General features: G+C 71.5%; 48 protein-coding genes and 1 pseudogene (2 of these 49 cut by a window edge). 23 read left to right on the top strand and 26 right to left on the bottom strand.

Annotation, left to right across the window (positions count from 1 at the left end; all coding sequences use genetic code 11):
• From ABZX65_RS11935 to ABZX65_RS11915, 5 genes and pseudogenes are all read left to right on the top strand, one after another.
• Nucleotides 1-348 carry the 3' end of a cellulose binding domain-containing protein gene (locus tag ABZX65_RS11935; RefSeq protein ID WP_355336975.1) on the top strand. Its footprint begins 1224 nt before the window's first position, so only the last 348 of its 1572 coding nucleotides appear in the window; its start codon lies off the left edge, out of view; it ends in the stop codon at nt 346-348.
• Between the two features lie 299 nt (nt 349-647).
• Nucleotides 648-1139 (top strand): annotated as a pseudogene (locus tag ABZX65_RS11930) (discoidin domain-containing protein); the annotation flags it as partial.
• A gap of 18 nt (nt 1140-1157) precedes the next feature.
• The gene (locus ABZX65_RS11925) at nt 1158-2447 is read left to right on the top strand and encodes a beta-1,3-glucanase family protein (protein ID WP_355337224.1); all 1290 of its coding nucleotides are present in this window, start codon (nt 1158-1160) and stop codon (nt 2445-2447) included.
• Between the two features lie 439 nt (nt 2448-2886).
• Entirely contained in the window at nt 2887-4041 is a 1155-nt protein-coding gene (locus ABZX65_RS11920) for a S1 family peptidase (protein WP_355336973.1), read from the top strand.
• 262 nt (nt 4042-4303) lie between these two features.
• On the top strand, nt 4304-4900 hold the full coding sequence (locus tag ABZX65_RS11915) for a sigma-70 family RNA polymerase sigma factor (RefSeq protein ID WP_355336971.1): 597 nt from the start codon (nt 4304-4306) through the stop codon (nt 4898-4900).
• Between the two features lie 1146 nt (nt 4901-6046).
• Here the strand turns inward: ABZX65_RS11915 and ABZX65_RS11910 are convergent.
• On the bottom strand, nt 6047-6256 hold the full coding sequence (locus ABZX65_RS11910) for a hypothetical protein (protein WP_355336969.1): 210 nt from the start codon (nt 6254-6256) through the stop codon (nt 6047-6049).
• A gap of 384 nt (nt 6257-6640) precedes the next feature.
• Between ABZX65_RS11910 and ABZX65_RS11905 the strand changes: the two genes are divergently transcribed.
• Nucleotides 6641-7030 (top strand): RDD family protein, encoded by a 390-nt coding sequence (locus ABZX65_RS11905; RefSeq protein ID WP_355337222.1) that lies wholly within the window; start codon nt 6641-6643, stop codon nt 7028-7030.
• A gap of 126 nt (nt 7031-7156) precedes the next feature.
• On the opposite strand, the gene ABZX65_RS11900 is transcribed toward ABZX65_RS11905, so the two are convergent.
• On the bottom strand, nt 7157-7978 hold the full coding sequence (locus ABZX65_RS11900) for a helix-turn-helix transcriptional regulator (RefSeq protein ID WP_355336967.1): 822 nt from the start codon (nt 7976-7978) through the stop codon (nt 7157-7159).
• Between the two features lie 123 nt (nt 7979-8101).
• Here ABZX65_RS11900 and ABZX65_RS11895 point away from each other — a divergent pair, with 123 nt between their 5' ends.
• The 3 genes from ABZX65_RS11895 (at nt 8102) to ABZX65_RS11885 (ending at nt 9900) form a co-directional block, all read left to right on the top strand.
• Nucleotides 8102-8833 (top strand): alpha/beta fold hydrolase, encoded by a 732-nt coding sequence (locus ABZX65_RS11895; RefSeq protein ID WP_355336965.1) that lies wholly within the window; start codon nt 8102-8104, stop codon nt 8831-8833.
• Nucleotides 8834-8842: 9 nt separating this feature from the next.
• Complete coding sequence (locus tag ABZX65_RS11890; RefSeq protein WP_355336963.1) at nt 8843-9007, top strand: hypothetical protein; 165 nt, start codon at nt 8843-8845, stop codon at nt 9005-9007.
• A 143-nt stretch (nt 9008-9150) separates the two neighbouring features.
• The gene (locus ABZX65_RS11885; protein ID WP_355336961.1) at nt 9151-9900 is read left to right on the top strand and encodes a VOC family protein; all 750 of its coding nucleotides are present in this window, start codon (nt 9151-9153) and stop codon (nt 9898-9900) included.
• Between the two features lie 71 nt (nt 9901-9971).
• On the opposite strand, the gene ABZX65_RS11880 is transcribed toward ABZX65_RS11885, so the two are convergent.
• The 4 genes from ABZX65_RS11880 to ABZX65_RS11865 all read right to left on the bottom strand — a co-directional run bounded on the left by ABZX65_RS11880 (nt 9972) and on the right by ABZX65_RS11865 (nt 15371).
• Nucleotides 9972-10154, bottom strand: a complete 183-nt coding sequence (locus tag ABZX65_RS11880; protein WP_355336959.1) for a hypothetical protein — start codon at nt 10152-10154, stop codon at nt 9972-9974.
• 159 nt (nt 10155-10313) lie between these two features.
• Nucleotides 10314-11048 carry a D-Ala-D-Ala carboxypeptidase family metallohydrolase gene (locus ABZX65_RS11875; RefSeq protein WP_355336958.1) on the bottom strand — a complete coding sequence of 245 codons (735 nt, stop codon included), beginning with the start codon at nt 11046-11048 and terminating at the stop codon, nt 10314-10316.
• A 204-nt stretch (nt 11049-11252) separates the two neighbouring features.
• A complete protein-coding gene (locus tag ABZX65_RS11870; protein WP_355336956.1) occupies nt 11253-12653 on the bottom strand; it encodes a glycoside hydrolase family 16 protein in 1401 nt (466 codons plus the stop codon).
• A gap of 402 nt (nt 12654-13055) precedes the next feature.
• Entirely contained in the window at nt 13056-15371 is a 2316-nt protein-coding gene (locus tag ABZX65_RS11865; RefSeq protein WP_355336954.1) for an MMPL family transporter, read from the bottom strand.
• Nucleotides 15372-15542: 171 nt separating this feature from the next.
• Between ABZX65_RS11865 and ABZX65_RS11860 the strand changes: the two genes are divergently transcribed.
• Together ABZX65_RS11860 and ABZX65_RS11855 are read left to right on the top strand one after the other, a co-directional pair.
• A complete protein-coding gene (locus tag ABZX65_RS11860; protein WP_355337262.1) occupies nt 15543-15773 on the top strand; it encodes a hypothetical protein in 231 nt (76 codons plus the stop codon).
• A complete protein-coding gene (locus tag ABZX65_RS11855) occupies nt 15766-16482 on the top strand; it encodes a TetR/AcrR family transcriptional regulator (protein ID WP_355337220.1) in 717 nt (238 codons plus the stop codon). Before ABZX65_RS11860 ends, ABZX65_RS11855 begins: the two co-directional genes overlap by 8 nt.
• 66 nt (nt 16483-16548) lie before the next feature.
• On the opposite strand, the gene ABZX65_RS11850 is transcribed toward ABZX65_RS11855, so the two are convergent.
• Nucleotides 16549-17253 (bottom strand): alpha/beta hydrolase, encoded by a 705-nt coding sequence (locus ABZX65_RS11850; protein ID WP_355336952.1) that lies wholly within the window; start codon nt 17251-17253, stop codon nt 16549-16551.
• 237 nt (nt 17254-17490) lie between these two features.
• Here ABZX65_RS11850 and ABZX65_RS11845 point away from each other — a divergent pair, with 237 nt between their 5' ends.
• Together ABZX65_RS11845 and ABZX65_RS11840 are read left to right on the top strand one after the other, a co-directional pair.
• Entirely contained in the window at nt 17491-18747 is a 1257-nt protein-coding gene (locus ABZX65_RS11845; RefSeq protein ID WP_355336950.1) for a cyclopropane-fatty-acyl-phospholipid synthase family protein, read from the top strand.
• A gap of 434 nt (nt 18748-19181) precedes the next feature.
• Nucleotides 19182-19616, top strand: coding sequence for a hypothetical protein (locus ABZX65_RS11840; RefSeq protein WP_355336948.1), 435 nt, complete (start codon nt 19182-19184; stop codon nt 19614-19616).
• On the opposite strand, the gene ABZX65_RS11835 is transcribed toward ABZX65_RS11840, so the two are convergent.
• The gene (locus tag ABZX65_RS11835; RefSeq protein WP_355336946.1) at nt 19586-20554 is read right to left on the bottom strand and encodes a protein kinase family protein; all 969 of its coding nucleotides are present in this window, start codon (nt 20552-20554) and stop codon (nt 19586-19588) included. The two genes, ABZX65_RS11840 and ABZX65_RS11835, sit on opposite strands and share 31 nt — an antisense overlap.
• A gap of 689 nt (nt 20555-21243) precedes the next feature.
• Nucleotides 21244-22290, bottom strand: a complete 1047-nt coding sequence (locus tag ABZX65_RS11830) for a LacI family DNA-binding transcriptional regulator (protein ID WP_355337218.1) — start codon at nt 22288-22290, stop codon at nt 21244-21246.
• Nucleotides 22291-22587: 297 nt separating this feature from the next.
• Between ABZX65_RS11830 and ABZX65_RS11825 the strand changes: the two genes are divergently transcribed.
• The 4 genes from ABZX65_RS11825 (at nt 22588) to ABZX65_RS11810 (ending at nt 27632) form a co-directional block, all read left to right on the top strand.
• On the top strand, nt 22588-23934 hold the full coding sequence (locus tag ABZX65_RS11825; RefSeq protein WP_355336944.1) for an ABC transporter substrate-binding protein: 1347 nt from the start codon (nt 22588-22590) through the stop codon (nt 23932-23934).
• A 170-nt stretch (nt 23935-24104) separates the two neighbouring features.
• Nucleotides 24105-25109: a sugar ABC transporter permease gene (locus ABZX65_RS11820; RefSeq protein ID WP_355336942.1), complete on the top strand. Its 1005-nt coding sequence runs from the start codon at nt 24105-24107 to the stop codon at nt 25107-25109.
• Nucleotides 25110-25113: 4 nt separating this feature from the next.
• Nucleotides 25114-26049 (top strand): carbohydrate ABC transporter permease, encoded by a 936-nt coding sequence (locus ABZX65_RS11815; protein WP_355336940.1) that lies wholly within the window; start codon nt 25114-25116, stop codon nt 26047-26049.
• 101 nt (nt 26050-26150) lie between these two features.
• On the top strand, nt 26151-27632 hold the full coding sequence (locus ABZX65_RS11810) for a beta-glucosidase (protein WP_355336938.1): 1482 nt from the start codon (nt 26151-26153) through the stop codon (nt 27630-27632).
• A gap of 117 nt (nt 27633-27749) precedes the next feature.
• Here the strand turns inward: ABZX65_RS11810 and ABZX65_RS11805 are convergent, their stop codons facing one another.
• The 3 genes from ABZX65_RS11805 to ABZX65_RS11795 form a co-directional block, all read right to left on the bottom strand.
• Nucleotides 27750-29219, bottom strand: a complete 1470-nt coding sequence (locus ABZX65_RS11805; RefSeq protein WP_355336936.1) for a cellulose binding domain-containing protein — start codon at nt 29217-29219, stop codon at nt 27750-27752.
• 256 nt (nt 29220-29475) lie between these two features.
• Nucleotides 29476-30843, bottom strand: a complete 1368-nt coding sequence (locus ABZX65_RS11800; RefSeq protein ID WP_355336934.1) for a HAMP domain-containing sensor histidine kinase — start codon at nt 30841-30843, stop codon at nt 29476-29478.
• Nucleotides 30840-31577, bottom strand: coding sequence for a response regulator transcription factor (locus ABZX65_RS11795; RefSeq protein WP_355336932.1), 738 nt, complete (start codon nt 31575-31577; stop codon nt 30840-30842). The genes ABZX65_RS11800 and ABZX65_RS11795 overlap by 4 nt, the downstream gene beginning before the upstream one ends.
• A gap of 249 nt (nt 31578-31826) precedes the next feature.
• Here ABZX65_RS11795 and ABZX65_RS11790 point away from each other — a divergent pair, with 249 nt between their 5' ends.
• Nucleotides 31827-32369: a hypothetical protein gene (locus tag ABZX65_RS11790; protein ID WP_355336930.1), complete on the top strand. Its 543-nt coding sequence runs from the start codon at nt 31827-31829 to the stop codon at nt 32367-32369.
• 34 nt (nt 32370-32403) lie between these two features.
• Here the strand turns inward: ABZX65_RS11790 and ABZX65_RS11785 are convergent, their stop codons facing one another.
• Both ABZX65_RS11785 and ABZX65_RS11780 read right to left on the bottom strand, forming a co-directional pair.
• The gene (locus ABZX65_RS11785) at nt 32404-33273 is read right to left on the bottom strand and encodes a fused MFS/spermidine synthase (protein WP_355336928.1); all 870 of its coding nucleotides are present in this window, start codon (nt 33271-33273) and stop codon (nt 32404-32406) included.
• 85 nt (nt 33274-33358) lie between these two features.
• Entirely contained in the window at nt 33359-33823 is a 465-nt protein-coding gene (locus tag ABZX65_RS11780; protein ID WP_355337216.1) for a hypothetical protein, read from the bottom strand.
• A 222-nt stretch (nt 33824-34045) separates the two neighbouring features.
• Here ABZX65_RS11780 and ABZX65_RS11775 point away from each other — a divergent pair, with 222 nt between their 5' ends.
• The 3 genes from ABZX65_RS11775 (at nt 34046) to ABZX65_RS11765 (ending at nt 39077) form a co-directional block, all read left to right on the top strand.
• Nucleotides 34046-35428 (top strand): tetratricopeptide repeat protein, encoded by a 1383-nt coding sequence (locus ABZX65_RS11775; protein WP_355336926.1) that lies wholly within the window; start codon nt 34046-34048, stop codon nt 35426-35428.
• Nucleotides 35429-36389: 961 nt separating this feature from the next.
• A complete protein-coding gene (locus ABZX65_RS11770) occupies nt 36390-37205 on the top strand; it encodes a purine-nucleoside phosphorylase (protein ID WP_355336924.1) in 816 nt (271 codons plus the stop codon).
• Nucleotides 37206-37361: 156 nt separating this feature from the next.
• A complete protein-coding gene (locus ABZX65_RS11765; protein ID WP_355336922.1) occupies nt 37362-39077 on the top strand; it encodes a phospho-sugar mutase in 1716 nt (571 codons plus the stop codon).
• A 33-nt stretch (nt 39078-39110) separates the two neighbouring features.
• On the opposite strand, the gene ABZX65_RS11760 is transcribed toward ABZX65_RS11765, so the two are convergent.
• From ABZX65_RS11760 to ABZX65_RS11705, 12 genes are all read right to left on the bottom strand, one after another.
• A complete protein-coding gene (locus ABZX65_RS11760) occupies nt 39111-39947 on the bottom strand; it encodes a hypothetical protein (RefSeq protein WP_355336920.1) in 837 nt (278 codons plus the stop codon).
• Between the two features lie 13 nt (nt 39948-39960).
• The gene (locus tag ABZX65_RS11755; protein WP_355336919.1) at nt 39961-40830 is read right to left on the bottom strand and encodes a phosphate ABC transporter ATP-binding protein; all 870 of its coding nucleotides are present in this window, start codon (nt 40828-40830) and stop codon (nt 39961-39963) included.
• Between the two features lie 153 nt (nt 40831-40983).
• Entirely contained in the window at nt 40984-41910 is a 927-nt protein-coding gene (locus tag ABZX65_RS11750; RefSeq protein ID WP_355336918.1) for a class E sortase, read from the bottom strand.
• A gap of 218 nt (nt 41911-42128) precedes the next feature.
• The gene (locus ABZX65_RS11745; RefSeq protein WP_355336917.1) at nt 42129-43580 is read right to left on the bottom strand and encodes a hypothetical protein; all 1452 of its coding nucleotides are present in this window, start codon (nt 43578-43580) and stop codon (nt 42129-42131) included.
• Nucleotides 43581-43763: 183 nt separating this feature from the next.
• Complete coding sequence (locus ABZX65_RS11740) at nt 43764-44885, bottom strand: hypothetical protein (RefSeq protein WP_355336916.1); 1122 nt, start codon at nt 44883-44885, stop codon at nt 43764-43766.
• Nucleotides 44886-45018: 133 nt separating this feature from the next.
• Complete coding sequence (locus ABZX65_RS11735; protein WP_355336915.1) at nt 45019-46128, bottom strand: hypothetical protein; 1110 nt, start codon at nt 46126-46128, stop codon at nt 45019-45021.
• Nucleotides 46129-46345: 217 nt separating this feature from the next.
• Nucleotides 46346-48799 carry a hypothetical protein gene (locus ABZX65_RS11730; RefSeq protein WP_355336914.1) on the bottom strand — a complete coding sequence of 818 codons (2454 nt, stop codon included), beginning with the start codon at nt 48797-48799 and terminating at the stop codon, nt 46346-46348.
• The gene (locus ABZX65_RS11725) at nt 48786-50549 is read right to left on the bottom strand and encodes a phosphate ABC transporter substrate-binding protein PstS (protein WP_355336913.1); all 1764 of its coding nucleotides are present in this window, start codon (nt 50547-50549) and stop codon (nt 48786-48788) included. The genes ABZX65_RS11730 and ABZX65_RS11725 overlap by 14 nt, the downstream gene beginning before the upstream one ends.
• On the bottom strand, nt 50546-51949 hold the full coding sequence (gene pstA, locus ABZX65_RS11720; RefSeq protein WP_355336912.1) for a phosphate ABC transporter permease PstA: 1404 nt from the start codon (nt 51947-51949) through the stop codon (nt 50546-50548). Before pstA ends, ABZX65_RS11725 begins: the two co-directional genes overlap by 4 nt.
• A 122-nt stretch (nt 51950-52071) precedes the next feature.
• Entirely contained in the window at nt 52072-53100 is a 1029-nt protein-coding gene (gene pstC, locus ABZX65_RS11715) for a phosphate ABC transporter permease subunit PstC (RefSeq protein WP_355337214.1), read from the bottom strand.
• A 266-nt stretch (nt 53101-53366) separates the two neighbouring features.
• Nucleotides 53367-53753: a hypothetical protein gene (locus tag ABZX65_RS11710; protein ID WP_355336911.1), complete on the bottom strand. Its 387-nt coding sequence runs from the start codon at nt 53751-53753 to the stop codon at nt 53367-53369.
• 286 nt (nt 53754-54039) lie between these two features.
• On the bottom strand, nt 54040-54735 hold the full coding sequence (locus ABZX65_RS11705; protein ID WP_355336910.1) for a PH domain-containing protein: 696 nt from the start codon (nt 54733-54735) through the stop codon (nt 54040-54042).
• Nucleotides 54736-55520: 785 nt separating this feature from the next.
• Between ABZX65_RS11705 and deoC the strand changes: the two genes are divergently transcribed.
• Nucleotides 55521-56465: a deoxyribose-phosphate aldolase gene (gene deoC, locus ABZX65_RS11700; RefSeq protein ID WP_355336909.1), complete on the top strand. Its 945-nt coding sequence runs from the start codon at nt 55521-55523 to the stop codon at nt 56463-56465.
• Between the two features lie 5 nt (nt 56466-56470).
• Nucleotides 56471-57671: the 5' portion of an aldehyde dehydrogenase family protein gene (locus ABZX65_RS11695; RefSeq protein ID WP_355336908.1), read on the top strand. Its footprint extends 320 nt past the window's final position; the window shows 1201 of its 1521 coding nt (coding positions 1-1201); its start codon is at nt 56471-56473; its stop codon lies beyond the right edge, outside the window.

The following is a 57671-nucleotide window of genomic DNA, read 5'->3' as shown; positions in this document are numbered from 1 at the left end:
CTGACCGGCTGGCTGGCGCACAAGCCCACGGACCCGACGGGCAATCTGGGCGCCTCGCTCCACGTCTACAACTTCAACACCTGCTCCTCGGCGGCCTGCTGGGACTCGCAGGTCGCGCCGGTCGCGGCGCAGGTCCCGCTGGTGGCCGGTGAGATCGGCGAGAACACCTGCTCGCACGGCTTCATCGACCAGTTCATGAACTGGCTGGACGCGCACAAGCTGTCGTACCTGGGGTGGACCTGGAACACCTGGGACTGCTCCTCGGGACCGTCGCTGATCTCGGCGTACGACGGGACGCCGACGGCGTACGGGATCGGGCTGCGCGATCACCTGGCGTCGCTGGGGTAGCCCGGTGACGTGACGAGCCGGAGCGGTCCCGCGCATGGATGGCGTGTGCGGGGCCGCTCCTTCGCGCCGCGCGGGAGTGCGAGGCGCGAACGACGGCGCGCGGGGTGTGAGCTGCGGGTTCGGCGTCCGCTCGCGTTCGGTTCTCGAAATCGGGCACGGGGCCAACTGACCATTATTGAACAACTCATTGACGCGGCTGTTCGGCGCTTGTAAACATCACCTCGCCGGGAGAGCGCTCTCAATGCACTCCGGCTCCCTCCGGCCTCCATCACGGACCCCCACCCGGTTGAGGAGAACACATGTCAGGCAGCACTACCCTGTCGGTGCGCCAACGGCCATGGCGCGGCGGGCGCCGGCCGGTTCTGATCTTCACCGTCCTCGCGGCCCTGCTGGCGAGCCTGGCGCTCGTCTGGACCCAGTCTCCGGCCCGCGCGGCGGACACCCTGCTCTCCCAGGGCAAGCCGGCCACCGCGTCCTCGACGGAGAACGCGGGCACGCCCGCGTCGGCCGCCGTGGACGGCAACACCGGCACCCGCTGGTCGAGCGCCGCCGCCGATCCGCAGTGGCTCCAGGTCGACCTCGGCTCCTCGCAGACGATCACCTCCGTCGCCCTCAACTGGGAGGCGGCGTACGCGAAATCCTTCAAGATCCAGACGTCGGCCAACGGCACGACCTGGACCGACATCTACTCCACCACGACCGGAACGGGCGGCAACCAGACGCTGACCGTAAACGGTTCCGGGCGCTATGTCCGGGTGTACGGCACGGTCCGCGCCACTCAGTACGGCTACTCCCTGTGGGAGTTCCAGGTGTACGGCAACGGCGGTACGACGCCGCCCGCCGCCTGCGGCACGGCCAACGCCGCGCTGAACCACCCGGCCACCGCGTCCTCCACCGAGAACGCGACCACCCCCGCCTCGGCGGCGGTCGACGGCAACACCGGCACCCGCTGGTCCAGCGCCTTCGGCGACCCGCAGTGGCTCCAGGTCGACCTCGGCTCCTCGCAGACCATCTGCAAGGTCGGCCTCAACTGGGAGGCGGCGTACGCCACCGGCTTCCAGATCCAGGTGTCCGACAGCGGTACCGGCGGTTGGACGAACATCTACTCCACCACCACCGGGACCGGCGGCGTCCAGGCGCTCAACGTCACCGGCACCGGCCGCTACCTGCGGGTCAACGGCACCGCCCGCGCCACCGCGTACGGCTACTCGCTGTGGGAGCTGACCGTCAACACCACCGGCGGCGGCACCACGACTCCCCCCACCACACCGCCCAGTGACAGCTTCTGGGGCACGACGGACGACATTCCGGCCGCGCACAATGTGATGGAACTGAAGATCCTCAACCGGACCAACGGCCAGTACCCGGACAGCCAGGTGTACTGGAGCTTCAACGGCACGGTCCACTCGATCGCCGAGCAGCCGTACTTCGACATGCCGGCGAACTCCTCGGGCCGGATGTACTTCTACCTCGGCTCGCCGAACAGCCAGTACTACGACTTCATCGAGTTCACCATCGGCGCCAACGTCTTCAACGGGAACACCACCCGGGTCGACGCCTGGGGCCTGCCGCTGGCCATCCGGCTGCACACGCACGACGGCCAGGACGTCCAGCTCGGTGACAGCCAGGACCTGTTCAACCAGAGCCGGGAGGCGACCTTCGCGCAGTTCCAGGCCGCCGTACCGCAGCAGTTCAAGGTGCTGGCCCAGACCCAGGCCCCGTACCGGATCATCGCGCCGGGCAGCGACCCCAGCTTCCGCGCGGGCGGCGCGAACGCCAACTACTTCACGGCGTACGCCAATTCGGTCGGTGTCAACGAGCCCACGTCCAACATCTTCGGCTGCGCGGGCTCGCTGGCGGGCAACCCCGGCATGTGCGCCGCGCTCAACCGGCACACCGCCAACCTCCCGTCCAGCCAGTGGGAGGACCCGACCAAGTTCTACACGGGCGGCGACCCGGCCAACTGGTACGCCAAGTTCTGGCACGACCACGCGATCAACCACCTCGCCTACGGGTTCCCGTACGACGACGTGGCCGGGCAGGCCGCGTACGCCTCGCTCCAGAACCCGCAGTGGATGGAGATCGCGGTGGGCTGGTAGCACCCGCTGCCGCTCCTTCCTTCTCACCGTTCTTTTCTCCTCCCCCCCACAAGCCGGGGGCGGGCGGCGGCCGTTCATGGCCGCCGGCCGCCCCCGGCGGCATGTCCGGGTCCGGACGCGCGTCCGGGTCCCGTGGCGTGTCCGGGTCCGGCGGCACGTCCGAGGCCCGTGGCGGGTCCGGGTCCGGCGCGCGGGTCCGGCTTCTTTGCGACTCGGATATCTCGCCATGGCGGACGTTTTACCTCCGGATATCCGTGGACGAAACGGGTGTTACGCGTGAGGCGGTGTTGACATGTGCTCGACATCGTTTGATGGTGGGGGACGGCCGGTGGTGAGAGCGCTCTCGTGCGGTGGAGGCGCGCTGGACTGCCGGGCGCTGTTCGAGTGTGTTGTCCCCCCACGATTTCTCGCTCGCGAGAAGGTGCAAAGGAGCGCGTCGATGCGACGTATGACTCGTACGGGCTGGTGTCTGTCCGCCGTAGTGGCTTTGGGAGTAGGGGCGTTGGGGCTGGCGCCGGTGACCTCGGCGTCGGCCTCCGAGCCGTTGTCGCCGGGACTGGTGAGCGCCATGCAGCGGGACCTGGGGCTGACCCAGACGCAGGCGACCGCGCGGCTGAAGGCCGAGGCGACGGCGACCACGCTGGCGCCCACCGCCCGGCGCGCGGCCGGAAAGGCGTTCGGCGGCGAGTGGTTCGACGCCGCCTCCGGCAAGCTGGTGGTGGGGGTGACCGACAGCGCCGCGACCAAGGCCGTACGCGCGACCGGCGCTTCGACCGTGAAGGTCGCGCACACCGCGGCCGCGCTGGACTCGGCCAAGGCCGGGCTCGACACCGCGGCCAAGTCGTCGGCCGGTGCGCCCGCCGCGGTGCGGAGCTGGCGCGTCGACGTCACGACCAACCGCGTCGTCGCCGACGTACAGGCGGGGGCGGAGAACCGCGCGGACGTGGCGGCCTTCCTCGCGCCCGCCCGCGCCGCCGGGCTGCTGACCGTCAAGGCCGACAGCTCCCCCGCGCCCCGCACCTTCTCGGCCGGGACCGTCGGCGGTGACCCGTACTACATCAACGGCAACACCCGCTGCTCCATAGGCTTCTCGGTGGTCGGCGGCTTCGTCAGCGCCGGGCACTGCGGCACGCCGGGCAGCTCCGTGGCCGGCTGGGACGGCTCGGCGATGGGCACCTTCGTCGGCTCCACCTTCCCCGGCAACGACTACTCCTACATCTCCATCGGCAACGGCTGGTGGACCGTCCCGGTCGTCCTCGGCTGGGGCACCGTCAGCGACGTCCTGGTCCGCGGCTCCAACGTCGCCCCGGTCGGCTCCTCCATCTGCCGCTCCGGCTCCACCACCCACTGGCACTGCGGCACCGTCCTGTCCCAGGGCGACACCGTCAACTACGCCCAGGGCGCGGTCTACAGCCTGACCGGCACCAACGTCTGCGCCGAACCGGGCGACTCCGGCGGCTCGTTCATCACCGGCGACCAGGCCCAGGGCGTCACCTCCGGCGGCTGGGGCAACTGCGCCAGCGGCGGCCAGACCTGGTTCCAGCCGGTCAACCCGATCCTGAGCCGCTACGGGCTGACCCTGGTCACCGCCTGACCGGATACGGGACCCGTCGCGGTCCCGGTGATGCGTGACAGGTGATGCGTGACAGCTGCGCCTGGTGCGAAGTCGGCGAGGACTTCGGCCGGGTCGGCGGAGTCGGTCGCATGTCGTGTGTCCATGCCTCTAGGGGCGTGTGAGGCGCCGGATTCTTGAAGCCCAGCCCCTTCGGGGGCGGTGGAAAGAATCCGGCGCCTCGCGCGTCCTACTCCATGTCCGGCAACGCGGGGCGACCCGCAGATCGAATGGAGCGGAGGACATGGGACAAGGCTCGGGGGCCATGACGACGAGCGCCGTACCGCCGCCGAAACGGCTGTCGGAGGAGCTGGAAGGGCTCATCGAGGCAGAACTGAAGGAGGTACATCCCCGCCTGCTCAGGGCGGTCAGGCGACTGACCCGGGACGCGGTCCTCGCCGAGGACATCACGCAGGAGGCGTGCATCGCCGTCATCCTGGAGTACCGCAAGGGCACCGTCTTCGAGAAGCCGGTGATCGTCTTCGCGACGGTGGTCGCCCGCAACAAGCTCAAGTCGCACTACAACCGGCTCGGTACGCGCTACGAGGACCCGACCGGGGAACTCCCCGAAGGCGTCCCGTGGCCCGGCGTTCCCGGCCGCCCCGCCGCGGACCATCTCACGGCCTCACTGGAGTTCATCGAACTCCTCGCCGCCGTACGAGCCGCGATCGGCCACGAACGCCCGTACACCATATGGGAATTGACCCATGTGTGGGGCCTGAGCGGGGTCGAGATCGCCGCCCACCTGGGCGTCTCGCCCGCGACCGTCAGCAAGGACCTGAAGAAGGCCACCCGACTGGCCTTAGGCATCGGCCCGGAGGAGGAATGGCGCGCGGAATAGGTCTGCTTCTCGGGACCACGGATCACTTTCACCGTGGTCCCGAGTCGGGATCTAATCCCGACACGAAGAACAGGGGGAGACAGGGAGGATGCACGTGTCGAAACCGAATCGAGGGGATTCACCGCACGAAAGGATGCTGGCATACCTGAACGAGAGTGACCGCACGATGAACGACCCGCCCGAGCCCGAGGGGGGCAAGGGCGTTGGGGGCACGACCGGTTGGCATGAGCTGTACGGGGGACTCATGGCGACCGCGGAGGCAGTCCGGATCGTGGCGGGGGCCACGGCGGACGCGCCGACGACCGGGGAGGACGTCGCCGGCGCACCACGGGAACACCCGGGGGAACACCAGGGGGAATGGGTACCGGTCGGCGGCACGCGGGGGCGCTGATCCGTATCCCGAACGTGCCCGTTGCCCGACGCGAGGGGGTCGTCGAGCAACGGGCACATCGACGGATGGCAGAGCTCACGTCAGACGTGACGACACGAAGTGTCAGCAAGGGCCAAATGTACTTCAGACCCGTTGACGGGGAATCCAATGGGCGGCTCCAATCACCGCTGTCCCCACCTATTGGTAACCTCATAGCGACTCACGCCATGTCGAACGGCCAACTCGTCGGCACCGGCCTCCTCGGCCACGCCCCCCGCAACCCCGCCGAGCAGCAGTTCCACGCTACAGAATTCCCGTGATAGTGAAATCCGATGAGCCGTTCACAGGGAAATTCTATTCAATTGCGCACCGCGCTTGATCCCGAACCTGCACGGACAACACCTCAGAGGTTTCCATCTCACGGAGAATCCCTCGGACGACGTCTTGATCGAAATCCTCTCGGCGAGACATTTCAATGACCCACGGAGCAGCCAGTTGCATCCAATACGAACGGCCAGACCTCCACGCCGACTCGACCGTCAGCTCAATTAGCCTCTCGGGAGTCGATACGCCGCCCCGACTGAGCTGCTCCCACGAGCGGGCATATTCAGCCAGGGATTCGGGCAGATCACGCTCCAGGTAGGGCCACATGGGAACGAAACCGGAGCTCACAAGCGTAGCTCGCCCTTCCGAATCCACCCCGACCCCAATACGGCCGTCAGGCATGATCCCAATCCATGCCCCGTCCCCTCGGTCCACCACCGGAGTCCAATTACTCATCTGAACTCCGGGAAGCGGGTGCCCGCGTAGGGCGCGGCGTCCTCGGTGAGGGCCGAAGCGGCCTTTCCCTGCGGGGACTTCTCCGCTGTCTGCGAAGGAGGAGCGGCGAACGCCTGCCCGCCCGCACCCAAGGGCGCGAGGCCGCCCGTCACCATTACCGCCGCCACGGCAGCAATCAACGACCTGCGCGCATGTCTGCTCAGCACAGAGCTCTCCCCCGCCCCAGCCCCAAAGTCCCCACCCGGAGCCACAGAATTCCCACAAGTTCGCAGATCTTACATGTGATGTACATGCTCAGGTCAAGGGTGCATAAAGGGGTCTTCTGGCGGGTGGGCGGACGATGGAGACCACGGGCATATCCGGAGGGAGTCCTTCCATGCGGAGGGGGCGATCACTCGTGGGCATAATCTGCTTTACTCCACGCCGTGGATGACAGAGGGGCGTCTCAGCCTGGCGGTGGAAGTAGCGGCGGAACGGGCGTGGACGGGGTGCTTGCGCCGCAACAACCGGGCTCGGGAAATGAGTTGCCGGAATATCCCCGTGGGGGGCCTACGGATCAGGCTGTGTACGGGCAGGTGCCGGTGGGCGGGATGCCGCCACTGGCGTCGTGGGGCCGACGGGTAGCGGCGGCACTGATCGACGGCATCATCGTGTACGTGCCCGAACGCATCGTCTGGTACGCGCTGGGCAGCACGCCGGCAGCCGCCCAGTGGGGCGCACTTCTCGTCCTCCTGATTGCCATCGGCCTGAGCTACGTGGCGGGCACCACCGGGCAGACCCCCGGAAAGAAGGCGGTCGGCATCCACCTCCTACGCGAGGCCGACGGGCAAGTCCTCGGCGTCGGGAGGGCCTTCGGCCGCTGGCTCCTGCACATCCTCGACGCCGTCTGCTGCGGGCTCGGCTATCTGTGGCCGCTGTGGGACGAAAAGCGGCAGACCTTCGCCGACAAGATCGTGCGCTCCGTCGTCATCAAGCCCTGACAGCCGCAGGCGCGACAGCGGGGGCCACGGCGATGCCGCCGTGGGCGCGACGCCGGGCCTGAGTGACGAGCCGGGGCCGGAATCGAGCCGTGGCGACGACCTTGGTCGCGATGACGAGTCTCCGCTTCACGACGCCGAAGGCGGCCTGGGGGCGGGGCGGTTGGTCCGGTAGCGGCCGGGGGTTGTGCCGAGGACGGCGGTGAAGGCGGCGATGAAGCCGCTGGGGTTGGCCCATCCGCAGGCGGCGGCGGTGCGGAGGGTGTCGTTGCCGTCGGCGAGGAGTACGAGGGCGTGGTGGATGCGCAGTTGGGTGCGCCACTCGTAGAAGGTCATGGCGAGTTCGTCGTGGAAGAGCCGGCTGAGGGTGCGGGGGCTGGCGCCGATCGTCCTGCCGAGTTCGGCCAGCGTGGAGTTGTCCGCCGGGTTCTCGTAGAGGATCCGGGCGACGGCTCGCAGCCGGTCGTCCGCGGGCTGCGGCAGGTGCAGGGGCTGTTCGTGCGCTTCCTGGAGGTCGTCGACGAGGACGCGCAGGAGGCGGGAGCGCGCGGCGGGGCTGTGCGCGGGCACGTCGGCGTCGTGCGCGCGGGGTCCGGTCAGGGCGAGCAGGACCTCGCGGGCGAGGCCGGAGGCGAGGAACACGGCGGGGTGGCCGGGCAGGAGCCGGGCGAGGGACGGCGTGAGGAAGACGATCCGCATGTCGGTGACGCCGTGGGCGCGGTGGTGGTGCGTGAACCCCGCCGGGGTCCAGGCGACTCGGTCGGCGGGCACGATCGAGGTGCCGCGCTCGGTGTGGACCGCCAGGACGCCGCTGGCCGCGTACACCAGGTGGCCGCGTGGGTGCGACCGCGCCTCGCTCGCCTCGCCGGACGGCCAGAGGTGGCGCCCGCCGGACGGCCACACATGGGACGTCACACCGGCGGCCGGGCGAGGTTGGCGGCGAACGGGCATGACTTGGCATCGTAGCGGTACCACGCCACCGCCTGCCCCCGTGAGACTGGCTCTGTACGCAGTGGTCCCGCGGCGCGCCGAGCGCCTGACCGGGCCGCGTGTCACCCGGAGAAGGAGAAGCACATGGCGACGTTCGTCCTCGTACCCGGCGCGTGGAAGGGCTCCTGGTCGTTCGAGGCGGTGGTCCCGCTGCTGGAGCGCGCCGGGCACACCGTGCACGCCCTGACCCTGACCGGTCTGCGGCCGGACGACGACAGCGCGACGGTCGCGACCGCCGGTCTCGACACGCACGCCGATGACGTGCTGCGGTGCCTGGACCGTCACAGCGTCACCGGCGCGACGCTGGTCGGCCACAGCTACGCCGGGATGGTGGTCGCCGCCGCGGCCGACCGCGCGGAGGGCCGGATCTCCCGGCTGGTGCACCTCGACGCCTACGTACCGCGCGACGGTGATTCGTGCTGGTCGTCGACGAACGACCACTTCCGGGAGGTGTTCGCCGCCGGCGCCGCGGCCACCGGCTACTCCGTCCGGCCGCCGGACGGCGGCGATCCCCGCCGCCGCCCCCATCCCCTCGCCGCCTTCCTCCAGACGGTCCGGCTGACCGGCGCGGTCGCCCGCGTCCCCCGCCGCGAGTTCGTCTACTGCTCGGGCTGGGAGAACCGGACACCCTTCGCCGGCCTCCGCGCCCGCCTCCAGGCCGACCCCGCCTGGCGGGTCCACGACCTCCCGACCGGCCACGACGCCATGCACGAGGCCCCGGACGCCGTCGCCGCGATCCTCCTCGCCGACGCCGACGCCAACGCCGACGCGCACACCGCCGCCGACACCACTGCCACCGCCCACCCGAGCGCCTGAGCCCGGCGCATGTCGCATCCCGCAGCCGAGCTCACGGCGTTCATGGCGCGGTATGAGCAGGCCAACAACAGCCACGACATCGCACGCGTGGTGCAGCCCCGGTCAGGGGAGGGACGGGGCACGAACGTGATCGTGAAGCGGGACGGGGCGTGGAAGATGCTGCACGAGACCTGAGTTCCTGACCCGCCGGTGGGCCGGTGGGGGTCCTTGGGGCCGGGATCCGGCGTCGCCGCCCGGGGCGGAAACTCGGGTGCGGGGGCCGGACGGGCGTGTCTAGGGTGCGGCTCGGACGTCGAGGGATCGGAGAGGTACGGGGTATGAGCAGTGAACTGTTCGCGATCTGCTTCAACGCGACGCGGCCGACGGGGCTGGCGAGGTTCTGGTCCGGGGTGCTGGGCTGGGAGGTGATCCCCGGTGAGGACGAGGACGCGCAGGGCGGTGTCGCGATCGTGCCGCCCGCCGCGGACGGGGCGACCGGCGGCTTCCGTATCCGCTTCCTGCCGAGCCAGGAGCCCAAGTCCCGCCAGAATCAAGCGCACTTCGACCTGACGAGCGCCTCCGCCGAGGACCAGCGGCAGACGGTGGCCAGGGCGCTGGAACTGGGCGGACAGCACATCGACATCGGCCAACTCCCCGAAGAGGGGCACGTCGTGCTCGCCGATCCTGACGGCAACGAATTCTGCGTCATCGAGCCCGGCAACACATTCCTCGCCGACACCGGCGTCATCGGCGCCCTGGCCTGCGACGGCACCCGCGAGGTCGGCTGCTTCTGGAGCGAGGCCCTGCGGTGGCCCCTGGTCTGGGACCAGGACGAGGAGACCGCGATCCAGTCCCCCGAGGGCGGTACGAAGATCACCTGGGGCGGCCCGCCCGTCGCCCCCAAGACCGGCACCAACCGCCTCTTCTTCGAACTGGCCCTCCCCGCCGGCGCCGACCGCTCCGCCGAGGTCGACCGCCTCCTCGCCCTGGGCGCCACGCGCCCCGAGGCCGCGGAGACCGACGGCGGAGCCCACGTCCTGCTCCTCGACCCCGACGGCAACGAGTTCTCCGTCCGGAGGCCCGGATAGGCCGTCCTGCCCGGATGAAGCCGTCCTGCCCGAGCCTGCCCCGGCCCGGCTCCCGCCGCGGCTCGCCGCGGTCAGTCCGCCGTGACGCCCCAGTAGCCGATCGAGACCGGCCTGCCGTCGGCGTCGTAGAGGACGGTGCGGTTGCCCGCCGCGCGGTCGGGGTAGAGGTCGCCGCGGTCCGACACCGCGGCGGTCCACTCGGCCTCGGTGGGACGGCCGCCGGGGCACCAGGCGCGGACCTCCGCGTCGGCCAAGGGGCCCGTGAACGGCCCCTCTTCGTCATCGTCCCGAACCCGTGGTCGTCCTCGGAGAGTTCGCGCTCCTGCTCGGCCCGGAACGCCGCCGCCGGATCCGGGCGGTGCGGAACCCCGTGGCCGAGGCGGAGGGGGAGCGTCGGCCACGGGGCACGGGGGTCAGATTCCGCAGGAGGAGGCGCTCCAGTAGCGGGAGCTCTGGTCGCCGAGGTGGGCGTGGGTGCTGTGGCCCGGGTAGCCGGGGCCGAGGATCTCGTTGAAGCCGTGGTAGCGGGCCTCCTGCACGATGCGGCAGTAGCTCGGCGAGCCGATCAGGTCGACGGCACGGCCGTACATGTGGTTGCTGTTCGAGGCCCCGCCGACGGCACTGTTGCACGAAGCTGAGCGGAAGCCGCTGCTCGTGTTGAGCGGCTGGTCGCCCAGCGCGTGGCGCAGCGCCTCCAGCTTCCACATGAGCCGCAGGGCGTTGTCACGGGCGGTGGCCGCACTGACCGCGCCGCCCGCCCAGGTGGTGTTGCAGCGGTTCATCTCGCCGAAGGTGAAGTGGATCGGGGTGCAGTCGGTGTCCTGGAGCGCGCCGATCTTCGCGAAGGTCTGCGGCCCGGCGATGCCGTCCGCCGTGAGGCCGTACGCCTGCTGGAAACGCACGACGGCGGACTTGGTCGCCGGCCCGAACTGGCCGTCGGTCGCCAGCACCGCGCCGTAGCCGGGGTACCCGGCGATCCGGATCTGGAGCTGGCGGACGTCCTCACCGCTCGCGCCCTGGCTGAGGGTGCGGCCCCAGGAGTAGCAGCCGGCCGCATGGGCGCTGCCCGCCGTCACGGCGGTTCCGACGAGGATAGCTGACGCAAACATGACAATAGCGAGTAATGCACGGACGTACCGTCTCAACATCACGCCTCCCATGGGGGGTTCACGGACTCATGAGACTGCCCGACGTTGTCTATGCGCGTCAACCACTCCTTGACCTGGCATATTCGCCTGGCGCACCTCGCCCGCGAACGCCGGCGGGGCCGCGCGGACACGGTGTCCGGGCGGCCCCGCCGAAGCAGGCACAGCCGAAGCAGGCACAGCCGAAGCAGGCACGCGGGCCGAGGGTCAGGACCCCTGGGTGAACGTGTAGTGCGGGGAGTCGTACTGGGGGCCGTTCTTCTCGTACGTGAACCAGTACGTGAGAACGCTGCCGGTGGAGAGGCCGTTGACGGTCTGGGTCCAGGTGCCGGAGGAGTTGGTCATGCGGAAATTCTGCTGACCCGCGCCGTTGACGAGGTAGTGGACGTCGACGTAGGCGGCCGGGGTGGTCGGGGTGAAGGAGATGCGGGCCTGCGTGGAACTGGTGGAGGTGACACCGGCGGTGTAGTCGGGCGTGGTGGTGCTGCCGCCCGTGCTGCCCGCGCTCGAACCGGAGCTGGTGCCGGAACTCGTACCGGAACTCGTACCGGAGCTGGTGCCGGAACTCGTACCGGAACTCGTACCCGTGCTCGTACCGGACGACGTACCGCCGTTGTTCGTGCCGCCGACCGTGCCGCTGCTGCCGCCGGTCGTCTGGTACACGGCGAACCAGTCGACGCTCATGCCCGCGCCGGAGCTGATGTCGGCGGACGGGGAGGTGCAGCCGCAGACCTTGTTGGGGTACGAGCCGCCGATGGCGACGTCGAAGATGGCGAAGAAGCCGTGGTCGACGGCGGCCTGCCAGGTGGCGACGGAGACCTGGTTCTCGTTGACGGTGTAGGTCAGATTGCCGTCGAGGTAGAAGCGGAGCTGCTCGGCGGAGGTGTTGGTGCGGTCGATGACGGCCGAGTACTTGTGGAAGCCGGTCTGGCAACCGGCGCACGGCTGGAGGTCGCTGGTGATGCCGTCGGGGTCGTGGCACTCGCCCGCCCACTGCCCGCAGTGGAAGGTGGTGGAGTGCTTACTGAGGGCGTTGACGTCCTCCATGATGTCGATCTCGCCGATGCTGGGCCAGTTGGTGGCGCTGACCGGGCGGGCGGCGGCGCCCATCGCCCAGAAGGCGGGCCAATAGCCGAGCCCGCTCTGGGGGTTGGGCTGCTGGATCGAGGCGCTGATTTCGAGCTGACCGCCCGCGGGGGCCGCGAAGTCCGTGCGCTGGGTCTCCACGCGGCCCGAAGTCCAGTGCCCCGAGGCGTCCTTGACCGGCTTGATCACCATGTGGCCGGAGCCGTCCTGGTAGACGTTCTGCGTCGAGTCGGTGGAGGTCTCGATCTCGCCGGTGCCCCAGTTGCCCGCGCCGCCGGGGTAGCTCGTGCCGATGTCGTAGAGCCAGTTGGACCGGTTGAGGCCGCTGCCCGCCGCCCCGTTGAAGTCGTCGCTGAACACGGTCGTCCACCCCGCCGCGGGTCCGGGAACGGCCGCCGACGCCGAACCGCCGGACAGCACAAGGCCGGTGATGCCGGTCACGAGGAGGAGCAGGGCGCTGAGCACGGCCGTGGGACGTCCGCTGACGAAGCGGCGGGCGGCCGATGGAGGGGATGTCGTCATGGGCAGGTGCTGCCTTTCGGTCGTGGGGGGGACAGCTGCCGTGGGGGCGGGGCGCTGAGCGTGAGCCGTAGTCCGTGGTACGTGGTCCGTCGTGCCTGGTACGTGGTCCGTCGTGCGTGGTACGTGGTACGTGGTGCGTGGTCCGTCCTGCTCGTGCGCGACCCGCCGCCCGTGGTGCCGTACTCGATATGCGTGATGCGGGCATGACATATCGGGAATCCTGAGAGCGCTCTCAGAGCTGCGTGCGAATGGAGTGTCGGGCGGAACGGCGGGGGCGTCAAGGCATCGCACACAGATCCGCCGGGTGGGGGGCGGCGGCGGACGGGGCCGGGCACGCGTCACGGCCCCCGCCCGGGGAGGGCGGAGGCCGTCACAGGCACCGGGGCCGCGGGGCCCGCTCGATCACCTCTGCGAGGCGACCGGCTCGCGGTCCAGGTCGGGACCGGAGGCCGGCTCGCCCTCGCTGAGCCCGAACCGGTCGTGGAATCTGCGCAGGAAGCCCGGCGCGTACCAGGCCGATCCGCCGAGCAGGCGCATCGCGGCGGGGACGAGGACACCGCGGATGGCGACGGCGTCGATGAGGATGGCCAGTCCGCTGCCGAGGCCGAACATCTGCATGAAGCTGAGCTTGGCCGTGCCGAAGGCGAAGAAGCTCACGGCCAGCAGGCAGGCCGCCGCGGTGACGATGCGCCCGGTGTGCCCGAGGCCGTTGACGACGGCCGACTCGGTGTCCTCGCCCTGGTCGTGGAGTTCCTTGATCCGGCTGGTGACGAAGACCTCGTAGTCCATCGAGAGTCCGAAGACGATGCAGAACATCAGCACGGTCATCGACATCTCCATCGGCTGCGCGGTGAAGCCGAGCAGGGAGGAGAGATGGCCGTCCTGGAAGATCCACGTCATGACGCCGAGGGTCGCCACCAGGGTGATCGCGTTGAGCAGCAGGGCGCGCAGCGGCTGCACAACGCTGCCGGTGAACAGGAAGAGCAGGATGAAGGTGGTGAGGACGACCAAGCCGATGGCGAGCGGGAGTTGGCCGCCGATGGAGTGCCTGGTGTCGACCAGTTCGGCGTCGGTGCCGCCGACCAGCGGGTGCGTTCCGGCGGGCGGCGCGAGGTCCCGTACCGCGCCGACCAGGTCCTGGGCCGCGTCCGACCTCGGCGTCAGGGAGCTGGTCACGCTGATCCGCTGCCCGTCGGGGCGGCCGAGGTTGGCGCTGCCCGGCCCGGCGGCGGAAGCCTGCCCGTCGGCGTAGGTCCCGGTGCTGGTCTCGACCCGTACGACACCCTTGAGCTGCGACAGCCGCTGCGCGTACGACCCCAGGGGGCCCTTGTCCACGGCCTGGCCGAAGACGATCTGGAGGGCGGAGTCGTCGCTGCCGGTGAAGTCGCTCCTGAGCGTCGCGGAGACCTGGCGGCTCTCGGCGTCCTTGGGCAGCACGCGCTCGTCCGGGGTGCCGAAGACGATGCCCAGCAGGGGGCTCGCCGCCGCCAGCAGGACCACGAGCACGGGCAGCGCGGTGAGCGCGGGCCGCCGCATGGAGGTACGGGCCAGCCGCGCCCACACGGAGACGCGGGCGGTGGAGTCGGCGGAATCCGTGGAGCTGGCGGAAGTCGTGGCGCTCGCGGCGCTCGCAGAACTCACGGCCTTCGTGTCGTTCGCGGCGCTCGCGGCCTTCATCCAGGGCATCCGCCCGCTGTTGACCCGGTGGCCCAGGACGACGAGCAGCGGCGGCATGACGAACAGCGCGCTGACGGCCGCGATGGCGACGACCCCGACGCCCGCGAAGCCGAACGAGCGCAGGAAGTACTGCGGGAAGACCAGGAGCGCGGCGAGCGCGGCGGCCACGGTCGCCGCGGAGAACGCGACGGTGCGGCCCGCGGTGTGGACGGTCCGGCGGACGGCGTCGTCCACGCTCGCGCCCGTCGCGAGCTGCTCCCTGAACCGGCTGATCATCAACAGGCCGTAGTCGATGCCCAGTCCGAGGCCGAGGGCCGTGGTGAGATTGGTCGCCGTGTTCGAGACGCTGGTGACGTCCGCGAGCAGGGACAGCTCGGCGAACGAGCCGAGGATGGCGATGACCGCGATGGCCAGCGGCAGCAGGGCGGCCACCGCGCTGCCGAAGACGAACAGCAGCAGGACGAGGGTCAGCGGGATCGCGATCAGCTCGGCCAGTTCGAGGTCCTTGACGACCTGCGTCGCCATGTCGTTGCCGACGGCGGCCACACCGCCGGCCCGGACCGTGAGCGCGTCCTTGTACGTACCGCCGAAGTGGTCGAGAAGCTTCTCGGCGTTCTTCTGCTGCTGCGTCGGGTCGCCCTTGACGTGGGCGAGCACCATGGCCTCGCGGCCGTCCTTGGACCGCAGTTCGGTGCTCCGCGTGTCCCAGTACGAGACGACGTTCGCCAGCGTCTTCTCGCTCTTCAGCTCGGCGACCAGGGCCCGCCCGTTCCGCTCGGCCGCCGGGGCGTCCACGCGGCCGTCGGCGATACGGCCGTCCGCGGTGCGGACGAGCAGCACCAGATTCGTCTCGCCGCCGAATCTCTTGTCGATGAGGTCGCGTGCCCGGGTGGACTGGGAAGCTGGATCGTCGAAGCCGCCGCCCAGTAGCTTGGTGAAGGCGCCAGCACCCACGGCACCCATGACGGCCGTCGCCACGATGGCGACGATGAGTACCAGCCGGGACCGGCGGATCGCCAGTTCGGCTATGCGTTCGAACACGCGAGATCTCCTCTGCGGACTTGCGGGCGTTCTGGACGCGCGTACCGGCGCAGTCGCGGGTGTGCGGGGCCCGCGGAGTCGCGCCGTGCGGCGGATGCGACGGGAGTGACGTCGCCGTGACGAACGTAGACAGCACACAACAGACTTTGGCAGTGCGAGATTTACCTGACAGTGTTCAAATTCCGGATACACGCCAAGGAAGCCGTCGTAGGGTGGGCGCATGCCCGCCGAGGAACACCCGCCAGCGCCACCGGACGTCTCCACGCCGACAACACAGCCGACACCACGGACGACACCGCAGACACCGTCGGCACCGCCGACACCAGCAACGCCGCCGCCACCGTCGTCCCCGCCCTCCCCGCCCTCCCCGCCCTCCGCGCCCGCCGCGCCCTCTCTGCGTGAACGGCGGCGCGCGGCAGCGACGCAGGAGATCCTGGACGCCGCCGAACACCTGATCGGGGAGAACGGCCCCGAAGGCCTGTCGATGCGCGCGATAGCCCGCGGCCTGGGCATGACCGTCCAGGCGCTCTACCACTACTTCCCGAGCCGGGACGCCCTCGTCACCGTGCTCGTCACCAAGGCGTACGACGACCTGACCGCCGCCGTACGTTCCGCGCTCGACCGAGCGGCGGCGGACTGGCCGGATCTGCCGCGCCTGGTGGTCGCGGCCGAGGGCTACCGCCACTGGGCCATCGCCCACCCCGAGCGGTACCAACTCCTCTACGGGACACCGCTGCGGGGGTACGCGGCCCCGCACGACGGCATCACCACCCAGGCCAACCGCCGGATGAGCGTGCTCTTCCAGCGCGAACTGTTCGACGGCTTCAGCACCGCGCAGCTCGCGGCGGCCGACGTCCCCGCGCTCTCGCCCCGGCTCCTGGCGCACCTGGACCGGCTGCCGCCGGAGGGCCCGGGAGAGCTGCCCCCGCCGGCGGTCGCTCTCCTCATGGAGGCGTGGGGCCGCCTGCACGGGCAGGTGGTCCTGGAGGTCTTCGGGCACACCTCGTTCCTCGGCGAGCACCAGGCCGAGGTCTTCCGCATGGCGATGCGGAATCTGCTCGCGGACGTCCGCCGCCGTATCCCGGCGGACGTGATGGTGCCGCAGACGTAGGACGGACCCGCAGCGAGTGGGCCCGACACCCGCGCGGGCCCGGGGCCCACGCGCGCCCGGCAGGGATCAGGGGGCGGTCTCGGCCCCCAGGATCGCGGCGAGCTGGCGCGGCTCGGAGAACATCGGCCAGTGCCCGGTGTTCATCTCCACCAGCCGCCACCGCTTGCCGTCCAGGAGCGCGGCCACGTCGCTGTTCGGCTCCGGGCCGTCCAGAAGGCACTTGATGTACGTCGTCGGGAGGTCGGCGAGCGGGCGGGACAGCGCGGCGGGCTCGGTGAGCGAGGCAGCCGGATGCGGGGTCGCGCCCGCGACGAGCCGGGCGATCTGCTCGTCGGTCAGGCCCTGGCCCTCGAACTCCCCGGCGGCGGGCGGCGGCCAGAAGCCGTCCCCCTCGGCCAGGATCGCCTCGAATCTGGCCTGCCCCTCCCACCAGCCGGACGCGAACGACCCGCCCTCGACCGGCACTTCGGAGTCGACCAGGACCATACGGGCCAGCCGGTCGCCGATCCGCCCGGCGGCCTGGCCGACCGGAATCCCCGAGTAGCTGTGCCCGACCAGGACCACGTCCCGCGAATCGAGCCGCTCCACCTCGGCCACGATGTCCTCGACATGCGTCCGCTGCCCGGCGTCCGGCGCGGCGCCCCGCTTCTCGGCGAGCCCCGACAGCGTCAGCGGATGGACGCCGTGCCCGGCCGCCCGCAGCTCGGGCACCACCTCGTCCCACGCCCACGCGCCGAGCCACGCCCCCGCGACCAGTACGAATTCAGCCATGGCGGCAACGTATCCGAGGGGTACGACAATCCCGCCGAGGCCCGCACGCCGCCGCGCGACATCCGTACGACAGCCGTGCGACAGCCCCCGGCAGACGGGCGGCACCCGCGCCAATCCGTACGCCGTACCGCGCCGAATACAGGGTGAGAGCCCCGACCGGCACAGCCCGGCACAGCCCGGAACAGCACAGCGGAGCCGCCGCCTCACCGGCCGGCACCGCGGAAAGCGAGCGCGTCCATGCCCTCCGTGACACCCACCGCGGCCGACCGGCTGCGCCCCCACCTGGACCAGGCGCTCGGCGGGGAACCGCCGCTGCGGGTGCGGCTGTGGGACGGGAGCGAGCTGGGCTCGGGCGACGGCCCGCTGGTGGTCGTACGGCGGCGGCGGGCGCTGCGGCGGCTGGTCTGGCAGCCCGGCGAGCTGGGCCTCGCGGAGGCGTACGTGGCCGGGGAGATCGACGTCGAGGGCGATGTCGGGGAGGCGCTGCGCACGGTGTGGGCGGCCATCCGGCAGCAGAAGCTGCGGCCCGCCCGGCTGTCGGCGGCCGACCGGGCACGCGCGCTGGCGGCGGCGGTACGGATCGGCGCGATCGGGCCGCGCCCCGCGCCGCCGGGGGCGCCGGCGCGGCTGAGCGGACGCCTGCACAGCAAGGACCGCGACCGGGCCGCGATCCACCACCACTACGACCTGTCGAACGACTTCTACGCGCTGCTGCTCGACGAGACGATGGCGTACTCCTGCGGTTGGTGGACCAGCGACGCCCCCGACTACACGTCCGCCGACGCGCAGCGCGACAAACTCGACCTGATCTGCACGCGGTTGGGACTCGGGCCCGGGGCCCGGCTGCTCGACATCGGCTGCGGCTGGGGCTCGTTGACCCTGCACGCCGCCGAGCGGTACGGCGCCCGCGTCACCGCCGTCACCCTCGCGGCCGAGCAAGCGGCGTACGTACGACAGGAGGTGAAGGCGCGCGGGCTCAGCGACCTGGTCGACGTGGAGTGCCGCGACTACCGCGACATCCGGGGCGGCGGCTACGACGCCGTGGCCACCATCGAGATGGGCGAGCACGTCGGCGACGCCGAGTACCCGGCCTTCGCCGCGGCCCTGCACGACCGGCTCAGGCCGGGCGGCCGGGTGATGGTCCAGCAGATGTCACGCGGCCGGAACGCGCCGGGCGGCGGCGCCTTCATCGAGACCTACATCGCCGCCGACATGCACATGCGCCCGCTCGGCGAGACCGTCGGCCTGCTCGAACAGGCCGGTCTCGAAGTGCGGTCCGTCACCGCGATGCGCGAGCACTACGTCCGCACCATCCTGGCCTGGCACCGCACGCTGGAGGACCGCTGGGCCGAATTCGTCGCCCTCGTCGGCGAGGAGACCGCCCGCGTGTGGCGGCTCTACCTCAACGGCAGCGCCCTGTCCTTCGGGGAGAACCGCATGGGCGTCGACCAGATCCTCGCCTGCCGCCCGCCCGCACCCGAGGACGCGGCCTGAACCGATCCCGGCGAACGCGGTCCCGAAACGTCTCCGGGAGCGTATTCCTGAACGTATTCGGTGCACGGCGGGCCTCACCCACGCACTGGCGCACGGCCTGCGGACGGGCGAGGCGGACGGCGACCGCGACGGGCTGATCACGCTCGGCGAGTTGTACGCGTACGTACGCGACCGGGTGCGGGAGGCCGCCGACGTCCACGGCGAACTCCTCATCGCCTGGTGCGACCGCCCCGCCGCGTCCTCCGGCCACCGCCAGGAGCACCCTCACCACCACCTCGCCGTACCGGAGTTGGAGCTGCCCGACGTCCCGGACGCAGCCGGCACCGTCTGTGGCGGCGGTGAACGGCGTCCGCAAAGCGTTCTGAGAGCGCGTACGAGGGCCCGCGTTCAAGAAACGTACGCGCCTCGGCGGCCCGAGGTCGTAGCCTCCGTTCATGGCCGAGATCTGGGATGAACAGGAGCTGATCGGCGAGGGATTCGAGCGGGTCTTTGCCGAATTGGACCGATACGACGCCCCGATTTTCGGCCTCGCCGAGGTCGAAGGGGAGCCGCACTACTTCCGGCTCGTGTACGAGGACACCTACGCCGTGTGGCCCGTCGGCGCCGCCCAACTCGCCCTGGAGCGCGAGCGGTGGGCCCTCTTCGCGGCCTGGCACGCCCGCTACGAGGCCGGTACGGCCGAGCCCGACACCCACCCCGGCACGGGCGGCGTCGACGCCCGCTACGACGAACTCACCGCGCTGCTCCTCCCCCACCGCGACACCCCCGCCGAGCCGCGCGTCCTGACCGCCCAGTGGCGCTCCACCCCCGGCCCCCGCTACCGCCCCGACGGCGTCGACTACCGCGTCAGATGGCGGCCCGCCGACTGAACCGGATACGGCGTCTCCCGGCTCTCCGTCTGCAACGCCCTGTGCCACTCCCCCATCTCCTCGGCCAATTGCCCGTGCCGGGCCAGCACCGGAGTCGGGACCTTCCCCGTATTGCGCTCCAGCCAGCGCACCAAGTGCGTACGGATGTAATCGCGGTCGTACGTGCGGTGCCGCTCGTAGAACTCGGCCTCCGCCGACGACAGTTCGAACCTGGTCGACACCGCCAGGCCGTAATCCGCGAAGTACAGGCGGTGGCCGTCGGTCAGGATATTCTCGAAGTGCGCGTCGAAATGCAGCAGTTCGCGGTCGTTCATGAAATCCGCGCCGTCCAGCAGCTCGCGCTCGATCCACTCGCAGACGCGTTCCGTCGTCTCCTCGTCCGCCTCCGCGAGACGGTTCCGCAGCCAATTCTGCAAATTCTGCGGGATGTACTCCATGAAGACCACCGCGCTCGCCGTCGCGTCCCGCACACCCTCGATGCGGCGCCTCATTCCGGGGCTGCCGCCCCAGTACGCCACCGCCGCCTCCACGTCGGCCAGCTCCTTCGGCAGGGGCCTTCCCGTGCTCGGCAGCACCCGCCAGTGATACGTCATGGGGAAGCCGTCGTGCTCTCCCGCCAGGACCCAGTTCGTCGTCATGGCATGGACGGCCAGTTCGCGCCAGGCGCCGAAGCCGGGGGTGGCGATGCCGTAGTGGCAGAACGCCGGGAGGTCGAATACGTTCGCCGTCGAGTGGGTGTTCTCCGGGCGCCTTTCGAGGTCGGTGAGGCGGATCTCCTTCACGAAGACGGGGGTTCCCGCGAGGAGCACCTTTGAGGTCTGTCCGCCGATGCCTTCTCCGAGGGGTTCCCCCCTTTCCACGAGCTCGCGCAGTTCCGCGTCACTTCTCAGCGCCAGCTCTGTCGCCACTTCCCCGTAAACCGCGGTCCGCTGCTTCACGTCCTGTCCTTCCTCCGTCCTGTCTTTCCCGCCCGCCCACCCGTGCGGGTGCTTTCTTCGTCTGCGGGTGCCGCTTGTGCCTGGTCGGTCCCGGCCCGGGGCACCTCCTCGGGCGACGAACGTGCACCCACTTCGAAAACGTCCAGCCCCTTGCCTGTTCGTCCCCCTGCGGGGGCACCCCGCACCGTCCCCTCCGGTCCGCCGGCGCCCGCCTGTCCGCTGTGGCTGGGGGGGGGGAGGGGGTGGGAGGGGGGCCGGGCCCTGCACCACCCGACCTCCGGCCGGGCGGCCGACAGGGGGTGGGCCCTGCGCCACCCGACGTCCAGCCGGAGTGGGCGGGGGTGCGGGTGCTGGGGAGTGGGGGGTGGCAGGGGCTTCGTTGGGCTGTTGGAGGAAGGGCCCGAGCATTCCGACTCACCGGGAGGGGCACCGGCGCAGGGCGGCCCGCCGAAAAGAACCCCCTCCCCGGCAACCCCAACCGGACCGTCGGACGCCGACGGACCGGGAGGGGACGGGCCGGGGTGCCCCCGCAGAAATGCGGTGACAAGAAGGGTGCCGAATAAGCAAAGGCCAGGTAGCCGCATTTCGAGGAGGTGCCCCGGACCGGCACCGACCCAGGCACAAGCGGCACCCGCAGACGACAAAACACCCGCACGGGTGGGCGGGCGGGAAAGACAAGACAACGAGCCCTAAACAGAGTCGCGTTGAATCAGCTCAGTGGCCAGAACGACATGGCGTCGCACCGAATCCCGCTCAGCGATCTCCTCCAGAAGCACCCGCGCCATCGTGCGCCCCATCTCCTCCGTCGGCTGCCGAACACTGGTGAGCGCCGGATCCATGTGGCGCGCGATGGCCGAGTCCTCGAAACCGACGAGCGCGACATCGGTCGGCACAATCCGCCCCGACTCGCGCAGCACCTGCCGCGCGCCGGCCGCCATGAGGTCGGAGGCGGCGAAAACGGCGTCGATGTCCGGCCGCCGCGCGAGCAGCTCGCGCATGGCCCGCCGCCCGCCCTCCTCGGTGAAGTCGCCCCGGGCGACGAGCTCCGAGCCCGAGGAGCCCCCCGAGGAACCCCCGGGGGAAACCCCCGCCGCCTCCACGGCCTGCCGATACCCGTCGAGGCGACAGCGGGCCACGTACATGTCCGGCGGCCCGGTGATCGTCGCGACGGCCCGCCGCCCGCGGGCGAAGAGGTGGGCGACGGCGGCACGCGCGCCGCCGACGTTGTCGGCGTCCACGTACGAGACGGATTCCAGGTCACTGCGCCGCCCGTTCAGAACGGCGGGCATGTCGAGCTGTTCGAGAAGGTCGGGCAGCGGATCGTCCTCGTGGACGGAGACCAGCAGGACGCCGTCCACGCGGTGCGCGGCCAGGTACTGGCCGAAACGGGCCCGCTCCTTGGGCGTTCGGATCAGCGTGAGCAGGAGCTGCATGTCGGTGTCGGCCAGCTCCGCCCCGATCCCCCGGATGATGTCGGAGAAGTACGGCTCGGCGAAGAGCCGCGTCTCCGGCTCGGGGATGACCAGAGCGATCGCGTCGGTGCGATTTCCGGCCAGCGCGCGGGCCGCGCGGTTGGGCACGTACCCCAGTTCGGCGATGGCGGCCTCGACCGCGGCCTTCGCGCGGTCGCTGACCCGCGGCGACCCGTTGATGACGCGCGAGACCGTGCCGCGTCCCACCCCGGCGCGTACAGCCACCTCTTCCAGGGTGGGCCGTCCGCTGTGCCGCCCGTTCATGGCCACTTCCGCCTCCTGTGCTCCACTGTCGCGCCACCTTAGCGCCCGGCCCGCTCTGGACAGCAGGATCTCTTGAGAGCGCTCCCACGCTGTGTTCACCGTACCCGCCCCACGGCGTCCGATCCGTTCAAGAAGTGACCATCGGTCCGGTCCGGACACGTTCCGGCAACGAAATCGACTTCACATCTTGACACTGACCCCTCCGAGGCCGGATTGTTCCGGCAAGCTTAGTGGGAGCGCTCCCACACCCTCACTCGCACCACCGCACGCCAGACCCACCCTGACAAGGAGAGTGGAATGCGCACTTCCGGCAGAACCCGCAAGGCCGCAGTCATCGCGGTCGCGGGTCTCGCGACCTGCGCGACCCTGATCACCGGATGCAGCAGCGACAGCAAGAGCAAGGACTCGGGCAACGGGAGCACCGCCTCCTCGACCGAGAAGATCACGCTGCACGTCGGTGACTTCGGATCGTTCGGCTACGACGACAAGACGGGCGCGGCCCTCTTCTCCGAGTACCACAAGCTGCACCCCAACATCACGATCGTCGAGGACAACGTCGCCGACGGGCAGCAGTACTGGGACGCCCTGAAGCTCCACCTGTCCCAGGGCAGCGGCCTCTCCGACATCCAGGCCATCGAGATCGGCTACATCGCCGAGGCCACCGGCCCGACGCTGGCGTCGAAGTTCGTGGACCTGGGCAAGGCCAAGGGCGTCAACGTCGGCGACTGGCTGGACTACAAGGAGAAGCAGGCCACCACCACCGACGGTTCGGTGATCGGCCTGGGCACCGACATCGGCCCGATGGCGGTCTGCTACCGCAAGGACCTCTTCAAAGCCGCGGGTCTGCCCGACGACCGCGAGGCGGTCGCGGCCAAGTGGGCCGGTGACTGGTCGAAGTTCCTGGCCGTCGGCAAGGAGTTCAAGGCGAATGCGCCCTCGGGTGTGGCCTTCACCGACTCCGGCAGCGGCCTGTTCAACGCGGTGGTCTCCAGCCAGACCACGCAGTACTCCGACGCGTCCGGCAAGCTGATCTACGACACCAGCCCCGGTGTGAAGACGGCGTGGGACCTGGCGACCGAGGCCGTCAAGGACGGACTGACCGACAAGCTGCGGCAGTTCGACGCCAACACCTGGAACGCGGCGTTCAAGAACTCCAAGTTCGCGACCGTGGCCTGCCCGAGCTGGATGATCGGCATCATCAAGGACTCGGCCGGCCCCGCCAACCAGGGCAAGTGGGACATCGCCGCGCCGCCGCAGGCCGGTAACTGGGGCGGTTCCTTCCTGTCGGTGCCCAAGGCCGGCAAGCACATAGCGGAGGCGACCGCGCTGGCCGCCTGGCTGACCGCGCCCGCCCAGCAGGCGAAGGTCTTCGCGAAGAACGGCAACATCCCGTCGACCAAGGCGGGTCTCGCCGACCCGGCCGTGCAGAACGCGACGAACCCGTACTTCGGTGACACCCCCGTCGGCAAGATCTACTCGGCCACCGCGGAGAGCATCCAGCCCGCGCCCATCGGCCAGTACGACGGTCAGGTGAAGACCTTCATCACCGACAACGGAATCCTCGACATGGAGCAGCACGGCACCTCGGCCGACAAGGCGTGGTCGAACGTGAAGGCGCTGGTCAAGGACAAGATCGACCAGTAGCGCGGACGGGGCCGCCCGGCAGTGTCTCCCACCTGCCGGGCGGCCCGCACCTCGTCTCCCCGCACCTCGTACCGCCCCCGCATCCGCGGCCGGACCACCCCGGACGACCGCGGCCCTCCTCCAGTCACCGCACAACCCTCGCCCGAACCCCTACGGGAAGGACGCCACTCGTGGCCACCTCCGTCAGGGCGACGTCCGACGGCAGTCCTCCGTCGTCCCGGCCCGCCGCCCCCCGCTCGCCCGGCAAGGGCGCCCACCGCCCCCCGGGCTGGCGTTCCAGGCTGTACCGGCTGGACACCAAGGCGTCGCCGTACGCGTACATCGCCCCGTTCTTCATCTGCTTCGCGGCCTTCGGCCTCTTTCCGCTGATCTACACCGGCTACCTCTCCTTCAACCAGGTGCAGCTCGGCGGCGACGCCAGTTGGGTCGGTTTCCGGAACTACACCCGCCTGTGGGACAGCGAGTTCTTCTGGAACGCGCTGCGCAACACCTTCTCGCTCGCGGTGATCTCGACCGTGCCGCAGCTCCTGATGGCGCTCGGCCTCGCGCACCTGCTGAACTTCAAGCTCAGGGCGCGCGGCTTCTTCCGGGTCGCGGTGCTCGCGCCGTACGCCACCTCGATCGCGGCGGCGTCGCTGGTCTTCGTCCAGCTCTTCAATCCCGACTACGGGATGGTCAACCAGATCCTCGCCCACTTCGGGGTGCACAACCTCGACTGGCAGTCGTCCAAGTGGCCCGCGCAGATCGCCATTTCGGCGATCGTGACCTGGCGCTGGACCGGCTACAACGCGCTGATCTACCTGGCCGCGATGCAGGCCGTGCCGTCCGACCTGTACGAGGCGGCGGCGCTCGACGGGGCCTCGCGCTGGCGGCAGTTCATCAGCGTCACGATCCCCTCGATCCGGCCGACGATTCTCTTCACCATCGTGGTCTCGACGATCGGCGCCACACAGCTCTTCGGTGAGCCGCTGATCTACGGCGGCGGAGTCGGCGTCAGCGGCGGCTCCGCGCATCAGTACCAGACGCTGAGCCTCTACATGTACGAGAAGGGCTGGGCGACCGGCGCGCTGGGCCAGGCCTCCGCCGTGGCCTGGGTGATGCTGCTGATCCTGCTGCTCATCGGCGCCGTCCAACTGTTGATCGTGCGGGCCAACCGCCGGAAGCTCGGGGGCTGACCTCATGGCACAGACAACCGAAACGCAAGCGTTCGGGGCCGCGCCGTCGCGGCGGTCCGCCGCCGTACCGCCGCCCAAGCCCCCGCGTCGCCGGTTCCTGCGCAGGAGCGGGGCGGGCAAGCAGGAGCACGCGGGCCCGGTCGCGTACGTCATCCTCGTCGTCGCGGCGCTGATCTCGCTGTTCCCGCTGTACTGGACGGTGGTGGCGGCGTCGCGCACGGACGCCGAGATCGTCACGCCGCCGATGCCGCTGCTGCCCGGCAGCCATCTGATCGACAACCTGCACATCGTGTGGGACCAGGTCGACATGGGCAAGGCCCTGATCAACTCCACGATCGTGGCGGGCTTCGTGTCGTTCAGCACGGTGATGTTCGCGACGCTCGCCGGATTCGCCTTCGCCAAGCTCCAGTTCCGCGGCCGTAACGCGCTGCTGATGCTGGTGGTCGCGACGATGACGATCCCGCCGCAGCTCAGCGTGATCCCGCTCTACCAGATCATCACCAACCTGGGCTGGGTCGGGCACATCCAGTCCGTCATCCTGCCGTCGCTGGTGGCCGCCTTCGGCGTGTTCTTCATGCGGCAGTTCCTGTCCGAGGCGCTGCCGATCGAACTGGTCGAGGCGGCGCGGGTGGACGGCGCGCACAGCCTGCGGATCATCTGGCACGTGGTGTTCCCGGTGGCGCGGCCCGCGATGGCCGTGCTGGGAATGCTGGTGTTCGTGCAGTCGTGGAACGACTTCTTCTGGCCGTTCATCGCGCTCAACCAGCAGAACCCGACGGTTCAGGTCGCGCTGGCCGGTCTGGGTTCCGGTGACCACACCATCGACCACTCGATCGTGGTGACGGGCGCGCTGGTCGCCACGCTGCCGCTGCTGCTGGTCTTCGCGGTCCTCGGCAAGCACATCGTCGGCGGCATCACGGCAGGTGCCGTCAAGAGCTGAACCCTTCGTGAACTCCCCCATGCCTCCCCTGAACTCCCCCTGAGCACCGTCCTGTTGGCCCCCTCCCCCGCTTACCCCTGATTCCCCTGGAGTCCCCCGTTATGACCGCTGTCCGCTCCGAGAGCGCCGAGAGCGCCAATGTCTCGGCCTCGCTCCGCTTTCCCCCCGGCTTCGTCTGGGGGGCGGCCACCGCCGCCTACCAGATCGAGGGCGCCGCGGCCGAGGACGGCCGCACCCCCTCGATCTGGGACACCTTCAGCCACACGCCCGGCCGCGTCCACAACGGGGACACGGGTGACATCGCGGCCGACCACTACCACCGCTTCCGCGACGACGTCGCGCTCATGTCCGACCTGGGCCTGGGCGCGTACCGGTTCTCCGTCTCCTGGTCGCGCGTGCAGCCGACCGGGCGCGGCCCGGCCGTCCAGCGCGGCCTCGACTTCTACCGCTCGCTCACCGACGAACTGCTCGACCGCGGCATCACGCCGGTGGCCACCCTCTACCACTGGGACCTCCCGCAGGATCTGGAGGACGTCGGCGGCTGGACGGTACGCGACACCGCCGAGCGGTTCGCCGACTACGCGGCGCTGGTGGCCGGTGCGATCGGCGACCGGGTGCCGTACTGGACGACCCTCAACGAGCCCTGGTGCTCGGCCTTCCTCGGCTACGGCTCCGGCGTGCACGCGCCGGGCCGCACCGAGCCGGAGTCGGCGCTGCGGGCCGTCCACCACCTCAACCTCGCGCACGGCAAGGCGATCGGGGCCCTGCGCTCCGCGCTGCCCGCCGCCGCGCAGACCTCGATCACCCTCAATCTGCACCAGATCCGCCCGCTGACCACCTCACCGGGCGACCTCGACGCGGCCCGCCGGATCGACGCGGTCGGCAACCGGGTCTTCCTCGGCCCGATCCTCGGCGGCGACTACCCGGCCGATCTCCTCGCGGACACCGCCCACTTGGTGGACTGGGAGTCGCTGGTACGGGAGGGCGACCTCGCGGAGATCTCCCGGCCGATCGACCTGCTGGGCATCAACTACTACACGCCGACGCTGGTTTCGGACGGCAAGCAGCGCGCCGACGGACCCGACGTGCCCCGCAACGACGGGCACGGCGCCAGCGACCACTCGCCGTGGCCCGGCTCCGAGCACGTCGCCTTCCACCTGCCGCCCGGCGAGACCACCGCGATGCGCTGGGCGGTGGACGCCACCGGTCTGTACGACCTGATCCACCGGGTGGCGCGCGAGCACCCGGGGCTGCCGATGATGGTCACCGAGAACGGCGCCGCCTACGACGACTACATCTCGCCCGAGGGCACGGTCAACGACCCGGAGCGGATCGCGTATCTGCGCAGCCACCTGGCGGCGATCCACCGCACGATCGCCGACGGCGTGGACGTACGCGGCTACTTCCTGTGGTCGCTGATGGACAACTTCGAGTGGGCGTACGGCTACAGCAAGCGTTTCGGCGCGGTCTACGTCGACTTCGGCACACAGCGCCGCATCCCCAAGCAGAGCGCCCACTGGTACGCGGCCGTCGCCCGCGAGAACGTCCTTCAGGGAGTCGCGGAGGAGGACGGGGCTTCCTGAGGGAACGGAAAAGGAGCGGTACGGACAGCTCGAGGGTGCTGTCCGTACCGCTCCGCGCTCCTCTCCCGTGGGGGTGGGAGAGGCACGGTTCAGGGGGCGTTCACAGGTGACGTGCCGTCAGCCGGTGTACGCGGCGAACGCCTTGGAGAAGGCGCCCGCGCTCTGCACGATCGAGCTGCACGAGGCGTCGGCCCAGCTCTGCGCGCCGCCCGCGCACTGCTTGTCGCGGGTCGCGGACCACATCGACAGCCACGCCAGGCCCTTGGACTTGGCGAAGGTCACCAACTGCGTGGCGTCCTCGACGGTGAAGATCTCGGTGGCGACGTCGTTGACGCCGATCATCGGCGTCACCGCGATCTTCTTCCACGCGGCGGCGTCGGAGATCCCGAGCACGCTCTTGACCTGCGCCTGCGTGGCGGTCGCGCCGTCGATCGCGTACTGGCCCATGTCGCCGCTGAACGAGGAACCGTAGTCCATCGCCATGATGTTGACGGCGTGGATGTCCACCCCGTTGCTCTTGGCGTTGCTCAGCAGATTGATGCCGTCCTGCGTGAGCCCGGTCGGCATCGCGGGCAGCGTGTACGAGACCTCGAGTCCGCTGTGGCTCTTCTGGAGTTGGGCGATGGCCTGCGCGCGGCGGGTGTTGGCCGCGGTGTCCGGCAGCGCGCCGCCCTCCACGTCGAAGTCGACCTTCGTGAGCTTGAACTGGTCGATGGCCTTGCCGTACGCCGCCGCCAGGTCCGACGCCGAGGAGCACGCCGAGGCCAGCTCCGTACCGTTGGCGCCGCCGAACGATACGCGTACGTCGCCGCCGGCCGCCCGCAGCGCGCCGATCTGCGCGGCCACCGCGTCACCGCCCAGGTCGGTGACGCCGCCCCACTTGGGGACGCAGCCGCCGCCGGACACGAGGAAGGCGAGGTTGAACTCCTTGACGCCGTTGGCCTTCGACGCGGCGACGAGGTCGTACGCCGGGTAGAGGGAGGTGTCGACGTAGGGGGCGAAGCCGCTGGACGCGGTGGTGCCGCCGCCGCCCGAGGTCGGGGTCGGGGTCGGGGTGGCGGTGGGCGTCGGGCTCTGGGTGGGGGTCTGCGTCGGGGTCGCCGTGGGGGTCGCGGTCTGCGTCGGGTGGCCCGTCGGGGTCTGCGTGGGGCCGTCGGAGACCGAGCACTTCGCGTTGTTGATCAGGCAGTTGACGGGGTCGCCCGCCGCGCCGGACGCGCTCGTCACGAAGCCGACGTCGACTTTGCCGCCGGGGGCGATCGTGCCGTTCCAGCTCTCCGCGGTGACGGTGACCGTCTGGCCCGACACCTGGTAACTGCCGTTCCACAGCGAGCTGATCTTCGTTCCCGCAGGCAGGTCGAACTTCAGCGTCCAGCCGGTGAGGGCGCTGCTCGCGGAGTTCGTGATCTCGTACTGGCCGGTGTAACCGCCGTCCCACCCGCTGGTCTTGGAGTACACCGCCCCGACCGACGCGGCACTCGCCGATCCCGCCAGTGCGAAGGCGCCTCCGGCTACGGCGGCGACGGCGGTGAGGCCGCCTATCAGTTGGACCTTCCGGCTGGGGCGACGGCGGTGCGTTGTTGCCATGTTCGAGCCTGCCTCTTGGGGGTGGGGGGAGGGGGACGCGTTGGCACGCTAGCGCGCGGAGGGGGGACAAATTGGCTGGTCCGGGCTGCGGACGGGGTTCTTATGGCGCGCTTAAGGCGGCGCAAGGGAGCCGTTAAAGGTGGGGCCTCACCGTCGGCGGGGCTCGTCGCCCCCAGCCAGCGCGGGGAGGTGCCCCCACAGACGCCGGACGGGCTGAATCCTGGCTTCCGGCACACGCGCCGGGCGCGCTGCGGGCTCAGCGGTGGCGGTTGAGGGGGGTGCGGCGGTGGGTGGGGTGGGGGGTGGTGGTGTGGGGGGAGAGGGCGAGCCAGAGGCGGATCTCGGCGCCGCCGAGGACGCTGCGGCCGACGGCGAGGTCGCCGCCTGTGGATTCGGCGACGCGGCGGACGATGTCGAGGCCGAGGCCGGTGGAGCCCTGGCCGCCCGCGCCGTGGCCGCGGCGCAGGGCGGCGGCCGGGTCGGCGACGCCGGGTCCGGCGTCGGAGACGAGGACGATGACAGCGTCGTCGCCGCGGTGGACGTCGACGGCGAAGGCGGTGCCCTCCGGGGTGTGGCGGAAGACGTTGCCGAGCATGGCGTCGAGGGCGGCGGCCAGTTCGGCGCGGGCGACGGGGACCCGTACCGGCCGGTCGGCCCCCGCGGAGCGGACCTCGCGGCCCTCGTCCTCGGCGAGCGCGGACCAGAAGGCCATCCGTTCGCGGATGACCTCGGCGGCGTCGCACCCGGCGGCGCCGGTCGCGGTGTGGGCGCCGCGCTGTTCGCGGGCGGCGCGGATGATCTGGTCGACCTCGCGTTCGAGCTGGGCGACGGCCGCGCGGGTCTGGTCGGCGGCCGGACCTTCGCCGAGGGACGCGGTGTTGAGCCGCAGCACGGTGAGCGGAGTGCGCAGCCGGTGCGAGAGATCGGCCGCCAACTCCCTTTCGCTGGCGAGGAGTTCGACCACCTGGTCGGCCATGGCGTTGAACGCGGCGGCGGCGGACCGCAGTTCGCTGGGACCGGCCTCGGGAACCCGTACCGCCAGGTCGCCTTCGCCGAGGCGCTGCGCGGCGCCCGCGAGCCGGGCGGCGGGGCGGACCATCCGGGTGCCGAGCCGGTCGGCGATGGCGACCGACCCGACGATCAGGCCGATTCCGACGGCGGCCAGCACCAGCCAGGCGGTGGGGACACCGCGGTTGATGTCGTCGTCGGGCACGAACACCTCGACGACCGCGACCGTCCCCGAGCTGACGGCGGTCGGCTGGAGCAGCGCGTATCCGCCGGGGACGCGTACGGTCGCGGCCTCGCCGTACGCCGAGGCGGTGTGCAGTGCGGCGTCGGTGGCGTGCGGGGTGCCGATGCCGACGGCCGGGGACTGCGCGGTGGCCGGGATGCGCAGCGCGATCCGGGACTCGGCGCCCGCCTGGGTGCTGGCGATGGCGCGTTCCAGCTCACCCCGGTCGGTGGTGATGGCCAGGGCGGGCCCGATCGCGGCGGCCTGGCGTTCGGCGTTGGTGAGCGCGCGGTCGCGGGCCAGTTCCTTGACGACCAGGCCGAGCGGTACGGCGAAGGCGATGACGACCATCGCCGTCACCGCCAGGCTCACCTTGATCAGCGCCCATCTCATGACGGCGGCGCCGCGGGGGCGGCCGGTATCGCGGTGGGCGGCAGGGCGGCGGGCGGTTCGAGTTTGACGCCGACGCCACGCAGGGTGTGCAGATAGCGCGGACTGGCCGCGGTCTCGCCGAGCTTGCGGCGCAGCCACGACAGGTGGACGTCGATGGTCTGGTCGTCGCCGTACGACTGCTGCCAGACCTCGGCGAGCAGTTCGCGGCGGGCGACGACGACGCCGGGCCGGGCGGCGAGGAAGGCCAGCAGGTCGAATTCGCGGCGGGTCAGGTCGAGGACGGCGCCGTCCAGGACCGCTTGGCGGCGGCGTACGTCGATGTGCAGGCCGCCGACGTGGATCAGGGCGTCCGCGGTGGGCGCGGCGGACCGGCTGCGGGCGCGCCGCAGGACGGCGGAGAGCCGCGCCGACAGGTGCTCGACGGAGAACGGCTTGATCAGGTAGTCGTCGGCCCCGGCGTTGAGCAGCCGTACGACCTCGGCCTCGTCGTCCCGCGCGGTCGCGATGATCACCGGTACGTCGCTGAGGCCGCGCAGCATCTTCAGGGCCTCGGACCCGTCGAGGTCGGGCAGGCCGAGGTCGAGGATGACCACGTCGAAGCCGACCTGCGCGACCTCCCGCAACGCCTCAAGAGCCGTCCCCACGCTGCGTACCGTGTGGGACGCCTCGGTGAGGTGCCGAATGAGGGCGGACCGCACGAACTGGTCGTCCTCGACCACGAGCACACTTGCCATGCGCCGCAACCTAGCCCATCCGGGGGACCGGGCACCGGCCCGCCCGACGATCCGAGGTGCGTACGGGGTGCGGACGGGGGTGCGTAAAGGGGCGCATCGGACGCGCGGCGGGGCGGGCGGCCTCGCGGACGGCGATGCTTCGGCCAGCCGCTGGGCACGGTGCCGAATCCGGTGCCGAACCCGGTGTTGAGCCGGACGCTGAGCCGGGCGTTCCGGTACGTGTTCCGGGCGGCGGGCGGGTGCGGCAGTATGGCGCGCGTGCACAGAGGACTGTTCCATGTCGGCGCCTGGGCGCTGGCGACCGCGGCGGCCGTGACCTTGTCGTGGTTCGGCGTGCACTCGGTGCTGCGCACGGCGTACGACCCGCCGCGCGCCCTGCCGATCTCGGACGGGGACCCGCCGGTCGTGTCCTCCACGCACCGCCCGAAGCCGACGCCGCCCGCGACGCCGACCGCCACGCACACCAGGGCGACGGCCCCGCCCCCGGTCACCGGCAAGGCCAAGGTGCCGCCGAAGACGCCGCCGGGCACGCCGAAGGCGACCGCCACGGCGAGCGGCGACACCGGCCATGTGCACAGCTACACCGTGGAGGGCGGCCGGGTCGCCCTCGACCTGGGCCCCGACTCGGCGTCGCTGGTCTCCGCGACGCCCAATCCGGGCTGGCAGATGCAGGTCTGGACGCAGGACGGCTGGCTGCGGGTGACCTTCACCGAGACCTCCGGCAGCGGCTCGTCCTCCGTCTTCTGCACCTGGAACGGCCACGCGCCGACGGTCCAGGCCTTCGAGGACTGACGCCCGGCCCGCCGCTACGGGGCAGGCCGCGGGCTTACGTGAAGACGCCGGGCGGTGGCGCCGGAGAGTCGGCGGCCGTGGCGTCCGTGACGACGGGCGCGCCGCCCGCGAAGTCCGCCAGCCCGCGGCCGTGTTCGACCCGGCCGGGGTGCGGGTCGGTGGCGACCCTGCGGGTCAGTTCGGCGACCGGCAGCGGGTGGTCGGCGGCGTAGAGGATGAGATTGCCGAATCTCTTGCCGCGCAGCACGGCGGGGTCCGCGGCCAGGCAGACCTCGGCGAAGGCGGCCCGTACGGTAGCGATCTGCGCGCGCAGGAAGTCCAGCCGCCCGCCGTCGGCGAGGTTGGCGGCGTAGTGCCCGTCGGGGCGCAGCACCCGGCGGACCTCGGTGAGGAATTCGGCGCTGGTGAGGTGGGCGGGGGTGCGGGCGCCGCCGAAGACGTCGGCGATGACCAGGTCGGCCCAGCCGTCGGGCAGTTTGGCCAGTCCCGCGCGGGCGTCGCCGCCGCGTACCTTGATCCGCCAGCCGCGGTCCCAGGGCAGTTCGGCGCGGACCAACTCGACCAGCGCGGTGTCCAGTTCCACGACCTGCTGGGTGGAGCGCGGCCGGGTGTGCGCGGTGTAGCGGGCCAGCGTCAGGGCACCCCCGCCCAGGTGCAGGACCTGCAACGGGCGGCCGGGCGGCGCGGCCAGGTCGATCAGGTGGCCGAGCCTGCGCTGGTAGGAGAAGTCCAGGTGCGCGGGGTCCGCGAGGTCCACATGCGACTGCGGGGCGCCGTCGATCAGCAGCGTCCAGCCGCCGGGGCGCGCCCGGTCGGGCACGAGTGCGGCGAGTCCGCCGCCCACCTGTGCCTCGACCGTGTCCGGGGTACGCGCCCTGCCGCCGCTCTGCCGCTTGCCTGCCATCCCCCGATTATCGGGGACGGCCGGCGGCCGGGCGGGTCAGGGGCGGGGAGGCCGGAGGGGCCGTGCGTGATCCGCTGGACAGGCCCTAGCGGTACCCCGGGGTCGCGTCCGCGGTCCGCAGGGCCGACTCGGCCGGGCGGTGGTAATCCGCGGAGGGGCAGAAGCCGTCGGCCAGCTCGATGGTGCGGGCCGCCATGCCGAGGGCCGCGCGCAGTACGGCCGGGTCGGTGACGACCGTGTCGGTGTGCGGCGGCACCAGCCAGCCGGTGTCCTCGACGGGCGGCTCGTCACCGATGACCAGACCGCGGCCGTCGGTGCTGGTACACGAGCTGCCGGGGACGTCCCAGCAGTCCGCGGTGCCGGGCGGGACGAGGAAGCCGAGGCTGTGCCCGGAGTTGTCGTGCAGTACGGGACCGACTCCGCTGCTCAGCCGCAGGATGTCGACCGCTTCCAGACCCTGCCTGGTCGGCACGGTGACCAGGTCGCACGGCGGCGGCAGTTGGCTGCTCTCCGTGCTCGGACCCGACGTGTGTGACCCGCTGGTGTCCAACAAGGCAACTCTCCTCACGCTCACGATGGGATCGGCACCACACCCGTATCAACGCGCCCCGGCGTCAACGGCTACGCGTGAATGACGCCGTAAGGGGTGGCGTTTCATGGCGGATAGCGCGTGAGATATCCGTTTTGTAGGCAAATTGAGTATTTCGCGGGCCCGATTCCCCGGTACGGTCGTCCCCGCCGCCGAGCGGCACCGTCCGTCCGGGAGTCCGTCATGACGTCGTTCCCCCTGCCCCCTCTCCCCCGCACCACCGGGTCGTCCGCCGCCGCGTCCGCTTCCCCGTACACGCCCAACACCGCCTTCCGTCAGTTGCGCGGCGACCGGTCGCCGGGCGAATTCGCGGCGGCGGTACGGCGCGCCGCCCGCGAGATCGGCGAGCACGTGAGCTGCGACGCGCGGTACATCGGGCGGCTGGAGAGCGGGGAGATCCGCTGCCCCAACTACGCCTACCAGCGGGTCTTCCGCCATCTGTTCCCCGGCCTGACCTCGGCGGACATGGGCTTCGCACCCCGCCGGGCGGTACGGGGCCGCGCCCGCCGCTCCCCCGAGTCCGGCGCCGCCGCCGGTCCGCCCGCCCTCTCCGTCCTGCCCTCCCCCACCGGCCCCACCGGCCCCACCGGCCCTTCCGGCCCCACGGCTTCCGCCGGCCTTCCCGATCCGACGTACGAGGAGAGCGACGTGCTGCGTCGCGCATTCATGACCGGCGGCTCCGCCGCCCTCGCCAGCACGCTGGTGCCCGCGCAGGGCGGCCGGGACCGAGGCCGTACGACCGGCCGCGCCGGTTCCTCCGAGGTACGCGCCGTCCACGAGTCCGTCCGGCAGATCCGGCTGCACGACGACCGGCACGGCGCCGACGGCCTCTACGACGACGCCGGGGACGCCCTGCGCACGGCCTACCGGCTCCTGGACGAGAGCAGCCACGGGCCCGCCGTCGCCGCCGGGCTCGCCTCCGGCGCCGGTGAACTGGCCATCTCCGTCGGCTGGTTGGCCCACGACTCCGGGCGGCTCACCGAGGCCCGCTCGTACTACGCCGAGGCGCTGGCCACCGCCCGGATGGCCGGGGACTCCGCCCTGGAGGCCCACGCCTTCTGCAACACCGCCTTCCTCGCCCGCGACGCCGGGCGCCCCCGCGAGGCCGTCCGCGCCGCCCAGGCCGCCCAGCTCCTCGCCCGCTTCTTCGGCTCCCCCCGGCTGCTCTCCCTGCTCGCCCTGCGCGAGGCCGGGGGGCGCGCCGGGCTCGGCGACCGGCGCGGCTGCGAACTCGCCCTCTCCCGCGCCCACTCCCTCTTCGCCTCCGGCCCGCGCGACGCCGACCCCGCCTGGATGACGTTCTTCGGCGAAGCCGAACTCTCCGGCCTCGCCGCCCAGGCATGGTCCGCCCTCGGCGCCCACTCCCGCGCCGCTGCCGCCGCCCGCGAGGCCGTGCGCCTCCAGGACCCGCACTTCACCCGGAACATCGCCCTGTACGAGGCCGAACTCGCCCTCAATCTGGCCGCGTCCGGCCAGCCCGAGGAGGCCCAGGCGGCGCGCTCGCGCGCGCTGCGCCTCCTCGGACAGGTCCGCTCCTCCCGCATCCGCGCGATGCTGGTGGCGTAGCACGCGGCACCTCAGCGGACCCGGTCGTAGACGAGGGACAGCGTCCCGTGCTCGCCCGCCGCCCGCCTGGCCGCTAGCCCTCTTGCCCTTTGTCTTGCCCGCCCGCCCACCCGTGCGGGTGTTTTCTTCGTCTGCGGGTGCCGCTTGTGCCTGGTCGGTGCCGGTCCGGGGCACCTCCTCGAAATGCGGCTACCTGGTCGTGGGTATCCAGTGCCCTTCTTGTCACCGCATTTCTGCGGGGGCACCCCGGCCCGTCCCCTCCCGGTCCGTCGGCGTCCGCCTGTCCGTGAATGGCCGGGGAGGGTGTCCAAGACCGTGAGGGCACCCCGCGCGTCCTCCACCCAAGGGGCTGCATGGGTGGCCCCCTCACACGGTCCGCGGGCAGACGGGTGCCAAACCAGACGGTCCCCGCCGATCCCCACGGCGGAGGAACAGCCGGGCGCCCCCACCGGTCTTTGACACCTCCCTCAGCCACAGCGCACAGGCACACGCCGACGTACTGGAGCCCTCGCGCCCACCCCGGCAGGTCGACGGCGGCGCAGGACCCGCACCCCACCCCCGTCCGTCACCACAGCCGACCGTCAGACGCCGACGTGCCCGAGCCCATCCATCCCCCTCCCGCCGCCGCGGGCGGGTCGGGGGGCGCAGGGGCCGAGCCCCCACCCACCCCCCTCCCGGCAACCCCCACCGGACCGTCGGACGCCGACGTACCGGGAGGGGACGGGGCGGGGTGCCCCCGCAGAAATACGTTGACGGCCGGGTGCCGGATTCGTAAAGGCCAGGTGATACGGATTTCGAGGAGGTACCCCGGCCCGGCACCGACCAGGCACAAGCGGCACCCGCAGACGACAAAGCACCCGCACGGGTGGGCGGGCGGGCAAAAACGGGGCCCTGCCGGAGGAGCCGCACTTCGTAAGCCCAGGGCACCGTCTACGCGCGTAGGCCGAGACAGGTTACCCTCATGCGCGTGAACGCTTCTGTGAATGCCGACCCCTACGCCGCGGCCGACGCCGCCGCCGCCCGCCTGCGCGAGCTGACCGGCGCCGAGACCCACGACGTCGCCCTGGTGATGGGCTCGGGCTGGGTGCCCGCGGCCGACGAGCTGGGCGTGGCGGACTGTGAGCTGTCGATCACCGACCTGCCGGGCTTCCCGGCCCCGGCGGTGGAGGGCCACTCGGGCAAACTCCGCTCCGTGCGGATCGGCGGAGTGCGCGCCCTGATCTTCCTGGGCCGTACGCACCTGTACGAGGGCCGGGGCGTCTCCAGCGTCGTGCACGGAGTGCGCACGGCGGTGGCGGCCGGCTGCAAGACGGTGGTGCTCACCAACGGCTGCGGCGGCCTGCGCCCCGGTTACCTGCCGGGCCAGCCGGTGCTGATCAGCGACCACATCAACATGACGGCGACCTCGCCGATAGTGGGCGCGAATTTCGTCGACCTCACCGACCTGTACTCGCCGCGGCTGCGGACGCTGTGCCGCGAGATCGACCCGACCCTGGAGGAGGGCGTCTACGTCCAGCTTCCCGGGCCGCACTACGAGACCCCGGCCGAGATCGGGATGGTGCGGGCGATCGGCGGCGACCTGGTCGGGATGTCGACCACGCTGGAGGCCATCGCGGCCCGCGAGGCCGGCGCCGAGGTGCTGGGCATCTCGCTGGTCACGAACCTGGCCGCGGGCATGACGGGCGCGCCGCTCAACCACGAGGAAGTGCTGGAGGCGGGCCGCGAGTCCGCGACCCGGATGGGTTCGCTGCTCGGGCGCGTCCTCGGACGTCTGTAGGCACGTGGAGCCCGCGGGCGCGTAAAGCCGGGTGGACGGGCCGGGTAGTACGTAAAACTGACCCTGCCGGTGGAAACCGGCCCTGCCGCCCCGCGCGGCGGCATCGGGTGGAGGGGCGGGCCCTGGCGGCCCGACCCACGTGGAACGGAGAGCGGCATGGCGGGCGGAAACGGCGGGCGTGAGCTGGTGGAGCGCGCGCGCCAGTGGCTGGCGGAGGACCCGGACCCGGACACCCGCGCGGAGCTGGCGGGCGTCCTGGAGGCCGCGCAGGCGGGCCCGGACGACCCGCGCGGCGCGCAGGCGCTCGCGGATCTGGCGGACCGTTTCAGCGGCACGCTCCAGTTCGGCACCGCGGGCCTGCGCGGCGAGCTGGGCGCCGGGCCGATGCGGATGAACCGCGCGGTGGTGATCAGGGCCGCCGCGGGCCTGGCCGCGTATCTCGGGGAGCGCGCCGAGGACGCCCTGGTCGTGGTCGGCTACGACGCCCGGCACAAGTCGTACGACTTCGCGCGCGACACCGTGGCCGTGATGGTCGGCGCCGGGCTGCGCGCCGCGCTGCTGCCCTCGCCGCTGCCGACGCCCGTACTGGCCTACGCCATCAGGCACTTGGGCGCCGCGGCCGGGGTGATGGTGACCGCGAGCCACAATCCGCCGCAGGACAACGGCTACAAGGTCTATCTGGGCGACGGCTCGCAGATCGTGCCCCCGGCCGACGCGGAGATCGCCGAACGGATCGCCGCGGTGGGCGCGCTGGCCGATGTGCCGCTGGCGGCGGGCGGTTGGCGGGTGCTCGGCCCCGACGTGGTGGAGGCGTATCTGGCCCGCGCGGCGGGCGTGGTCGCCGAGGGCGGCGCGCGCGATGTGTCGGTGGTCTACACGCCGATGCACGGGGTGGGCCTGCGGACGCTGATGGCGGCCTTCTCCCGCGCCGGTTTCCCCGCGCCGACGCCCGTGTCCGAACAGGCCGAGCCCGACCCGGACTTCCCCACCGTGGCCTTCCCGAACCCGGAGGAGCCGGGGGCGATGGACCTGGCGTTCAAGTGCGCCCAGTCCGTCGGCCCCGACGTCGTGATCGCCAACGACCCGGACGCCGACCGCTGCGCCGTCGCCGTACCCGACCGTGACTCCCCCGTTGGCTGGCGGACGCTGCGCGGCGACGAGTTGGGCGCGCTGCTCGCGGTGCACCTGGTGCGTACGGGCGCGGCGGTGGCCGGGCGCGACACGTTCGCGGCGAGCATCGTCTCGTCGTCGCTGCTGTCGAGGATCGCGGCGGGCGCGGGCCTGGCGTACCGGGACACGCTGACCGGCTTCAAGTGGATCGCCCGCGTCGAGGGCCTGCGGTACGGGTACGAGGAGGCGCTGGGCTACTGCGTCGACCCGGAGGGCGTACGCGACAAGGACGGCATCACGGCGGCGCTGCTGATCGCCGAGCTGGCCGCGACCCTCAAGCAGCACTCGCGCACGCTCACCGACCTGCTGGACGACATCGCGCTCGACCACGGTCTGCACGCCACCGACCAGCTCTCGGCGCGGGTCGCCGACCTCTCGCTGATCGCGGACGCGATGGCCCGGCTGCGCGATCGGCCGCCGGCCGCGCTCGCGGGCCTCGCGGTGACGTCGGCCGACGATCTGGCCGAGGGCAGCGAGCAGTTGCCGCCGACGGACGGGCTGCGCTACCGCCTGGCGGGCGCCGGGACCGTCGAGTCGGCGCGGGTGGTCGTCCGGCCGAGCGGTACCGAGCCGAAGCTGAAGTGCTACCTGGAGGTCGTGGTGCCGGTCGCCTCGGCCGCCGATCTGGGCGCGGCGCGGCGTACGGCCGACGAGGTGATGGCCGCGCTGAAGGCGGATGTGGCGTCGGCGGCGGGTATTTGACGGCGTGTCACATCGCGTGCGGGTCGGGCCCGTTCAGTCGCGGGTCAGATAGCTGAAGCCGGTGTCCGGGCCCACGCAGGTCTGGAGGGTGAGGTCGCCCCAGTAGAGGCCGTTGTCGGGGCCGCCCCTGCCGGGGTTGACGTAGGTGGCGTAGACGTGGAAGGACAGCGTGCCCCTCGGGGTGTCCAGGGTGACGCGGGTGCCGACCGGCAGCGGGGCGAGCTTGTCGTAGCCGCAGTAGTCGTGGCCGACGATGACGGAGGTCCGCATCTCGTAGCCGTCGGAGAGCGCCGGATCGGGTCCCGCGAACAGCACGGCCGCCCCGCACGCGTCGATGGTGGCCTGGTCGCCGCGCACGACGGGCCGTGACCAGTCGCCGATCCGCAACACCGTGGTGCCGGGCGGGTATTGACGCTCGGCGGCGGCCTTCTTCGGCGCGGCGGGTGCGCCGCGGGACGGGTTCGGCCCCGGCCGGGCGGCCGTCGTGGCGGGCGGCGGCGCGCCCGTCCGGGAGGGGGCGGCGGATGCCCCGGCTCCCTTCGTGCCCTTCGTGCCCTTCACGGCCTCGGCCTTCCCGGTCGGCGGCGGGAAGGCCGGTGGGGTGCTCGCGGCCGGATCGGCGTACGGACGCGGCCGGTTGGCGTCCCCGGCCGGTGACGCGGCGGACGGGTCGGGCACGGCGGGCGCGCTGGGCACGGCGGGCGCGGACGGCCGCTGTACGGGGACGCGCGTACGGTCCGCGGCGGCCGGTGGGGTGTGCGCCGCCGGGTGGGCGCACGAGGTCAGGGCCGCGGCCAGCGCGGTGGCCACGGACGCGGTCAGCAGCGCGGGTGCGTACGGGCGGCACCGTGGGCTGCGCGGAGGTCGCACGGGGCGCCGCCGCTCAGCCGAACCGGCCGTTGACGTAGTCCGACGTGCGTGGGTCCTGCGGGCGGTTGAACATGTCGTCGGTCGGGCCGTGCTCCACGATGACGCCGGGCGTGCCCTGTTCGGCGAGGAAGAAGGCGCAGGAGTCCGAGACACGGGCGGCCTGCTGCATGTTGTGGGTGACGATGACGATGGTCACGTCGTCGGACAGCTCGCCGATGGTCTGCTCGATGCGCCGCGTGGAGGTCGGGTCGAGCGCGGAGCACGGCTCGTCCATCAGCAGCACACGCGGCCGTACCGCCAACGACCGTGCGATGCACAGGCGTTGCTGCTGGCCGCCGGAGAGCGCGCCGCCGGGCTGCCGCAGCCGGTCGCGTACTTCCTTCCACAGCCCGGCCTTGGTCAGGCACTCCTCGACCAGGTCGTCGCGCTCGCCGCGCCCGGCCTTGACGCCGTTCATCTTCAGTCCGGCCAGCACGTTGTCGTAGATCGACATCGCGGGGAACGGGTTCGGCTTCTGGAAGACCATGCCGATCTCGCGGCGGGCGTGGGTGATCCGGCGGCCCCGGTCGTAGATGTCCTCGCCGTCGAGCAGGACCTGCCCGGCGAGCGAGGCGGTGCCGATCAGTTCGTGCATGCGGTTGAGGATGCGCAGGAAGGTGGACTTGCCGCAGCCGGAGGGGCCGATCAGCGCGGTGACGCGCTGCGCGGGCATGGTGAGCGACACCCGGTCGAGCACCTTGTGGTCGCCGAACCAGGCCGACACCTCACGGGCGTCGAGGGTCGCGGAACGGGAGGCGGAACGGGGGTCGGAGCGGGGGTCGCCGCCGGTCGGCGGGTCGCCGGGGACGGGCGGCAGTACGACGGTCTCGTCAGTCGCTGACATCGTGTTCCTCATATGCGTCGGGTATGCGTCGGGGCGGTTCGTGGCGGGCTCGGTCCGAAAGCGGCTCAAGCGGTCAGGTCCCAGGCGGTCAGGTCCCAGGCGGTCCGGCCTCCAGCACGCCGGTCCAGCACACCGGTCCCAAGTACGCCGGTCTCACAGCAGGTTGGGCAGCAGGCGGGTGGCCTCACCGGACAGGGCGACCACGACGGCGGCGAGCACCGGGACCGCGCAGATCCACGTCTGCCAGCGCCCCCAGCGCCGGTAGGTCCAGGTGACGGCGACCGCGACGAGCAGCAGCCCCTGCGTCCACAGCAGGATCGGCAGCCAGGCGGCCGGGTCACCGGCCAGCGGCTGCTCGGCCGCCGAGATGCCGCCGCCCGCCGCCGGGCCCGGCTGGACGTCGCTGACCAGTTCCGCGTCCACCCGCAGCACACCGTGCGGGGTGTAGAGGCCGCCGGTCGCGGTCATCAGGATCAGCCGGCCCTGTCCGGTGCCGGGCAGGGCGGGCGCCGGGTCGCCCGCGTGCCGCACTCCGGTCACCTGGTACCGCTGCTGGCCCTGGCCCGTCGTGACGGTGATCGGGTCCCCGGCCTTCAGCTCGTCGATATGGTTGAACGGGCTGCCGTAGCCCCACTGACGGCCCATCACGATGCTGGTGCCCGGCTGGCCCGGCAGCGGGGTGTCCCTGCGGTGCCCAGGACCCGACCTGAGCACACCGGACGTCGTGCCCTGGAAGACGACCTCCTTGAGGCCGATCGCCTTGATGTGCAGCACCGCGACCGGCGAACCCAGCGGCACGGGCTCGCCCTTGTCGTCCAGACGGCCCACCGGGGCCGTGCCCTTGGCGAGTTGGGCGCGCAGGTCGGCGTAACCGGTCTGCTGGGCGCGGGCGTGCTCGACGTGGCCGAGCAGCGTGAGATTGACGACGAATCCGAGCAGCAGCGCGGCCAGCAGGGTCAGTGCCGCGCCCGGGATGACGAACCAGGCGGCGGGCGGCTGTTCGGCCGCCCGACCTTTCTGCGGCTCGGCCGGTTCCGGCGGCGGCCCGGCGGCCTCGCGGGACGGTGACAGTACGGCCACGGGTGGCGCTCCTTCGCGTGCGTGCGTTTCGCTGACGTGCTCGGACGGGGGGGTCGGCGCCGCGGTCTCGTACGCGGCCCCGACAGCGGTCGTACGGACCGGTCGTAGCGGTCGGTCGTAACGGCCGGTCGTACGGCGGCAGTACGGCCGGTCGCCGGGCGGCGGACGGTCGGAACCGCCCGCCGCCCGGCGTACCGCGTACCGCGTACCGCGTACGGTCAGTCGCGCGGCGTCGGACCGAAGGTGAGCAACTTGCCGTCCCTGCGCACCCGGTAGGCGGCATAGCCGCCACCGGTCACCATCAGGAACGCCAGCACGCTCAGCGGGACGACACCGGTGGCTCCGGTGGCCGCCAGCGGGCCGTTGCTGCCGCCGGAGCCGCCCGACGTCCCCGACGAACCGCCGCTGGACAGACCGCCGTTGGACGTGCCGCCGTCAGTCGACGTGCCTCCGCCGTCCGCGCCGCCGGTGTCGGTGGGCGTGTCCGTGGGGGTGTCGGTCGGGGTGTCCGTGGGCTCGTCGGTCGGCGTGCCGGTCGGATCGTCGGTCGGCGAGGTGCCCGCGCCCGCCGTGAACGCGAACGTCTGCTTGATGCCGCTGGTCGCGCCGGTCAGCACCAGGGAGTGGCTGCCGTCGGCGAGGTCGGCAGGCAGGGTCACCGCGTAGTTGGCGATCTTGCCGCTGTTGTCGGCGGTCGCGTCGTCGGCAGCCGGGGACCCGTCCAGCGCGAAGGTGATCTTCTCGCCGTTCCCGCCCGTGGGGCCCGGCAGGAACCCCTCCGCGGTGACCTTGATCTTCTGGCCCTTGGTGAGCGCCGGGGTGTCGTGCAGTTCGGTCCCGGAGTCGTCGAGCACGGTCAGGTCGGGCTCGGCCACCACGGGATACGACACCCCGTTCTGGCTGGCGGCGAACTTGAGCGGGTCGCTGGGCGTGAACTGCGCCGAGAGCGTGATGACGCCGGGGTTGCCGATCCCTGGAATGCTCGCCGTCGCCACGCCGTTGACCAGCGGAATCATGTTCCCGCCGGTGACGGGCACGGCGCCCTGCTTGAAGGTCACGGTGCCTTCGGCGGTGTCCGGCGTGACGGTGGCCTTGAGGGTGATCTTCTTGTCCGCCACGGCCCGGCCCGCCGGGTCGACGGTGAGAACGACGGAGGTCGACGTCGGCGGGGTGACCGTCTTCACCGCCCAGTCGGAGCCGGTGATCTCGATGAACGTGGTGAAGGTCGGCAGGTCCCCGGCGGACGGGTCGGCGGACTTGCAGACCACGTCGATCGGATACGTGCCGTCGGCGAGTTCCACGCTTGACGCGTCGAACGCGGAGCTGATCGACCGGAGGATCGTGCCGTTGCCCCCCGAGGCCGGGAGCCGCGCGGTGATGGGGGCGGTCGAGAACGGGGCGCCGTTGGTCAAGTGGGTCGCCAGGAGCGACTCCGCGCCGTCGAGGACGATGTACACGCTCACGGCGTCCTGGTAGTTCGTGGGGCATGCCTGGTCGACCGAGACCGACGTGAAGGCCGGGGAGTCGTCGACGGTGCCGGCGGCGGGCGACAGCGTCACGTTCCCGGCCAGATCCGCGTTCGCGGTCCCCGCGGTGGTGAGGACCAGGGCCCCGGTGCCCAGGACCAGTGCGAGCACGCTCAGCAGCGCCGCGTGCATTCTTCGTTTCATGTCTCCTCGTCCCCTCGGGGATATGCGTCGGTCGTACGAGTCGTGCGGGTCGTGCGGGTCGTGCGGTGATCACGTGCGGGTCGTGCGGTGGCGGTGCCGTTCCCGCCGTGTCACGGCGGCAGCCGGGCATCTGGACGATGCCCGGCCGGTGGTACGTCTGTGCTGGTCAGCGCTGTTTCGCGGTCACTTCGTGGTGAAGGTGAAGGAGACCTGGACGAAGCTGCACAGACCGGTGAGGGTCAGGGTGTGGGAGCCGCGGGCGATCAGCTTCGGCACCGTCAGGTCGTAGCCGGTGACCGAGCCCCGCGCGTCGGTCGCCACCGGGGCGAAGAGCGCGAGGGCGTTGGACACGAACGGCAGCACCTGCTCCTGGCTCTGCGGCAGGAAGCCCTGCGCGGAGACCTTGATGTGCTGTCCGGGGGTCAACTGCGGGCTGTCCCCGAGGGCGTTGCCGTCCGCGTCGGTCACCGTGACGGACGGCGCGTTGACGAACGAGTAGCTGAGGACCGAGTAGTCCTGCGCGTAGGCGAGTTGGTCGGCGGGGATGAAGACCGCGATGTAACTGCGGACGTTCGGCGCGGTGTTGGCCGGCGGCTGGAAGGTGGCCACGCCGTTCACGACCGGCACCGGGGTGTCGTACACGGTGACGCCGTTGTCCGCCTCGAACTGGACGGCTCCGGGCACGCCGCCCGCGACCTTCGCGGTGAGCGTGAAGGGCTTGCCGACCTGGACGTGGTGGGCCGGGTCGGCGCTGAGCCTGACGCTGGTGGCGACCGGGGCGGCGTGACTGGAGACCTGCCAGGTGTCACCGGTCACGTCGATGAAGCCGGTGAACGTCGGGTGCTCGGGGAAGTTCGCCCGGTCGGCGTTCGCGCAGGTCACGTGGATCGGGTAGGTGCCGTCCGCCACCGGGACGCTGGCGACGTCGAAGGCGGTGGCGATCGACCGGACGATGGTGCCGTTGCCCGACGCCTCCGGGACCTGCGCCGTGACCGGGGCCTTGGCGTACGGGGCACCGCCGGTCAGGTGGGAGGCCAGGAGCGACTCCCGGCCGTCCGGCACCACGAGCGACACCGTGAGGGCGTCCTGGTAGTTCGCCGGGCACGCCTTGTCGACCGACACCCGCGCGAACGGCGAGTCGTCGTCGATGCCGGTGCCGCGGGCGGTGAGGGTGACCGTGCCCGAAGTCGCCGTCGGGGTACCGGTGGTGGCGCCTGCGGTGGCCGCCCCCGCGAGCAGCGCGCCCGTGCCCATGGCCAGTGCGAGCGCGCCGACCAGAACGCCGCGCAGTCTTCGTCTCGTCATTGTCTTCTCTCCCCCTGAAGGAGTCCGGTGTGTACGTGGCACCGCGTCGCGGTGCCGGGAGCGGCCGGGCGCCCCCGAGGGACGCCCGGCCCGGCGGACTGTGGTCCGCCGCTGTGACGGGTCAGACGACGGGTCAGACGAGGTCGCGGCTGACCAGGGTGGTCGCGTTGCCGCAGTTGGTGTCGGTGCCGAAGCCGTACTTGTTGATCACCGTGGTGGTGGAGTCGTACTTGGCGGTGCACACCTTGGAGGCGCTGCCGACGAAGGTGTTCTTGATGAGCGTCTCGCCGGTCACCCGGCTGTCCGGGATGACGTTGTAGACCTCACGCGTGACCGGGAACGCGGTGTTGAGGTTCCCGCTCGCGTTCAGCGGCGCGGTGGAGTTGACGGTCTTGAGCACCGCGCCGTTGCGACGGTCGGTCACGCCCGGCAGGGAGCGGCCCTGCGCGATGTGCTGCGCGATCGAGAACGGCATGAGGTCGTTCGGGCCCTGGAGGGCGCTGCCGTTGTGCTCCTGGACGGCGGCGCCGTTCGCGGCGGTGTCCTTGACGCAGGACGGCAGGGTGGTGGCGTTGAAGCCCAGCGTCGAGGCCCAGAACTTGCGGGTGCCGGAACCGGCCTGCGGCACCAGCGGGTGGACGGTGACGCCGCCGATGGTCGGGTACGTGCCGGCCGGCAGCGGGTTGCCCGCCGTGTCCAGGCAGTTGTAGACCCGGGTCAGGTCGGACGTGGCCTTCTGGGCGTTCGTCAGGGAGGAACCACCGGCCAGGTAGGTGAAGTTGGCGGGCAGGTTGGTGGTGGTCGCCGTCGCCGCCGTCACCGCGTCCACGGCGAACGGGATGAAGGTGAACTGGCCCGTGGCGTTGGGGGTGGAGGAGGACCGGGCGAAGTCGATGCAGTGGCTGCCGGCCGCGATGTCGGCGCGCAGCGCGTTGACACCGGCGCCCGAGCCGTCGGGGCGGGTGACCGACGCACAGGTGGTGTCCCGCGTCGAGATCGTGGAGGAACCGGTGGCGTCGTAGGACGCGATCAGGTTGCCGTCCGAGGAACCGGTCGGGTTCGGGTCGGCGATCTTGTTGCCGAGGCCGTTGAGCACGTCCTGCGTGGTGTCGGAGCCGACCGCGACGAGCGTGCGGTGGACACCGGCCGCCGGGTCGGCCTGAGCCGTACCGGCCACGATGGTGACACCGAGGGTCGCGGTACCGACCACGATCGCCGCCCGCTTGGCGAATTTCACGTTCACTGTATTTCCTCCGAGTCGATGCGGATGGAATTTCCAGACGTGTGACACGCAAGGAGAATTGATAATTCCCCCAAAAGACCTGACCTGTCGGTCCGGCCATGAATGATCCTGCCGATCTCCTCAAGAAGTGGCAACCAAAATTACCGCCCCGCAAAAGTGAACAACGGGTATTCCAAATTCTCTTTTATTTTCCTTCCAAGGGGCGCCCAAGTACCCGTCACACCGGTTTCCTGCCGCGGACGACGGCCGCGCGCATCAGCAGGGGTCCGGCCAGGGAGCCCGCGATGCCCGCGATGAGGACGATCAGCAGCACCCAGCGGACGGCGCCGAGAATCGCCTGGGGGGTGGTGCCGCCGGTCTGGGCGACGTTGCTGACGGGGGGCGAGGCGGCGGGTCCGCCGGTGGAGCCCTTGGTCGTACCGGCCGCGGGGGCCGACGACGACGGGGACGCGGGCGGTGCGCCGCCCGGACCCGGTCCCCCGCCGGTCGCTCCGTGGCCGGCGTCGCCGCCCGTACCGCCGCCGGTCGTTCCCGTACCGCCGGAGCCGGAGCCGGAACCGCCGTTGGAGGACGTGTCACCCGGTCCCGTGGCCGGCGGCACACCGGCGATCAGCGCGGACGCGGCCGTGAGGGCCTGTTCGCGCAGGGTGGCGGTCAGGGGTGCGTAGCCGAGCGGCAGCAGGCCGAAGCCGATGCCCTGTCGCTGGCCGGAGCCCGCCGCGTACCGGATCAGCGCGGCGTAGGTCTTGCGGTCGGCGGCGTCCAGCGAGGTGGAGGCGGCGGCGTACGTGACGGTGGTGAGCGGGTAGGCGCCCGGTGTCTTCGCGGAGGGGTCCGCGTCCAGGACGCCCGGGGCCTTGCCCGCCTTCATCCCGTTCACCGCCCTGGTCATCGAGTCGACCGTCGGGGCGACGAACTGGCCGTCGGCGTTGAGGAGTTCGGCGGTGCCGAGCCGGTAGCGGGCGGCGCTGGCCGCGTCCGTCAGGCCCATGATGAAGTTCGAACCCGCGGGCTGCGTCTCGGCCTTCGTCAGCGCCGGGGGCGTGGACGTGGGGTTGAAGCCGGTGATGCCGCCGTTGTTGGCCTTGCGGACCGTCCTGGCGTCGTCGCTCAGACCGCTGCCGTACGGGTTCACGCCGACGGCCGTCAGCCGGATGTCGGGGAAGCGGCTGTCGGGCGCCCACACCGTCGGGTCCGGCTTGTCGAAGCCGGACGGCGGGGTGCTGACCGGTGCCAGTTCCAGGAAATACGGATTGATGACCGTGCCCCACGGGTCGGGTTTTCCGGAAAGGAAGTTGCGCGCGTCCGGGTCGGAGAGCAGCCATTTCCACAGCTGCCCCGCCGAATCGCTCGCGCCCTGCGGGACCCCGATACCGAATCCGCAGGAACTGCCCACGGGGTAGGGCACACCGGCGTTGAGCCGCGCGAATTCGGGGTCGCGCTCGATACCGAACGGGTTCTTCGCCGGAAGTCTGCCGCGCGGGAAGTCGTTGCCCGGCAGGTCGCACTGGTAGGACTCGGTGAGCATCTTCGCCACGAGCCGCGCGTTCAGCCGTATCCGGGGCACCTGTTGGGACGATCCGGCGACCTGGACGCTGTAGCCGATGACGAGTCCGGAGACCGCGACGGGCGCGTGGACGACCGGTGCCACGTCCGGCTGGGGCAGTACCGGGTTCTCGATGAAGGCGAGTCCGGCCGAGCCCGTGCCGGGGCTGGTGACCTGCGTACGGGAGAAGTCCTCGAGCTGCGGAACGTATCCGTAGGTGACCTTCTGCGAGGTGCACAGGGTCGGCGCCCAGGAGCTCATCGCCTCGAAGATCATCTCGGAGCCGATGGTGGGCTGTTCGTCCTGGCCGATCGGGCAGGGCGAGTCGGTCGGGGCGAAGTCGAGGCGGAACACGATGCGTTGGGCCCAGTTCCCCGCGGACAGCGGGGAGCTGATCAGTCCGTTGGGCGGCGGCGCTTCGGAGCCGTCGGGTTCGTGGGTGCCGCGGGGCACGACCACGAGCCAGCACGGCTCGGGCGCCTGACCGGTCCTCGCCACCGTGCCGCACCCCAGGATCGGCGAGGTGTCCGCGTCCTCCGCCTGGAAGATCGTCTGGCCGCTGCCGTCGACGCCGGTCGTGGCGAGGTCCTGCTCATTGGTCGCGTACTGCGTGAAGAACTGGTTGACGTCGGTCGAGCTGGCGCCCTTCACCGTGGTGAAGGGCACGGTGTGCTGCGCCGGCTCCAGCGGGTCCAGATTGCCCACGCTCCGCCCGGCGTTGAGCACGCCCGTGTTCGGCGGCGGGTTCCCGTACTCGCACTGCTCCGGGGTCGGGCCGGTCGCCGCGTCACCCCAGCACTGCATGAGCTGGAGGTAGTTGCCCGCGTTGTTGGGCGAGCTCTTCACCCCGCCCGCCCATGAGACCTTCAGTCCCTGCGTCCGCAGATTCCTCGTCTGCTCGACCGTCACCCTCAGGTGCGAGAAGTCGTCGTAGGGACCCTTGGTGCCGGGCTTGGTGACGGCGGAGCCGGTGTCCGTGCCGGTGTCCGCGTGGGCCTGTCCGCCGCCCGCCGACGGCGGCAGCAGGGTCAGGCCGACGGCGGCGAGCAGCGAGGTGAGGAGCGCGCCGAGGCGGACCGACAGGACGCGGCCTCGGGCGGCTCCGGGGTGGTTACGCGCGGCCATCACGCCTCCCGTTCCTGGTCAGCCGCCTGGCGAGGGTGGGCGGGGCGAGGACGACCAGCAGCAGCGCCAGGGCGGAGAGCCCCATGAGCCAGGTCCGCATGCCCCAGAAGGTCTCGTTGCCGACGCCGACGCTGGAGGCGACGATGTCCTGGTTGCCGCCGGTGCCACCGGAGTCGCCCGCGGGCAGTCCGGTGTCGGGGTCGACGCTCTGGCCGGTGCCGCCCGCGGCGGTCGTACCGCCGGTGGTGGCGCCGCTCGTACCGGCCGTGGTGCCGCCGGACGTGGTGCCCGTACCGCCGCTCGCGCCCGCCGTGGTGCCGGACGAGCCGCCGCCCGTACCGCCGGAACCGCCCTTGCTCCCACCGGAGTTGCCGCCGTTGGAGCCGCCGCCGGAGGCGGCGTTGGCCTGCGGCTTGACCGAGGTGGGCTGCCTGGACGCGCCGCCCGTGCCGTCGGAGCACTGCTGCGTGCCCTGCCGGTCGCACGCCTTGGGGAACGGCGCGTTCTTGGCCAGGGTGTTGGTGCCGTCGCTGGAGAAGGTCGGATTGTGGCAGCCCGCCAGATTGATGGTCTGGGCCTGCACACCGGGGACGCGTTTGAGCTGGTCGAATCCGGCCTGCACGAGGTTCTTCGGCAGCGGCGAGAAGCCCAACGGCTGTGCCTGCGACTGGCCTTGGCACAGGAAGTAGTAGCCGAACGCGCCGAGCGTTCTGCCCTTGTCCTCGGTCAGCGGCGAGTCCAGCGAGGTCGGCAGGATCATGTAGCTGTAGCTGGACAGCGGATACGTCCGCGCGTCCTGGTACGCGTAGACCTTGTCGAGGATCTGCGTCAGATACTGCGAGGAGTTCTCGTCCTGGTTGATCTGCGCCTGGGTCAGCGCCACGGCGACGTTGGAGGCGGTGGGCTCGGTGTAGTAGCCCTTGGCGTTGAGCACCTTGGCGACCGGGAAGCCGGTGGTGACCGCGTAGGAGTACTCGACGTAGGTGATGGCGCCCTCGGCGTAGTTCTGCCGGGTGTAGCCGGACACGCCGAGCGAGCCGGACTGGGCGATGAAGCCGGAGCCGGGGATCACCGGGTAGTACGACGTCAGGCCGCACGGGGTGGGCTTGTTGGCGCGCTTGCAGTAGTCGTTCCACACCGCGCCCTGCTGCTTGGACATCCACAGCGTGAACTGGGCGGTGGTGCCCGAGCCGTCGGAGCGCACCACCGGGATGATCTTGCGGGCCGGGAGGGTGAGGCCGGGGTTGTCGGCGGCGATCTGCCGGTCGGACCAGTTGGTGATCCGGCCGGTGAAGATCTTGGCGACCGTGCCGCCGCTCAGCCGCAGATTGGTGACCCGCTTGCCGCCGATCTTCAGGTTGTACATGAAGGCCGTGCCGCCCGCGACGATCGGCATGTACGCGTAGCCGCGCTTGGGCGGAGGTTCACGCACCCCGAACTCGGTCATGCCGTAAGGGATTTCGGACACGGCGAAGTCGACGGTGCCGTTGGTGAACTGCTGGCGGCCGTCGGACGAGCCGCTGCCCGTGTAGTCGACGGTCATCCCGTACTTCTTGACGCTCGCCCGCCACTGGTCGACGGCGTTCTGGCTCCAGGTCGAGCCGGCGCCGCTGATCCTCGCGTACGAGTCGGCCTTGGCCGGCGGTGCCTGGCCGAGGAACAGCAGCGAGACCAGCAGCGCGGCCATCGCCCCCGCTGCCGCCCTCGCCGCCCTCGCCGCCCTGAGGCCCGTCCAGCCGATCCTCTTCACGATCCGTCAACTCCCTGTGCAGGTTGGATTGTTGTCGTGCGGAAGGCCGGGGCGGCCGACGCCGACGAGTAGCCGTCGCGCGCCGCGGCGCGCTCGGTGAAGCGGCGCGTGTCCCGGCGGGAGGCGACGACCCTGCGGTGGGTGCCGCGCCTGCTCAACTGGCCCGCGTCGCGCCCGCCGAGGACCCGGGCGAGCGCGAAGAGCACCAGGACGAGCACCAGCAGCACCGACGCCGCGCCGAACCCGCGCGCGATCATGGTGGGTTGGGGGGACTTCACGAACTCGAAGGTCGCGAGCGGCAGCGACACCATCGGGTTCTGCGAGGGGTCGTAGTTGGTGCTCGCGCCGAAGCCCGCCGTCAGCAGGACGGGAGAGGTCTCGCCGATGCCGCGGGCGGTGCCGAGGATGACCGCGGTGGTCAGCCCCGACCGGGCGGTGGGCAGCACCACATGCCATACGGTCCGCCAGCGCGGCGACCCCAGCGCGTACGACGCCTCGCGCAGGGTGCCGGGCACCAGGCGGATCACCACGTCGGAGGCGCGGATGATGATCGGCAGCATCATCACGGAGATGGCCAGCGACGCCGCGAAGCCCGACTTGGGGACGTTCAGCGCGAGGATCACGGTGGCGTAGATGAACAGACCGGCCACGATCGACGGCAGCGCGGTCATCGCCTCGACGACCGTACGGACGAAACGCGCGTAGCGTCCGGGCACTTCGTTGAGGAACACCGCGCACAGCAGTCCCGCCGGGACGGTGAGGACCAGGGCGATGCCGATCTCGATCAGCGTGCCGACCACGGCGTGCTTGATGCCGCCCGCGCTCAGCGGGTCGAGCGGCCCGGTGACGGACATGTCCCGGGTGAAGAAGTTCAGGTGCGGTATCGCCCTGCGGCCGGACCACAGCGTGTAGGCGACGACGAACAGCAGCGCGACCAGCAGCAGCACCGCGATGCTGTGGACCACGGCGGAGGCGATCTTGTCGCGCACCACCGGGCCGTCCTCGTCGAAGGAGACCAGCAGCGCGTACAACGCGATGAACAGCGCGTACCAGAAGACGACGAAGCCGAGGGCCCCGCTGAAGGGGGCGATCCTGGCGAAGAACAGCCAGGTGAGGGAGAGGGAGGCGGCTGCCGAGCCGAGCAGTCCGAGCAGGTCGGTCTGGCGGACGGTGGAGGTGGAGCGCCGGCGTTCCGCTGCCGCGGGGGGCGGGCCGGGGATGACGGTGCCGGTGCCGGGGGCCTTCGTGGCCGGGTGCGCCGGGGCGGTGGCGGGCGCCGTGGGATCGCCGGCGTCCAGCTCTACGGTGTCCGGCCCGGCCGTACCCGTCCCGGCTCCGGCGGTGGCGGTCCCGGCGGATTCCGGCGCCGTGGTGACGGAGTCCGGTGCGTCCGTGGTCATACGAGGGGGTCTCCTGGTTCCGCCGATCGCTCGGCCTACGGCGTGCGTGCGGCTGACGGATGCGGGCTGACGGCTGCGGGCTGACGGTGGGGCGGCGGCTCAGCGGCTCGGCTACTGGGCGGCTACTCGGCGGTGGCGCCGGACCGGCTGCGGGCGACGATCGACGAAGCGGCGAAGTTGACCACCAGCGTCATGAGGAAGAGGGCCAGACCCGCGGCCATCAGCGCGGACATGCCCAGCGGGCTGGCCTCGCCGTACCGCAGCGCGATCAGCGACGAGACGGAGCTGGTGCCGCTCTGGAGGATGTGCGGCTGGATGACGAAGATCGGCGAGATGACCAGGTAGACGCCGATGGTCTCGCCGAGCGCGCGGCCCAGGCCGAGCATGGTGCCGCCGATCATGCCGCCCATGCCGTACGGCAGGACGACCGAGCGGATCATGCCCCAGCGGGTCGCGCCCAGCGCGTACGCGCCCTCCCGCTCCCCCACCGGGGCCTGCGAGAACACCTCGCGGATGATCGAGCAGATGATCGGGGTGACCATCATGGCCACGACGATTCCGGCGACGAAGGTGGACGCGGTGTAGACGGTCGCGGTGGCGAGCGGGTCGTGCGGGTCGGCGCCGTCCACGTGGAAGAGCGGGATCCAGCCGAAGTACGTCGACAGCCAGCGGGCCAGGCCGATCACCTTGCCCTGGAGGAAGAACAGCCCCCACAGGCCGTAGACCACCGACGGCACGGCGGCCATCAGGTCCACGGTGCTGACCAGCGTGCGGCGCAGCCTGGCGGGGGCGTACTCCGAGATGTACAGCGCCGTGCCGATCGCCATCGGCACCGCGATGACGATGGCGACCGCCGCGATCAGCACCGTGCCGATGATGACGGCCGCGATGCCGAAGTGCCCGGCGTCCGGGTCCCATTCGGCGGTGGTCAGGAACGCCGGAACGCCCACCTTGCGCAGCGCCTGCCACGCCCGGTACAGCAGGAATCCGCCGACCAGCAGCATCACGACGAGCACCAGGCTGCCGCCGCCGCGCGCCACTGCCCTGAACACCCGGTCGGGCAGCCCCGAGTCGGCGTGCAGCCGCCGGGCGCTGTCGGCTCCGGGCCCGTCACCCTGGTCCGGCTCGCCGGTTCTCGCCAGTGTTCGCATCGTCACGCATTGACGCTCATGGTCCGCGATGGCCGCATTCGCAAGCCGATGTGAACGACAGCACCCGTAGGGGCAACTTCGGTTTCCGTACGGAATCACGTGGGCCGTACAGCCGTACGGGCCGGGGGGCGGCGGGCGGGTCGGGTCGGGTCGGGGCGCGGGGCGGACGCGGGGCGCGGGGGCCGGCCGGGCGGGCGGGGAAACACGGCGGCCACGTCCCGCCGCGCGTCGGCGCGGCACGGAACGTGGCCGTTGAGGTTCTTCGGTCAGCTCGCGTCGTCCCAGGGCACGGATTCGGCGGCGCCGAGCCCGAGCAGTGTCAGACGGAACCGGTCGTACGCGGCCTGGCACGTCGAGTGCCGCTCGTACGCCCGCGCCGACACGGCCTGCACACGACCCTCACTGTCCCGTAACCGCCAGATCCATCCATTGGACTCGGCGGCGTGCTGTACTCCGCCCGCCAGTCCCTCCGCGCTCTCGCACAGCCCCTCGAAGGACGCCCTGCACGCGGCGTCGTCCGGATACGCGTTCGCCCCGAGAGCGATCACCCGGCCGTTGTTCGCCGTCAGTCGCCACGAGTGCCACCCGTTCTCGTCGATGTCGATCTGACACCGTGTCCCCACCACACTGGCCCCACCGATCTCTCCTGCCATCTGCCGCAACCCCACCCCTGATGACCTCTTTGTCGCCCCACGTCGAGGAAGGCCGCACGCGCGGTAGATCGTGCGGCACGGGCAATGTATGTGGCCTCAGATAATTGAGGGTTGTCTCACAGGTTGCCCACGGCATCCTTCACCGCGAAGTTGCCCCTTGTTCACGGACGGTCGCTAGGGGTGACATGCGCAGGGCGCGCAGGGCGCGCAGGGCGCGCAGGGCGGCGCGGGGGCCTCGGGGGCCTCCGCAGGGCTCAGGGGGCCTCGGGGGGCCTCGGGGGAAAGGTCAGCCGCCGATGGCGAGGAGGACGACGAGGACGACGAAGCCGGCGACGGCCGGGGCGATGACCTCGTAGGCCCAGCGGATCTCGGGCTTCGGGGGCTCGGAGCCGTCGTCGGCGCCGTGCCGCTCCTTGAGCTCGCGCAGTTCGTGGATGGCCTGGTCGGAGGGCGAACGGTAGGCGCCGTCGTCGTCGACCGGGAGGCCGGGGCGCGGCTTGCGGCGCGGGGGCGCGCCGAAGGGGTCGTCGCCCGCCGCCTTGGCGCGCATCTGCTGCTTGGTCGCGCGCTTGCGCGCGCGCAGCGAGACCGGGATCGCCCAGATCTGGTACTTCTTGCCGCCCGCGAACAGCTCGTTCGAGAACGACGCGCGCAGCGACTCGACGCCGGCCCACGCCACCGAGATCGTCCTGAACGGGTTGCGGACCTTGAGCCGCTGCTCGCCCGCGTAGACGGCGGGCCGCAAGGTGAACGCCACGATCAGCGGGATCGCCAGCAGCAGTGAGGCCAGCGCCAGCCACGGCGCGTGTCCCTTGCCGTGCACCACGGCGTCGCCGCCCAGCCACAGCGCGAGCACCAGCAGCAGCACACCGGCGCACAGTCCGGCCACCGAGCGGTAGACCCGGTCGGGGTACTGCGGTGTCCCGCCTGCCGGGTCGGGCGTGGTGGCCTGCGCGGCCGGGCGGTTGTGGTGGCTCGTCATAATCCCCGATTCTGCCCCACCGAGCCGCCGCCCTCGGCCCCAGCCCTGTTGCGTTCCCGCATCTTTCCCCCAAACCCGCACTTCCCGCCGCTCGCGCGGGGAACCGCGCGAGCAACCCACCACCGGCCGGTGACCGGAAAACAACCGGGCTGCCCCGCCGGGACCGGTGGCGACCTGCGGGAGCGCTCCAACTGACCGCACAGTCCCCCGCGCCCCCCAAAAAGATCGGCCCGCCGCCCATGCGAAAGGGGCCCGCCCCGCCAGGCGCGCGGGGAACTGCGCGAGCAACCCACCACTGGCCGGTGGTCGGGAACAACCGGGGTGCCCCGCCGGGGCCGGTCGTGACCTGCGGGAGCGCCGTGGCTGGCCGCGCAGTTCCCCGCGCCCCCAAAAAGACCGGCCCGCCCCCCATGCGAAAGCGGGCCCGCCCCGCCAGGGGCGCGGGGAACCGCGCGCGCAACCCCCACCGGCCGGTAGCCGGGAAACAACCGGGGTGCCCCGCCGGGGGCCGCTGGCGACCTAAGCGGAGCGCCCACGCGGCGGCAGCCGCAGATCGGACACAGCCCCGCGCCCCCCAAAAGATCGCCCCGCCGCCCAAGGCGGAGAAGGGTTCAGAGGGGAGCCCCGGGAGATCGGGGGCCGTCGAGGGTGGGGGAACCCTCGCCCGGAGGGGGGTGGCGGGTTGCTACGCGCGTAGATATGCTGAGGTGGTGACCATGTCTTCGCCGCCGCCTACGCCGGTAGTCCCCGCCTATGATCCCGATGCCGCGCGCCGTACGGCGACGATGTCGGATGTGACCGCTTCGGACAGCGCCCTGCGCCGCTTCCTGCACGGACTGCCGGGGGTGGACGCGGTGGGCCTGGAAGGACGGGCGGCGTCGCTCGGCACACGGTCGATCAAGACGACGGCGAAGGCGTACGCCATCGACCTGGCGATCTCGATGATCGACCTGACGACGCTGGAGGGCGCGGACACGCACGGCAAGGTCCGGGCGCTGTGCGCGAAGGGCGTGCGTCCTGACCCGACCGACCGCACGACCCCGAAGGTCGCGGCGATCTGCGTGTACCCCGACATGGTGGCGACGGCCAAAGAGGCCCTGGGCGACTCCGGCGTGCACGTCGCCTCGGTGGCGACGGCCTTCCCGGCCGGCCGGGTAGCGCGCGACGTGAAGCTGGCCGACACCGCCGACGCGGTCGCGGCCGGCGCGGACGAGATCGACATGGTGATCGACCGCGGCGCGTTCCTGTCCGGCCGCTACATGGACGTCTTCGAGGAGATCCGCGCCGTCAAGGAGGCGTGCGCCCGCCCCGACGGCGAGAGCGCCGCCCACCTGAAGGTGATCTTCGAGAACGGCGAGCTGGCGACGTACGACAACATCCGCCGCTGCTCCTGGCTGGCGATGCTGGCGGGCGCGGACTTCATCAAGACCTCGACCGGCAAGGTCGCGGTCAACGCGACCCCCGCGAACACCCTGCTCATGCTGGAAGCGGTCCGCGACTTCCGCGCGGCCGTCGGCGTACAGGTCGGAGTGAAGCCCGCGGGCGGCATCAGGACCTCCAAGGACGCCGTGAAGTACCTGGTGATGGTCAACGAGACGCTCGGCGACGACTGGCTGTCCCCCGACTGGTTCCGCTTCGGCGCCTCCAGCCTGCTCAACGATCTGCTGATGCAGCGTCAAAAGCTCAGCACCGGCCGGTACTCCGGTCCCGATTACGTGACGGTGGACTGAAAACCATGACCGACCAGAGCACCGACCAGAGCACCGGCCAGAGCACCGGCCAGCCCGGCGTGCGGCCCGGCCGGAATCCCGGCCAGCGACCCGGCCAGAAATTCGCGTACGCGCCCGCGCCCGAGTCGCGGTCCGTCGTCGACATCGCGCCTTCCTACGGCCTGTTCATCGACGGCGAGTTCACCGCCGCCGCCGACGGCACCGTCTTCAAGTCCGTCTCGCCGTCCAGCGAGGAAGTCCTCGCCGAGGTCGCGCGCGCGGGCGAGGCGGACGTGGACCGCGCGGTGAAGGCGGCCCGCAAGGCGTTCGAGAAGTGGTCCGCGCTGCCGGGCGCCGAGCGCGGCAAGTACCTCTTCAGGATCGCCCGCATCATCCAGGAGCGCTCCCGCGAACTGGCGGTGCTGGAGTCGCTGGACAACGGCAAGCCGATCCGCGAGACCCGCGACGTCGACCTCCCGCTGGTCGCCGCGCACTTCTTCTACTACGCGGGCTGGGCCGACAAGCTGGCGTACGCGGGCTACGGCCCCGACCCGCGCCCGCTCGGCGTGGCCGGCCAGGTCATCCCGTGGAACTTCCCGCTGCTGATGCTGGCCTGGAAGATCGCCCCGGCGCTGGCCGCGGGCAACACGGTGGTGCTCAAGCCCGCCGAGACCACCCCGCTGTCCGCGCTGTTCTTCGCCGACGTCTGCCGCCAGGCGGGCCTCCCGCGCGGTGTCGTCAACATCCTGACGGGGTACGGGGACGCGGGCGCGGCCCTGGTCGCGCACGAGGGCGTGGACAAGGTCGCCTTCACCGGCTCCACCGGGGTCGGCAAGGCCATCGCCCGTACGGTCGCGGGCACGGACAAGAAGGTCACGCTGGAGTTGGGCGGCAAGGCGGCGAACATCGTCTTCGACGACGCCCCGGTCGACCAGGCCGTCGAGGGCATCGTCAACGGCATCTTCTTCAACCAGGGCCATGTCTGCTGCGCGGGCTCCCGGCTGCTGGTCCAGGAGTCGGTGCAGGACGAGGTGCTCGACGCGCTCAAGCGGCGGATGGCGACGCTGCGGGTCGGCGACCCGCTGGACAAGAACACCGACATCGGCGCGATCAACTCGGCCGAGCAGTTGGCCCGGATCACCGCGCTGGCGCAGGCCGGTGAGGAGGAGGGCGCCGAGCGCTGGGCCCCGGCGTGCGAACTGCCCGACGCCGGTTACTGGTTCGCCC

The sequence above is a fragment of the Streptomyces sp. NPDC003300 genome (genome assembly GCF_040610915.1).
GTDB lineage: Bacteria > Actinomycetota > Actinomycetes > Streptomycetales > Streptomycetaceae > Actinacidiphila.
The sequence above is the reverse complement of the archived record's forward strand: the minus strand, read 5'-3'. Positions and strand labels throughout refer to the sequence as shown.

Coding starts and splice junctions, on each gene's coding strand:
- ABZX65_RS11920 (WP_355336973.1), top strand. CDS start 2,887: ATGCGACGTATGACTCGTACGGGCTGGTGTCTGTCCGCCGTAGTGGCT.
- ABZX65_RS11915 (WP_355336971.1), top strand. CDS start 4,304: ATGGGACAAGGCTCGGGGGCCATGACGACGAGCGCCGTACCGCCGCCG.
- ABZX65_RS11905 (WP_355337222.1), top strand. CDS start 6,641: ATGCCGCCACTGGCGTCGTGGGGCCGACGGGTAGCGGCGGCACTGATC.
- ABZX65_RS11900 (WP_355336967.1), bottom strand. CDS start 7,978: ATGCCCGTTCGCCGCCAACCTCGCCCGGCCGCCGGTGTGACGTCCCAT.
- ABZX65_RS11895 (WP_355336965.1), top strand. CDS start 8,102: ATGGCGACGTTCGTCCTCGTACCCGGCGCGTGGAAGGGCTCCTGGTCG.
- ABZX65_RS11890 (WP_355336963.1), top strand. CDS start 8,843: ATGTCGCATCCCGCAGCCGAGCTCACGGCGTTCATGGCGCGGTATGAG.
- ABZX65_RS11885 (WP_355336961.1), top strand. CDS start 9,151: ATGAGCAGTGAACTGTTCGCGATCTGCTTCAACGCGACGCGGCCGACG.
- ABZX65_RS11875 (WP_355336958.1), bottom strand. CDS start 11,048: ATGTTGAGACGGTACGTCCGTGCATTACTCGCTATTGTCATGTTTGCG.
- ABZX65_RS11870 (WP_355336956.1), bottom strand. CDS start 12,653: ATGACGACATCCCCTCCATCGGCCGCCCGCCGCTTCGTCAGCGGACGT.
- ABZX65_RS11850 (WP_355336952.1), bottom strand. CDS start 17,253: ATGGCTGAATTCGTACTGGTCGCGGGGGCGTGGCTCGGCGCGTGGGCG.
- ABZX65_RS11845 (WP_355336950.1), top strand. CDS start 17,491: ATGCCCTCCGTGACACCCACCGCGGCCGACCGGCTGCGCCCCCACCTG.
- ABZX65_RS11840 (WP_355336948.1), top strand. CDS start 19,182: ATGGCCGAGATCTGGGATGAACAGGAGCTGATCGGCGAGGGATTCGAG.
- ABZX65_RS11830 (WP_355337218.1), bottom strand. CDS start 22,290: ATGAACGGGCGGCACAGCGGACGGCCCACCCTGGAAGAGGTGGCTGTA.
- ABZX65_RS11825 (WP_355336944.1), top strand. CDS start 22,588: ATGCGCACTTCCGGCAGAACCCGCAAGGCCGCAGTCATCGCGGTCGCG.
- ABZX65_RS11815 (WP_355336940.1), top strand. CDS start 25,114: ATGGCACAGACAACCGAAACGCAAGCGTTCGGGGCCGCGCCGTCGCGG.
- ABZX65_RS11810 (WP_355336938.1), top strand. CDS start 26,151: ATGACCGCTGTCCGCTCCGAGAGCGCCGAGAGCGCCAATGTCTCGGCC.
- ABZX65_RS11805 (WP_355336936.1), bottom strand. CDS start 29,219: ATGGCAACAACGCACCGCCGTCGCCCCAGCCGGAAGGTCCAACTGATA.
- ABZX65_RS11800 (WP_355336934.1), bottom strand. CDS start 30,843: ATGAGATGGGCGCTGATCAAGGTGAGCCTGGCGGTGACGGCGATGGTC.
- ABZX65_RS11795 (WP_355336932.1), bottom strand. CDS start 31,577: ATGGCAAGTGTGCTCGTGGTCGAGGACGACCAGTTCGTGCGGTCCGCC.
- ABZX65_RS11790 (WP_355336930.1), top strand. CDS start 31,827: ATGGCGCGCGTGCACAGAGGACTGTTCCATGTCGGCGCCTGGGCGCTG.
- ABZX65_RS11785 (WP_355336928.1), bottom strand. CDS start 33,273: ATGGCAGGCAAGCGGCAGAGCGGCGGCAGGGCGCGTACCCCGGACACG.
- ABZX65_RS11775 (WP_355336926.1), top strand. CDS start 34,046: ATGACGTCGTTCCCCCTGCCCCCTCTCCCCCGCACCACCGGGTCGTCC.
- ABZX65_RS11770 (WP_355336924.1), top strand. CDS start 36,390: ATGCGCGTGAACGCTTCTGTGAATGCCGACCCCTACGCCGCGGCCGAC.
- ABZX65_RS11765 (WP_355336922.1), top strand. CDS start 37,362: ATGGCGGGCGGAAACGGCGGGCGTGAGCTGGTGGAGCGCGCGCGCCAG.
- ABZX65_RS11755 (WP_355336919.1), bottom strand. CDS start 40,830: ATGTCAGCGACTGACGAGACCGTCGTACTGCCGCCCGTCCCCGGCGAC.
- ABZX65_RS11745 (WP_355336917.1), bottom strand. CDS start 43,580: ATGAAACGAAGAATGCACGCGGCGCTGCTGAGCGTGCTCGCACTGGTC.
- ABZX65_RS11740 (WP_355336916.1), bottom strand. CDS start 44,885: ATGACGAGACGAAGACTGCGCGGCGTTCTGGTCGGCGCGCTCGCACTG.
- ABZX65_RS11730 (WP_355336914.1), bottom strand. CDS start 48,799: ATGGCCGCGCGTAACCACCCCGGAGCCGCCCGAGGCCGCGTCCTGTCG.
- pstA (WP_355336912.1), bottom strand. CDS start 51,949: ATGACCACGGACGCACCGGACTCCGTCACCACGGCGCCGGAATCCGCC.
- pstC (WP_355337214.1), bottom strand. CDS start 53,100: ATGCGAACACTGGCGAGAACCGGCGAGCCGGACCAGGGTGACGGGCCC.
- ABZX65_RS11710 (WP_355336911.1), bottom strand. CDS start 53,753: ATGGCAGGAGAGATCGGTGGGGCCAGTGTGGTGGGGACACGGTGTCAG.
- ABZX65_RS11705 (WP_355336910.1), bottom strand. CDS start 54,735: ATGACGAGCCACCACAACCGCCCGGCCGCGCAGGCCACCACGCCCGAC.
- deoC (WP_355336909.1), top strand. CDS start 55,521: ATGTCGGATGTGACCGCTTCGGACAGCGCCCTGCGCCGCTTCCTGCAC.